This is a genomic window from Actinomyces sp. oral taxon 897 (assembly GCF_002999235.1).
GTDB lineage: Bacteria > Actinomycetota > Actinomycetes > Actinomycetales > Actinomycetaceae > Actinomyces.
In genome coordinates this window covers 980417-1038087 of the sequence record NZ_CP027236.1, presented here as the reverse complement: position 1 = coordinate 1038087, position 57671 = coordinate 980417, and the positions used below count along the sequence as shown (strand labels likewise).

The following is a 57671-nucleotide window of genomic DNA, read 5'->3' as shown; positions in this document are numbered from 1 at the left end:
ACCAGGTTCCGGGCCCGGCGGTCCACGGCCCCCGTCCTGGTCGTCCTGGGTCTGGTAGCCCTGGTCGGCTCCGTGGTCCTGCTCACTACCAGGGGCGCCCTCCTGGGGCACGTGCTCCGGGCCCTGGGCGGGGCGCTCGTCCCGGTGGCGGTGACCGTCGGCTACCTGCTGTGGGCCGCCAGGACCGCCAGGTACCGGATCCTCGTGCTCGTGGCCTTCCTGTGGGGTACCACCGAGCTGCTGGCGGAGTACGGCCTGGAGGACGTGGTAGGGCAGGTGCGCCTGTCCTTCCTGCTGCCCCAGGTCGCCGTGTCCCCCGGCCTGGTGGGCACCCCGCTGGTCCACGCCCTGCTCACCGGGGCGGGGCTGGCCCTGCTCCTGCTCCTGTGGCGCGAGGACGTCGGCGGCGTCCTGGACGCGGTCACCTACACGGGCTTCATGGCCTGCGGGCAGGCCCTGGTCGTCAGCGTCTCCCTGCTGGCGAGGGAGATGCCCGGGGTCGCTGCCGTCCTGGTGACCGTGCAGGCCGTGGTCTCCACCTTCTGCCCGGCCCTGGCCCTGGGCCGGGCCGCCCGCACGCGCTCTAAGGCGATACAGGTGGCGGTGCTCGGAGGCGGGGTCCTGGCCATGGTGGTCCTGGAGTCCTGGATGACGCACCAGCTCTCCGAGGACCACCCGGGCGTCTACCTCGGGGTCCTGGTGCTGCTCGCCCTGGCCTGGGGGGCGACCGTCCTGGTGGTCTCGCTCACGGAGCCCTCCCGGATCCGGGCCTCACTGGCCGGTGACGTCAAAGCCGGGCGCCTCACGCCGTTGGAGGTGGGCATGGCGACCAGTGGCGCGGGAAGGGCCTGGTTGCGCAGGAACTGCCTCCGGCCCGACGCCGCGGAGGTCAGCGGCCGCTTCTGCCGGGCCGTCATGGCCCTGGCCCTCCTGCGCAGGCGGACCCCGCCCGACGGCGTCCTCAGCCAGGAGGTCAGCGCCTGTCTTGAAGGCGCCCTGGGTGAGCTCGCCGCCGCCCGCGGCCTCCTGGTCCCCTTCCTTCCCCCCACGAACCCGGTGCCGCCCACGACGGTGCCGCCCGGCCGCGTGCCCGCAAGGACCCCTGGCCCGGTCGGCGCGGCGCCTGTGAGGGTGGTGCCTCGCGGAGCGCCGGGAGGCCCGGTCCCCTACATCCCGGGCCCAGGTCCGTACGCCCCGGTCCCGTACGCCCCGGTCCCGGTCCCGTACGTCCCCTTAGCGGGCCCCTACGCCCCCGGACCGGTTTCTTACGCACTGGGCCTGTACGCCCCCGGGAGCCTGCCCGGCCCGGGCCCGTACGCCCCCGGACCAGTTCCTTACGCCCTGGACTCCTACATCCTGGACCCCTACACCCTGGACCCTTACAATCCCAACCCAGGTCCGTACGCCCCGGGCCCCAGACCATAGGGCCCGGGGAGACGCTGCCCAGGGCAGACACAATGGCGGTCTGCGCGGTACCGTCACCCAGAAGCCCCCCGACCCACCAGGAGATCCCCATGACCACAGCACCTGGGGCAGCACCGCTGACCCCCCGGGACCCCCACCTGCCCCCAACGGGCACCTCCTCGCGCTTTACACGCCGTGACAACGGCTGGGGCTACTCCGCCGGTACCTACAACTTCTCCTACACCACCGGCACCAGCACCGCACCCGACCAGTACGGCGGGAGCGTGCCGGGCTGGGCCAGCCCGCAGGCCCAGCGCGCGCGCCGCCGCAACGAGGTCGTCGGGGTCCTGCTTATGGTCGTCAGCGGGCTGGCGCTGCTGGGCTTCGTGGTCTACATGGTGCGCTCGGTCAAGGACGCCAGCCAGCTGGTGCTGCCCGCCGCCCTGGCCCTGGTGCCCCTGGTGATCGTGCTCCTGACCGTCCTGTGGATCGACCGGTGGGAGCCTGAGCCCCCCGCCATGCTCGTCACGGCCTTTATGTGGGGCGCCGGGACGAGCGTGGTCATTGCCGTGCTGCTCAACGACTGGCTGTCGGGGACCGTGGCCGAGGCCCTGGGGGACCCGGAGGTGGGGGAGACCGCCGGCGCGGTCATTGCCGCACCCCTCTTCGAGGAGGGGGCCAAGGGCCTGGGCGTGCTGGTCATCTTCTTTATCTGGAGACGCACCTTCAACGGCCCGGTGGACGGCATCGTCTACGCCTGCGTCATCGCCGGCGCCTTCGCCTTCTCCGAGAACATCGTGTACTTCTTCCGCGCCTACCAGCTGGACCAGACCCACCCGTCCGCAGGCGGGAGCCAGCTCCTCGAGACCTTCCTGGCCCGTGGGATCATGACACCCTTCACCCACCTGACCTTCACCTCCTGCACGGGGTTCGCCGTCGGGCTGGCCTCGACCATGCGCTCACGCTTCTCCTGGGTGTGGATGACGCTGGTGGGCTACGCCCTGGCGGTGTGCGGGCACGCCTTCTGGAACGGTGTCATCGCCAGCCTGTCGACCCCGGTCCTGCTGGCGGTCGAGATCCCCGTCTTCCTCATGTGGATCGGCGGCATCGTGCTCCTGCGCCAGATGGAGCGCAGGGCCATGGCCTCGCGCCTGGCCGACTACTCCCGGGCCTCCTGGCTCACCGGTGCCGAGATCACCATGCTCACCACCGGGACGGGGCGCCGTCAGGCCCGACGGTGGGCCCGTAACCGGGGGCCGGCGGCGGGCAAGGCCATGAAGAGGTTCCAGAAGGCGGCCGTGGACCTGGCCCAGCTCCGCCAGCGCGCCATGAACGGGCACGCCGAGAGCGACTACGCCGACGCCGAGCACAGGCTCCTGGAGGAGCTCGCCCGGTCGCGACGTGCCTTCTTGGACGCACGCACCTGACGGACTAGGCTGCTCCTGACGGCGTCGCCCCCGCGCGCCGCCCCGACCCCGAGGACACAGATATGACCAGCACGCCCCCTGCCACCGGAACCCTGACCGTCAAGCGCGGCATGGCCGACATGCTCAAGGGCGGCGTCATTATGGACGTCGTCACCCCCGAGCAGGCGCGTGTCGCCCAGGACGCCGGGGCCGTGGCCGTCATGGCCCTGGAGCGCGTCCCCGCCGACATCCGCGCCCAGGGGGGCGTGGCCCGTATGAGCGACCCCGACCTCATTACCGGCATTATCGAGGCCGTCTCCATCCCGGTCATGGCCAAGGCCCGTATCGGCCACTTCGTGGAGGCCCAGGTCCTCCAGTCCCTGGGCGTGGACTACATTGACGAGTCCGAGGTGCTCACCCCGGCCGACTACTCCCACCACATTGACAAGCACGCCTTCACCGTGCCCTTCGTGTGCGGGGCCACGAACCTGGGCGAGGCGCTGCGACGCATTACCGAGGGCGCGGCCATGATCCGCTCCAAGGGCGAGGCCGGCACCGGCGACGTCTCCAACGCGGTGACCCACATGCGCACCATCCGCGACGAGATCCGCCGCCTGACCTCCCTGCCCGCCGACGAGCTGTACGTGGCCGCCAAGGAGCTCGGCGCCCCCTACGAGCTGGTGGCCGAGGTGGCCCGCACCGGGAGCCTGCCCGTGGTCCTGTTCACCGCCGGCGGCATCGCCACCCCGGCCGACGCCGCCATGATGATGCAGATGGGCGCCGAGGGCGTGTTCGTGGGCTCGGGCATCTTCAAGTCCGGCGACCCCGCCAGGCGCGCCGCGGCCATTGTGCGCGCCACCGCCCAGTTCGACGACCCCGACGTCGTCGCCGAGGTCTCCCGCGGCCTGGGGGAGGCCATGGTGGGCATTAACGTCGAGGAGATCCCCCAGCCCCACCGCCTGGCCGAGCGCGGCTGGTGAGCCCCGGTACCGGGGCCGGCGGCCTGACCGGGCCGGGGGGCGGTACCCCGTCGTGCGGGGCCGGCGGCCTCACGACCCCCGCTGCGGGGACGACGGGTCCGGCAGCGGGGGCCGGGCTCACCCCCGACGGACGCCACCCCACCCTGGTCCCTAAGGACTGGGACCGGCACGTGGACCCCGGTGAGTGGGGGCTCGGCCCCGGCGGCCTGCCCTTCCGGCGGGCCGCCCGCGTCCTGGTGCTCACTGCCGACGGCCTGGCCCTCCTCATGACCGGCCACGACGTGGCCGACCCCGCCCACTCCTGGGTCTTCACCCCCGGGGGCGGCATCCAGCCGGGGGAGACGGACCGCCAGGCCGCCGCCCGCGAGCTGGCCGAGGAGTCCGGGATCGTCGTCGACCCCGCGGACCTGGAGGGGCCCGTGGCCCGGCGCGACGCCGTCTTCCGCTTCGCCACCGTGACCTGCCGCCAGGACGAGGTCTTCTTCCTCCTGCGCCTGAGTGGCCCCCTGGCCCTGGAGCAGGCGGGGTGGACCCAGCTGGAGCGCGACGCCGTGGACTCCATATCCTGGTGGACGCCCGCCGAGCTCGACGCCGCCCGCAGGACCGGCTGGGAGATCTACCCCAGCGCCGTCCCCGGGCTCGTCGGCTCCCTGCGTGCCGGCTGGGACGGCAGGCCCCTGGACCTCACCGAGCCACCGGACGCCGAGCTCCTGGCCCAGGTGGCCGCGGGCGGGACGCGGTCGGGTGGGGGCCGGGCGACGTCGTGACCAGTAACCGTGAGCACCGGGAGGAACCCGTGGACCGTGTCCCCGCCCAGACCATGGACGCGCTCAACCCGCGCGCCCTCTTCCCCGCACCCGCCCCGGCGGGCTCCCGGCCCACCATCGGCGTCCTGGCCCTCCAGGGGGACGTGCGCGAGCACGCCCTGGCCCTCCAGGCCGCGGGCGCCCGCCCCGTGACCGTGCGCCGCGCCCGCGACCTGGGGGACGCCCCGGGGCAGAGGCTTGACGGCATTGTCCTGCCCGGCGGGGAGTCCACCACCATGAGCACCCTGCTGACCGGCTTCGGCATGCTCGAGCCCCTGCGGGCCCTCCTGCGCGCCGGACTGCCCGCCTACGGCTCCTGCGCCGGCATGATCCTGCTGGCCGACCGCGCCCTGGGCCTGGAGGAGGGGCAGGCCACCGTCGGCGGCATTGACATGACCGTGAGGCGCAACGCCTTCGGACGCCAGGTGGACTCCTACGAGGAGGACCTGGACGCCCCCGCCCTGGGTGCCAGCGCCAGCCGTCCCCTGCACGCGGTCTTCATCCGCGCCCCCTGGGTGGAGTCCGTGGGCGCGGACGTCGAGGTCCTGGCCACCACCCGGGCCGGACGCGCTGGTGAGGGCCAGGGGGGTGCGGGCGGTAGGATTGTCGCGGTTCGTCAGGGTCCCCTGCTCGCCACCTCCTTCCACCCGGAGGTCGGGGGCGAGAGCCGGGTCCACGACGTCTTCGTCGCCATGGTGACGCACCGGGCCTGAGCAGCGCCCGGACGCGCCCTGCGCACCCGCCAGGCCCGCTGGCCGCCGCGGGGGCGCCCTCTACCGCCGACTCCCAAGGAGCACACATGTCGGGTCACTCCAAGTGGGCCACCACCAAGCACAAGAAGGCCGCCATTGACGCCAAGCGCGGCAAGCTCTTCGCGCGCCTGATCAAGAACATCGAGGTCGCCGCGCGCACCGGCGGCGGTGACCCCACCGGCAACCCCACCCTGTACGACGCCATCCAGAAGGCCAAGAAGAACTCCGTACCCGCCGACAACATCACCCGCGCCGTCAGGCGCGGCAGCGGCGAGGAGGCCGGGGGAGCGGACTGGCAGACCATTATGTACGAGGGCTACGGGCCCGGGGGCGTGGCCTTCCTGGTGGAGTGCCTGACCGACAACCGCAACCGCGCGGCCTCCGACGTGCGCGTGGCCTTCTCCCGTAACGGCGGCAACCTGGCCGACCCCGGGTCCGTGGCCTACAACTTCACCCGCAAGGGCGTGGTCGAGGTGGCCAGGACCGACGGCGTGGACGAGGACTCCGTCCTCATGGCCGTCCTGGACGCCGGTGCCGAGGAGATCGAGGAGGGCGCCGAGTCCTTCGAGATCTACTGCGATCCGGGCAACCTGGTGGCGGTACGCACCGCCCTGACCGACGCGGGCATGGACTACGAGTCCGCTGAGGTCCAGTTCGTGGCCGGCACCAAGGTCGAGGTCGACGCCGACGGCGCCCGCAGGGTCCTGCGCCTGGTGGACGCCCTGGAGGACTCCGACGACGTCCAGAACGTCTTCACCTCCGTGGACATCTCCGCCGAGGTCGCCGCCCAGCTCGAGCCCGACGAGTGAGGCCCGCCCGCCCGCTCCCACCTGCCGGTACCCGGCGTGGTCCCGCCTAGCCCCGCCTCCGGGCACGCCCTCGTGGCCCAGCAGCGGGTCATGGGGGTGGATCCGGGGCTGACACGCTGCGGGCTGGGGTGTGTGGACATTGACCCGCGCCGACGGGTGCGCCTGGTCGAGGTCGGGGTGGTGCGCACCCCGCCCTCCCAGAGCCCTGAGCTGCGCCTGCTGACCATCGCCCGCGCCCTGGATGACTGGATCGCCCGCCTGGGCCCCACCTCGGTGTCCGTCGAGCGGGTCTTCGCCCAGGACAACCTGCGCTCGGTCATCTCCGTGGCCCAGGTCATGGGCGTGGCCATGGTCGCCGGGGCCAGGGCGGGCCTGGAGGTGGCACAGCACACACCCAGTGAGGCCAAGGCGGCGGTGACCGGCTCGGGCAGCGCGGACAAGTCCCAGGTGGGGGCCATGGTGGCGCGCATCCTCGGCCTGAAGGCGCCCCCCTCCCCGGCCGACGCCGCCGACGCCCTGGCCCAGGCCATCTGCCACGGCTGGCGCGGAGGCGGGACGGGCGTGGACGGGGCCACCGAGATGGTCTCCGCCGGGGGCTCCGTGCGGGTCCGCGCCCGTACCCCCGCCCAGCGCCAGTGGGCCGCGGCCCAGGCCGCCGCCCGTCGGACCGGCGCCGTGGACCCCCGTCGCTCCCGCCCCTGAGCCCGCCAGCTCCCCGACCTGCCCGGCCTCCCCGGGGACCGTGGACGCCCGTCCGCGGGGCCGAGGCCGGTGCCTGGCGTCAGGGGTCGGCCTCTTAATGCCGGCGCCCGTCCCGTCCGCGGGGGCGGCGGGGTGGGGTGACAGCGGGCTTGCTGCTAGGCTGGCGAACAGCCGTTCGAACCGATCGGAGTGACATGATCGCCTCCCTGCACGGGACCGTCCTGACCCTCAGCCTCACTGACGCCGTCGTGGAGTGCGCGGGCGTGGGCTACCGGGTCCTCGCCACCCCGGCCACCCTGGCCTCGCTACGGGTGGGGGAGGAGACCCGGCTGCACACCGAGCTCATTGTGCGGGAGGACTCCCAGACCCTCTACGGCTTCTCCGAGGCCGACGAGCGTGACGCCTTCCGCGTGCTCCTGACCGCCAAGGGCGTGGGGGCCAAGCTGGCCCTGGCCATGCTCGCCGTCCACACCCCCGACGCCCTGCGCCGCGCCGTCGCCAGCCAGGACGTGGCGGCCCTCACCCGGGTGCCGGGCCTGGGCCCCAAGGGCGCCCAGCGCGTCATTATCGACGTCGGCGACCGCCTCGGTCCGGCCACCGGCCCTGCCCCGGCCCGCAGCGAGGAGCCCGCGGCGCCCCCGCCTGCAGGGGCCAACGCCGACGTCGTGGCCGCCCTGGTCCAGCTGGGCTGGAACGAGGCCACCGCCACCCAGGCCGTGGCCGCCGTCGAGGCCGCCTACCAGGAGGAGCCGTCCGCCCAGGAGCCCTCTGTCCCCGAGCTGCTGCGCGCCTCACTGAGGTGGCTCGGCGGGGGACGCCGTGGCTGAGGACGCCCGCCTCGTGGGCGGGGCGGCGGACGCCACCGAGCGGGCCGCCGAGGCCGCGCTGCGTCCTAGGCGCCTGGAGGACTTCACCGGCCAGGAGGTCGTGCGCACCCAGCTCTCCGTGGTCCTGCGCGCGGCCCTGGCCCGGGGCACCACGCCCGACCACGTCCTGCTCTCCGGGCCGCCCGGGCTGGGCAAGACCACCCTGGCCATGATTATCGCCGCCGAGGTCGGGGGCAGCCTGCGCCTGACCTCCGGGCCGGCGGTCCAGCACGCCGGGGACCTGGCCGCCATCCTGTCCTCCCTGGAGGAGGGCGACGTCCTCTTTATCGACGAGATCCACCGCCTGGCCCGCACCGCCGAGGAGATGCTCTACCTGGCCATGGAGGACTACCGGGTGGACGTGGTGGTGGGCAAGGGCCCCGGGGCCACCTCCATCCCCCTGGCGCTGCCGCCCTTCACCGTGGTGGGGGCCACCACCCGGGCCGGGCTGCTGCCCGCGCCCCTGCGGGACCGCTTCGGCTTCACCGGGCACCTGGACTACTACGACCCGGCGGAGCTGGCCCGTATCCTGGCCCGCAGCGCCGGGCTGCTGGGGGTGAGCCTGGACGCCGACGCGGCCGCCGAGCTCGCCAGCCGCTCGCGGGGCACGCCGCGCATTGCCAACCGCCTGCTGCGCCGGGTCCAGGACTGGGCCGAGGTCCACGGCACCCCCGGGCGCCTGGACCTTCAGGCCGCCCGCGGCGCCTTGGAGGTCTTCGAGGTGGACGCCCTGGGGCTGGACCGTCTCGACCGGCAGGTCCTTACCGCCCTGTGCTCACGGTTCGGCGGCGGGCCTGTGGGTTTGACCACGCTGGCGGTCAGCGTGGGGGAGGAGCCGGAGACCGTGGAGACCGTGGCCGAGCCCTACCTGGTGCGTGAGGGCCTGGTGGTCCGTACCCCCCGGGGCCGGGCGGCGACCCCGGCCGCCTACGCCCACCTGGGGCTGGCGGTCCCGGCCGAGGGTGTGCTCTTCACCTGAGCCCGGGCCGGTGCGCGGGCGGGGCGGTGGGTGACGGAGGTTTTTCCTGTGGGCCAGCACGATGGCTAGACTCTGGGGGACTGTCCGACCCCGGCCCGCGACCACGATAGGAACCGTTTCAATGATGCTCATGACCCTTGCCATCATGATCCTCGCCATGTGGGGGATGTCCGTGCTCCTCAGGCGGCAGCAGCGCAAGGCGCAGGCGGAGCAGGAGCGTCGTACCGAGGAGGCCCTGGTACCGGGCAACTGGGTGCGTACCGTGGGCGGCTTCTACGGCACCGTGGTCGAGGTCGACGGCGACGTGGTCACCCTGGCCACCCCGCTGGGCGACGAGTCCCTGTGGAACAGGCGCTCTATCGCCGGCGCCGAGGAGCCGCCCTTCGCCGTCACCGACTCCCAGGACGACCAGGTCCCGGACAGCACGGAGCCTGACGCCGTCCCGGACGCCGCGGATGCCGCGGACGCTGCCGCCACTGCTGCCGGGCAGGCCGCCACGGACGCCGCGGAGGCCGCCACCGCCGAGCAGGAGAACCACGACCGCTGACCCCTGCCCGAGGCCAGTACCCTCACTCCCTTAACCGCTACCGCCCGATGTCGACGAGGACCCGGGCCACTTCAGGAAAGAGACCTTGTGGCCACTCCACAGACCAAGCACCCAGGACGCAGGCTCCTGACGATATTCCTCCTACTCGCCCTGGGCTACGGCGCCCTCGTCGCCGGCTCCGTGACGGGCCGGGCCTCCCTGACCCCGGGACTGGCCCTGGACCTGGAGGGAGGGACCCAGATCATCCTGACGCCCACCACCTCCGACGGCTCGGAGATCACGGACCAGGACGTCGACCAGGCTATTGAGATCATCCGCCAGCGCGTGGACGCCTCCGGCGTGGCCGAGGCCCAGATCTCCCGCCAGGGCGGCCAGAACATCGTCGTCTCCCTGCCGGGGACCCCGAGCCAGGAGACCCTGGAGCTCGTACGCACCTCCGCGGTCCTGTACTTCCGTCCCGTCATCCGCATCCTGCGCGGCTCGGCCTCCGCCATCGCCCAGGCCCGTAACCAGGCCGCGGCCAAGGCGGCGGCCTCCGCCAGCCCCGAGGCGAGCGCGGAGCCCAGCGCGGAGCCGACCACCCCGGCGCCTGACGCCGAGCCCACGGAGTCCACCGAGCCGGCCGAGCCCGCTGGTGAGCCCACCACCCCGGCCGCCGAGCCGACCACCCCGGCGCCCACCGCACCGGCCACCGTCACCCCCGAGCAGGTGGCCACCGCCCTGGCGGACGTCAACAAGGACGGCACGATCTCCTCCGACCCCCTGCCGTCCACCAGCGAGGACAACTCCTCGGACTCCTGGATCACCGAGCAGATGATCTACGACGCGGCCATGACGGACTGCACCGCCGAGCACAACCTCACCGGCTCCACCCAGGACCCCGCCAAGGCCGTCATCTCCTGCGCCAAGGACGGGTCGGGCACGGTCTACCTCCTGGGCCCGGCCGACATCGCGGGCACGAACATCGCCAACGCCACCTCGGGCCTGGAGACCACGAGCCAGGGGAGCACCACCAACAAGTGGGTGGTCAGCCTGGAGTTCGACTCCGAGGGCACCAGCCAGTTCGCCGCCGTCTCCAAGCGGCTCCTGGCCTACCGCGACGCCGCCGGCGCCAAGAGCTCCTCCGGCCAGGCCAACCCGCAGGCCCAGGTCAACCAGCAGAAGGCCGAGTTCGCCATCGTCCTGGACGGACTGACCATTATGGCCTCCGGCTTCTCCCCGGACGTCAAGAGCCCCATTACCAACGGACGGGTGCAGATCTCCGGCAGCTTCACCCAGGCCCAGGCCCGTACCCTGGCCAACCAGCTCTCCTTCGGCTCCCTGCCGCTGAGCTTCACCGTCCAGTCCGAGCAGCAGATCTCGGCCACCCTGGGGACCGAGCAGCTGAGCAACGGCCTCATTGCCGGAATGGTCGGCTTCCTGCTCATTATCCTCTACCTGGCCTGGCAGTACCGGGGACTGTCGGTCGTGGCGGTGGCCTCCCTGGTCATAGCCGCCGCCGCGACCTACCTGGTGATCGCGGCCCTGTCCTGGTCCATGGGGTACCGCCTGTCCCTGGCCGGGGTGGCCGGACTCATTATCTCCATCGGTATCACGGTGGACTCCTTCATTATCTACTTCGAGCGGGTCCGTGACGAGGTCCGTCACGGCCGTACCCTGGTGGCCGCCGTGGACGAGGGCTGGCGTCACGCCCGGCAGACCATCGTGGTCTCCGACGCCGTCAACCTGGTGGCCGCCGTGGTCCTCTACTTCCTGGCGGTCGGCGGGGTGCAGGGATTCGCCTTCACCCTGGGGGTGACCACCATCGTGGACCTGGGGGTCATTATCCTGTTCACCCATCCCATGATGGTGTGGATCCTGCGCTTCCGCTTCTTCGGCGAGGGCCACCGGCTCTCGGGCCTGGACCCCGAGCACCTGGGCGCCCGCAGCCTGGCCGCCTACGGCCGGGGACGCCAGAGGGTCGTCGAGACCTCCATGGCCTCCCTGGCCCGTCGCAAGGCCTCCCGCGGCCGCGACGCCGAGCCGCAGGACGACGTCGACCAGGAGGCCGGGGACGCCCCGGACCAGGACGCCACGAGCGGAAAGGACGGTGAGACGAGGTGAAGTCCCTCGCCGTGCTCGGTAACGAGCTCTACTCCGGAAGGGCCTCCATCCCCTTCGTGCCCAGGCGGCGCCTGTGGTACTGCGTCGCGGGGGCGGCCATCGTGGTCTCCGTGCTGCTGGTGGGGCTGGTCGGCCTCAACCCGGGCATCGACTTCAAGGGCGGCTCGGAGGTGACCGTCACCGGCGTCGCGAACCCCACCGAGGGCCCGGCCAACGACGTCCTCAAGGAGCAGGGCCTGTCCGACGGCGCCTCGGTGACCACCATGGGCTCCTCCTCGGTGCGGGTGCAGACCACCGAGCTGGACAAGACCCGCCTGGAGACCCTCAGCGCCGAGCTGGGCAAGGCCTACGGGGTGGACGGCGCGGACGTCTCGGCCACGACCATCGGCCCGACCTGGTCCTCGGACGTCACCGCCAAGGCGCTGCGCGGCCTGGTCATCTTCTTCCTCCTGGTGGGCGCCCTCATCTGGGCCTACTTCAGGACCTGGAAGATGGCGGTGGCGGCCCTGGCGGCCCTGGTCCACGACATTATTATGACGGTGGGCATCTACGCCCTGAGCGGTTTCGAGGTCACACCGGCCACCATTATCGGGGTGCTCACGATCCTGGGGTACTCCCTGTACGACACGGTCGTGGTCTTCGACAAGATCCGGGAGAACACCGCCAACTACGAGTCCCAGACCCGTTCGACCTACGCCGAGCTGGCCAACCTCGCCGTCAACCAGACCTTTGTCCGCTCGGTCAACACCTCGGTGGTCGGCGTCCTGCCCGTGGCCAGCCTGCTCTTCGTGGGCGCCTTCATCCTGGGCGCCGGCACGCTGCGCGACATCGCCCTGACCCTGTTCATCGGCATGATCGCCGGGACGCTGTCCTCCATCTTCCTGGCCACCCCCATGCTCGTCGACCTGCGCAGCCGGGAGAAGGGGGTACGGGAGCAGGCCAGGCGCGTGGCCGAGACCCGGCAGGACCGCCTGGAGGAGGCCGGGGACGACGAGGAGGCGCGCGCCGCCGTCCTGGCCGCCCCCGCGGCCGCCCCCAGCACACCCGGGCACCACCTCGGCCAGGGAGCCCAGCCCAGGAGAAGGAGGAGGCGCTCATGAGCCCGCAGTCCTCACCCAGTATCCCCGCGGGCCTGACCGAGCTGGTCCTGGACCACCTGCGGGAGATCCCGGACTTCCCCGAGCCCGGGGTCCTCTTCCGCGACATCACCCCGCTGCTGGCTGACGGCCGGGCCTTCGCCGCCCTCATTGACGGCCTCGCCGCCCACTACAGGGGGCGCGTCGACGCCGTGGCCGGGCTGGAGTCACGCGGCTTCGTCCTGGCCGCCCCCCTGGCCGTGAACCTGGGGATCGGCATGCTCACCGTGCGCAAGGGCGGCAAGCTCCCCGGCCCGGTCATCGGCATGGACTACGCCCTGGAGTACGGCACGGCGCGTATGGAGCTGCGCCCGGACTCGGTGGTGGGGGGCAGCCGTGTCCTGGTGATCGACGACGTCCTGGCCACCGGGGGCACCGCCGCGGCCTCGGTGGCCCTCATTGAGCAGGCCGGTGGGCGGGTGGAGTCCGTCTGCATGCTCATGGAGCTCAGCGGCCTGGGCGGTCGGGACAGGCTCAGGGGGCGCGAGGTGGAGTCCGTCGTCATCTTCTGAGCCCGTGCCGGGGACGGCGTCCGGCGCGGGCCCCGTGGGGACGTGCCCGGGCGCCCCGGGCGCCACCGGCCCTGCCCGTGCGCCCCCGCCCCGGGAGGTGGGTCGGCCACGGCGCCGGTACAATACAGGGATGACGGAGACGAAGACCCTTCCGGAGACCGGTGGCGACGCCGTCGTCCCCGGCTCGCGGGTTCGTAGCCGCCTGGCCTGGTTCGGCTCCCGAGGGCACTCCACACCGCCTGCTATCGAGCCGCTCCTGCGGGCGCTGCGGGCCAACCACCCCAAGGCCGACACCAGCCTCATTGTGCGCGCCTACGAGGTGGCCAGCAAGGCGCACACGGGGCAGTTCCGCAAGTCCGGGGAGCCCTACATCACCCACCCGGTCGCCGTGGCCACCATCCTGGCCGAGCTGGGCATGACCTCCCAGACCCTGGCGGCCGCCCTCCTGCACGACACCGTGGAGGACACCGACTACACCCTGGAGGACCTGCGGGCCGACTTCGGTGACGAGATCACCCTCCTGGTGGACGGGGTCACCAAGCTCGACAAGCTCCAGTACGGGGACGCGGCCCAGGCCGAGACGGTGCGCAAGATGATCGTGGCCATGTCCAAGGACATCCGCGTGCTGCTCATTAAGCTGAGCGACCGTCTCCACAATGCCCGCACCTGGAAGTACGTCCCGGCCGAGAACGCCGCCCGCAAGGCCAAGGAGACCCTGGAGATCTACGCCCCCCTGGCCCACCGCCTGGGCATGAACACCATTAAGTGGGAGCTGGAGGACCGCTCCTTCAAGGCCCTCTACCCCGGTGTCTACGACACGATCGAGCACATGGTGGCCGAGCGCTCCCCGGCACGCGAGGAGTACCTGCGTCAGGTACGGCTCCAGATCGAGGAGGAGCTGCGCACCAACAAGATCAAGGGCATGGTCACCGGGCGCCCCAAGCACTACTACTCGATCTACCAGAAGATGATCGTGCGGGGGAAGGACTTCGCCGACATCTACGACCTCGTGGCGGTGAGGGTCATTGTGGACACCGTCCAGGACTGCTACGCCGTGCTCGGCGCGCTCCACTCGCGCTGGACCCCTATGTCGGGACGTTTCAAGGACTACATCGCGGTACCCAAGTTCAACCTCTACCAGTCCCTCCACACCACCGTGGTGGGACCGGGCGGCAACCCGGTGGAGATCCAGATACGCACCCACGAGATGCACCGTATGGCCGAGTACGGGGTGGCCGCCCACTGGAAGTACAAGGAGGACCCCAACGCCACCGGCCCCTCCCCGCTGCCAGGGGCCTCGAGGGAGTCCTCCGGGGCCGAGATGGGTTGGCTGCGCCAGCTCGTGGACTGGCAGAAGGAGACCCAGGACCCGGCCGACTTCCTGGACTCCCTGCGTTTTGAGATGTCCGGTGGCCAGGTCTACGTCTTTACCCCCAAGGGCGACGTCCTGGCCCTGCCGGAGGGGTCGACGCCGGTGGACTTCGCCTACGCGGTCCACACCGAGGTGGGCCACCGCACCGTGGGCACACGGGTCAACGGCCGCCTGGTGCCCCTGGACACCCGCCTGGAGAACGGTGACTCCGTGGAGGTCTTCACCTCCAAGGCCCAGGGGGCGGGCCCCAGCCGGGACTGGCTGTCCTTCGTCCGCTCCACCCGGGCCCGCAACAAGATCCGGGCGTGGTTCTCCAAGGAGCGCCGTGAAGAGGCCATTGAGGAGGGCCGGGGCGCGATCGCGCGGGCCATGCGCAAGCAGAACCTGCCCATTCAGCGCCTCATGAGCCACGAGTCCCTCATGGACGTGGCCAAGACCCTGGACAAGTCCGACATCGACGGCCTCTACGCCGCCGTCGGGCAGGGCCACGTCTCCGCCCAGCACGTGGTGGACACCCTGGTGTCCGCCATGGGCGGGGAGGCGGGTGCCGAGGAGACCCTGGCTGAGGCGGTCCTGCCCACCAGGACCGCGCCGGGCCACCGGCGCACCACCGCCGACTCCGGCGTCGTGGTGGAGGGCATGGAGGCGGGGGACGTCTACGTCAAGCTCGCACGCTGCTGTACCCCCATGCCCGGGGACCCCATTATCGGCTTCGTCACCCGCGGCTCGGGTATTAGCGTCCACCGTTCCGACTGCCAGAACGTCGAGCAGCTCGCCAACGAGCCCGAGCGCCTGGTCAACGTCTCCTGGGCCTCCCACGCCGCCGTGGCCTACCTGGTGCAGCTGGAGGTCGAGGCCCTGGACCGGGGCGGCCTGCTGGCCGACGTGACGCGCGCCCTGGCGGACAACCACGTCGACCTCGTGAGCGCCAGGGTCTCCACCGGGCGCGACCGGGTCATGACCGGGCGCTTCGTGGTGGAGCTGGCGGCCGCCACCCACCTGGACGACACGCTGGCCGCCCTGCGCAAGATCGACGGCGTCTACGAGGCGCGGCGCTGCGCGGCCTCGGTGAGGCGTCCGCGCGAGACCGCCCAGGGCGCCTGAGCGGCCACCCCGGGTGGGGCGGCCGGGGCCTCCGGCCCGGCGGCGCAGGACCTCAGCCCAGGTTCCAGACGCTCTCAATGAGCTCCCGGGCCCGGGCGGTACCCCGGCTGGAGTCGCCGTGGCAGTGGCTCAGGGCCAGGTACATCTCCCACCGGGGCGTGTCGGCCCTGCGCGCCGCCAGCACGGCGGTGACCGCCGTGGCGGGCGGGGCCAGGCGGGCGGCGTCGACGGCGGTGCGTGCCAGGGTGCAGCACCTGACCCCCTCGATGGTCGTCAGGTCCGAGCTGCGGAACGAGCGGCGTGGGGAGCCCGGGCCCCAGGAGCCACGCGGGTAGCGGGGCAGGCCCCCGGTGCCGTCCAGGGCCGCCAGCCACGGGGGCCTGAGGCCGGTGTGGACCCACAGCGCCGTCGCCTCGCTCAGGACGGGCACGCCCGGCAGGCCCTGGGCGGCCACCCGTGCCCGCTGCCCGGGGGTGGCGACGGTGTCCGCCGGGTAGCGCCGCCCCAGGACCGCTATGAACAGCCTGGCGTCCAGGTGCTCACAGCGCAGCAGACAGGTCTCGCGCGTGGAGGGAGGCTGCAGGATCGGCTCAGGACCGGGAGCTGACAACAACTCGTCAATAGTTGACGACCTGGTAGAACTTCTTTTGACCATGTTCCATTATGGACCATAGTAGTCTGTGGTGCAGCCGAGTCGAGCCGAATCGGGGCTGAAGACGTGGACGCCGCCACTCTAGGGTGGCGGCGTCCACGGGACGGCTGCCCCGCCCTCCCGGCGTGTTTCAGGCCCGGGCGGAGCGCAGGACCTGGTCGAGCCAGGCGCGGCGGGCCGTCAGGGCGGCCTCGGCCTCGGCGACCTTCTTGGTGTCCCCGGCGGCCTGCGCGGCCGCGAGGTCCTTCTCCAGGTTGGCGATGGAGTCCTGGAGCTGGCCGGCCAGGCCCTCGGCGCGGGCCTTGGTCTCGGGGTCGGTGCGGCGCCACTCGGCGTTCTCCGCCTCGCGGATGGCGTCCTCGACGGCACGCATGCGGCCCTCGATACGGCGCACGGCCCCGCGCGGCACGCGCCCGGCCTCCTCCCAGGCGTCCTGGATAGGACGCAGGGCCCGCTTGGCGGCCTTGACGTTCTTGACCGGCAGGAGCGCCTCGGCCTTGGCCACCAGGGCCTCCTTGACCCGCAGGTTCTCGGCGAACTCGGCGTCGGTGGCCTCGTCCTTGGCCCGGCGGGCGTCGTAGAAGACCTGCTGGGCGGCCCGGAAGCGGGCCCACAGGGCGTCGTCCTCCTTGCGCGAGGCGCGTCCAGCCTTCTTCCACTCCTCCATGAGGCCGCGGTAGGCCGCGGACGTGCCCGCCCAGTCCGTGGAGTGCTGGAGCTCCTCGGCCCGCCTGATGAGGGCCTCCTTGGCGGCCTTGACCTGGGCCTGCTTGGCGTCGAGCTCGCTGAAGAACTGGCGGCGGTGGCGGTCGAAGGTGGTGCGGGCGTGGCTGAAGCGCTTCCACAGGGCGTCCTCGGTGGGGCGGTCCAGGCGCGGTCCGCGGCGCTGGGCGCTCTTCCACGTCTCCAGGAGCTCGCGCAGCTCGGCCCCGGAGTTCTTCCACTGGGTGCGGGCGGGGTCCTGGGCGCTAATGGCCTCGGCGCGCTCCACGATCGCGGTGCGCTCCTTAAGGGCCTGCTCCTTGGCGGCGGCCCTCTCGGCGGCCACGGCCTCACGGCGCTCGGCGGCCACGGCCTTGAGGGCGTGGAAGCGGGCGCGCAGGCCGTCCAGGTCGCCCACGGCGGCCGGGGCCACCAGGGACTCCTCAATGGTCTTGAGCGTGGAGTCGATCTCACGCACGGAGAGCTGGGGCAGGCGGGTGGCGAAGAGGACCACCGTGGACTTCAGGTCCAGGTAGCGGCGGACGTAGAAGGCCATGGCCTCGGCAATGGGGGCGTCGGCGAACTGGCCGACCTCCCGCTCGGTGCCGCCGTCCTGGACGTAGACGCGCCCCTCGCCGTCCACGCGGCCCCACTTGGCGGCGTCCATCGCCTCCTGGGGGTCGATGGGGGTGGCGGGGGCGGGGGCCTTGGCCTGCCCGTCCTTGGGGCTGTCGGCCGGGCCGGTGGCCTGGTCCGGGGCGGCCTGGTCCGAGGTAGCAGGTGCCTGGGCGGCCTGGTCGGCGGCGGGGGGCTCGGCGTCGCCGGTGGCCTGGTCGCCGGCCGGCAGGCTGTCAGCAGGCGCCTTGGTGGTGTCGGTGGGCTGGGGGGTGGGGGTCTGGGGGCTTGCCCCGGAGGAGGTCTCAGTGCTCACGGTGCTCTCCGTGTTCTCAAGGGTGGTGGCGGAGCCGGGCTCCGTCTGGGACGTGGCGGTGGGATCGAGCCCGGTCTCGGGCTGCGTCTGCTCGGTCACGTAATGCTCCTTCATGGTTGACGGGGTGGAGGCGGCGGGACCCGCCCCGCTTCCGTTCACGCCCGGCGGTGCCGGGTGGTCGGGGTGGCGTCGTCGTGGGAGACGACAGGGGGAGTCTATGCGCTTCGCGTCCTGTCGTGACAGGGACTCGCGCACCGGACGCGGGCGGCGTCCCGGGGCCGCGCCCCTAGGGGAGCTGGCACGGGGCGAAGACCCTCCGGTAGACGCTCTCGGTGTCCTCCTGGCCGGCTCTCAGCGTCGCGGCCGCCAGGCCGTCCCTGAGCAGGGTCACGTGGTGGCAGATCCGGTCCAGGAACCCCAGGACGTGGCTGGAGACCAGGACCGCGCTGCCGCGTCCGGCGGCCTGGGTGACCCAGGTGGACAGGGCGAGCGTGGTCTCCACGTCCAGGTCGTTGGTGGGCTCGTCCAGGACGATGACGGGCGGGTCCCCCAGGAAGGCCGCCGCCAGGTAGACCCGTCTGGCCTGGCCCCGGGAGAGCGAGTCGAGCCGACGCCGGACCAGGGCGCCGCAGCCGTAGGCCTGGAGGTGGGCCCGCAGGTCCTGGGCGTCCAGGTCCAGGCCGCGCATGCAGGAGTCCAGGACGCACAGGTCGAGCGCGCTCAGACGGGGCAGGTCGGGGACGTCCTGGGGCAGGTAGCCCAGGAGGCGGGCGGGGACGCGCCCGCCCGTGGCGGCGCCCTGCGCCGTGCGGACGCGGACGGTGCCGCCCTGCGGCCTGCTCACCCCTGCCAGCAGGTTGAACAGGGTGCTCTTGCCCGCGCCGTTGGGGCCGACGACGCCGGCGACCTGTCCGGCCTCCACCACCAGGTCCAGCGGGCCGACCCCGCCGCCACCGCGGTAGCGCATGGTCAGGCCACGGATCTCAAGCACGGCGGGCACCTCCTGAGCGGTGCATCCTGACCAGGACGGTCAGCGCCAGCAGGATCGTCAGCGGCGCCAGCAGGCACAGGACCATGACCTCGACGTCGATCAGCAGCGGCAGGTGGCGGCCACGCAGGTGACGGGTGGTCAGCAGGCCCAGGCTGAGGTGGCTCAGGACCACGACCACCAGGACCCCGACGACGTCGAGCACCCCCGCGGGGTGTCCCGCCCGGCTCCAGGCCCCTGCCAGCAGGGCGGCGGCCGCGCCCGCCCCGGCCGCCGGCAGGGACAGGGCCGCCCCCGCCCGGGCCACCTCGGTGGGATCCAGGGCGTAGCGGGTGGCCAGGAGCCGGTAGGCGGGGTCGGTCTGGTAGCGGGCCAGCGTGGAGAAGAACGCCGCGGCAGGCAGGAGGCCCACCACGTAGCAGGCCGTGGCGGTCGGGACGCCGGCCCCGGCCAGGGCGGCCCCGGCCAGGGGGCACGCGATAACCGGGACCGCCAGCTCCGGCACCCCCACCGTGCGACGCAGGAGCAGGCGGGTCGCCCCCACCCGGCTGCGGGGGAGGCGCCCGCCCCGGCCCAGGGCCGCGTGCCAGGCCGGCTGGGGGCGGGTCCGGTGCGCCTGCCTCGTGACGGCCGCACCGGGTGCGGGAGACGGGGCGCAGGGCGCGGCACGGCGGGCGGCCCGGTAGGGGAACGGCAGGAGCCTGCCCGTCCTCCTCCTGGTGAGCCACGCGGCCCCGATGACGGCGGTCAGGACGTACTGGGCCAGCAGCGCCGTGACCGCCAGGGTGGTGGACGGCCTGGCGGCAAGGACCCGGGGGACCAGGAGCGCGGCGCACAGGTGGACCGGGCTGGTCCCCACCAGGAGCAGGGCCACCAGCGTCGGCGTCCCGACGCCCCGGGAGCGCAGGTAGGCGCGTGCCGGTGCGGGCAGGTCCCAGCTGAAGACCTGTACCGCCCCGGCCGCCGTGGAGGCGGACAGGACGAGCAGGCCGCCCCCAGGGCCGTCCCGTGCAGCTCCAGGGGGGAGGAGCCGTAGACGGTCATGAGGGCGGCGGCCCCCAGGAGTGCAGCGGTCGCCAGGGTGCACCGCCCGCCCAGCGCACCCAGGCGCGCCCCCAGGACCACCGTGTCAGGGTGCGGACGCAGCAAGGACCTCCTCCTCACCAGGTGGTGGCCCGACCTCATGGCCGGGCCACCATTACCCAGTTCGGTCAGTACGCAGGTGGGGTAGGCCACATAATAGGCCAGAAGAGCCACCAAAACATGGTGGTACCGCCTCTCTCATGAGATGGGTCCAGTGGGTGACACTGGCATCTCAGAGTCTAGGGACGCCACGCTCCTATGTCAAGCATTTTAAGATACTTATCAATGCCGCATGAAATTGTTTGCAGAGGTTATTGCGTATGCCTCGGTTTGTGGACGGCAGGGCGGTCCCGTGAACGGCTCCTGAGGGGTCACCACCGACCCGGGTCCCGGCCGGTGGGCGGTCAGTGAGCCCGCCACCCTGGGTGCACCGGACCCGGGTCCCGGTGGCGGACCTTCCCGGAGGACGGCGCAGGAGACGGTACCGGCGGGGCTGCTAGCATGGTCCCGTGACCGCCTGAGCTCCTGCCCCGCTCCTGAACCGCCCCCAGGATCCGCAAGGAGTACCCGTGCCCGCGATCACCCTGACCGACATCAGCTTCTCCTTCACCGCTGAGCCCCTGCTCGCCGGTATCACCCTCACCGTCGCCGACGGCGAGCGGGCCTGCCTGGTCGGCCCCAACGGCTGCGGCAAGACCACCCTGCTGCGTCTGGTCGCCGGCGACCTCACCCCCGACTCCGGCACCGTCAAGGCCCCGCCGCTCCGGGGAGTCCCCGACGTGCCGGACCCGTCCGGGAGCGTCGGGGACTACCTCGACGCCGCCACCGCGCCCCTGCGCTCCCTGGCCGCCCGCTTCGAGGCCGCCGCCACCGCCCTGGCCACCCGCCCCGGCAGCGCCCTGGCCCGCGACTACGACGGGCTCCTGGCCGCCGCCACCGCCGCCGAGGTGTGGGACCTGGAGGCCCGTACCGGGCAGGTGCTCGCGGGCCTGGGGCTCGGGGTCCTGGCCGGGGATCCTGGGCGTGCTCGCCTTCTGGCCACGCTCTCACCGGGCCAGTGCGGCCGCCTCGCCCTGGCCGCCACCCTGCTCACCCGCCCCATCGCCCTGGTCCTGGACGAGCCCACCAACCACCTGGACGACCAGGCCGTCGCCTACCTGGCCGCCACCCTGCGCGGCTGGCAGGGCCCCGTCCTGCTGGCCAGCCACGACCGCGCCTTCATTGACGACGTCGCCACCTGTGTCCTGGACCTGGACACCGCCCCTTGGCAGGCGCTCCTGACCGCCTCCGGGGGCGGGAGCCTGCCCGGCGTCCAACGCTGCGCCGGCACCTACACCGACTACCTGGAGGCCAAGGCCCGCGCCCGCGCCTCCCACGAGCGCGTCCACGCCTCCCAGCAGGAGGACAAGCGCGCCCTGGCCCGCCACCGCCGCGAGTCCGAGACCGTCGGCCACTACGGCACCGCACACCACCACGGCGAGCGCACCGAGGTCAGGATGGCCAGGAAGTTCTACGCGGACCGCGCCGCCTCGACCTCGACGCGGCGTCAGCGTAACGACGACCGTCGGCTCGCCGCCCTGGCCGCCGTCGAGGTCCGCCGACCCCGCTCCTACCGCCTAAGCCTGGATCTGCCGCAGGTCCCCGCCCACGGCGGCCTGGCGGTCCTGGCCCGCGAGGCTCACGTCCCGGGGCGCCTGGCCCCGGTCACCCTCGACCTGGGTGCCGGAGAGCACCTGCTGGTCACCGGCCCCAACGGCTGCGGCAAGACCACCCTGCTGCGCTGGGCGGCCACCGGGGCGCCGCCCACCGCCGACTCCACCGGGGCGCTGAGCGTCTCCGGGCGCATCGCCGTCGTCCCCCAGCGCCTGCCGCGCCCCGGCGACCCCGGCCTGGGGGAGGAGACGTGGGGGTCGGGCATAGGCGAGGTCGGGGCCGGCGTCCTGCACCCCGCCTACTGGTCCCGGCGGGTGGGGGACCTCTCCGCGGGCAACCAGCGCCGTGTCCAGCTCGCCGTGGCGGCCGCGGCCGCCCCCGAGATCCTCATTATTGACGAGCCCACCAACTACCTGGACCTGGACACCATGGAGGCGCTGGAGGCGGCGTTGGCCGCCTGGGGCGGCACCCTGCTCGTGGCCAGCCACGACCGCTGGCTCATTGACCACTGGGCGGGGCGTCGCCTGGTCCTCAGTCCCTGAGGGCCAGCTGGCACGTTATTGTGGCAGGTACAGGCGGCCGTGCCCGGCCCCTGGCCGGTCTCACGGCGCACCGCCGCCGGCCAGGAGGGCGGTAGTGCGGTGGCACGGTTGTGGAGCGTGACGTAAGGAGGCTGTTATGGTCAGCAGTATTGACTGGGAGAGCAAGGACATTAATACCGTCTACGACGTCTTCTACGAGAAGGGGACGCGCTTGGGAGGCGCCTACAACTCGCTGCGCTCACGTGCCCGCGAGGTAGGGGACGAGGACGCCGTCAAGTTCTGGACGGAGCAGATTGTCGCGCTCAGACGCGAGCGCTCCGACGTCCACCCCGATGACCGCGCTGCTATGGTCGAGCGTATCGAGCGGTGGGGGAGCATGGTCTCCCAACTCGACCTGGCAGAGCGCGCAGGTGCCTATCTCTCCGCAGCATGACCACCGAGACCAAGAGGCAGGCCTGGGCGGACGCCCTTGCCGACCTGTTCGCGTCTCCGCCCGGCCCGAGCCCGACGCTGCTGTCAGTCGGCGCTCAGCCGGGTGCGGGCAAGACCCGCGCCATTGCCTCCACCCGCCGAATGTTCTACCCCGACCACGACTTTGTCGAGATCCTGGGCGACGACCTGCGCCAGTACCACCCCGACTACGAGCGGCTGGTGGCCGACCCCGATCCCGAGGCCATGCCCGCGGCGACCGCCGACCTGTCCGGCTGGCTGGTGGGCCAGGCCCTCGACGTCAATGAGCGCATTGACTCCCTCAGGGCGCTCGCCCGCCGCCTGCACGCCCCGGTCCAGGTCACGGTCGACCTCGACCACGCCCGCGCGCTGACCGGCACGCAGGCCCAGCCGCTCCCGGGACCCCGTCGCCGACGGTCCTCTGGCCAGGAGCGGGCGACCACGCGCTGACCGGACACCCCGGTCCGGCCAGGCCCCCGAAACCTACCTGACCTACTTAAGCGGCTACGCTTTGTCCACCAGCCCGTGAGGCGCCGTCGGCCCATGCCCGGCGCCGGGCACCTCGCGTACCGTGCAGGAGGCACCATGGACAAGCAGCAGGAGTACGTGCTCCGCGCCATCGAGGAGCGCGACATCCGCTTCGTGCGCCTGTGGTTCACCGACGTCATCGGGCAGCTGAAGTCCGTGGCCATAGCCCCCGCGGAGGTCGAGAGCGCCTTCGAGGAGGGAATCGGCTTTGACGGCAGCGCCGTGGAGGGCCTGACCCGCGTCTTCGAGTCCGACATGCTCCTGAGCCCGGACCCCTCGACCTTCCAGATGCTGCCCTGGCGGGAGGAGGAGCTGGGCAACCGGGTGGCCCGCATGTTCTGCGACGTGCTCACCCCCGACGGCCAGCCCGCCCGCACCGACCCCCGCGCCGTCCTGGAACGCCAGCTCGCGCGCGTGGCCGACGCCGGCTTCACCTGCTACATCCACCCCGAGATCGAGTTCTACCTGCTGCGCCGGGGGGAGGACGGCAGCCTCCTGCCCACCGACCGCGCCGGGTACTTCGACCACGTCCCCGGGGGCACCGCCCACGACTTCCGTCGCCGGGCCATCCTCATGCTGGAGCAGATGGGCATCTCGGTGGAGTTCAGCCACCACGAGGGCGGGCCCGGGCAGAACGAGATCGACCTGCGCTACGCCGACGCCCTGTCCATGGCCGACAGCATTATGACCTTCAGGGCCGTCATCGAGGAGGTCGCGATCCAGGAGGGCTGCATCGCCACCTTTATGCCCAAGCCGCTGGTGGGCCAGCCCGGAAGCGGCATGCACACCCACTTCTCCCTCTTCGAGGGGGACCACAACGCCTTCTACGACGCCGGCGGGCAGTACCAGCTCTCCGCCACCGGACGCTCCTTCATTGCCGGCCTGCTGCACCACGCCAGGGAGATCACGGCCATTACCAACCAGTACGTCAACTCCTACAAGCGCCTGTGGGGCGGGGACGAGGCCCCCAGCTACGTCTCCTGGGGCCACAACAACCGGTCGGCCCTGGTGCGGGTGCCCATGCACAAGCCCGGCAAGGCCCAGTCGGTGCGGGTGGAGTACCGCTCCCTGGACCCGGCCGCCAACCCCTACCTGGCCTACGCCGTCATCCTGGCCGCCGGCCTCAAGGGCATTGAGGAGGGCTACGAGCTCCCGCCCGAGGCCGAGGACGACGTGTGGGCACTGACCGACCGCGAGCGCGACGCCCTGGGCATCACCCCCCTGCCGACCTCCCTCAAGCGGGCCCTGAGCGCCATGAGCGCCTCCGACCTGGTGGCCGACACCCTGGGGGAGGACACCTTCGAGTACTTCGTGCGCAACAAGCGCCGGGAGTACCTGGCCTACGACGCCCAGGTCACCGACTTCGAGCTCTCCCAGTTCCTCCCACGCGGCTGACGGGAGCACGGGGGGCAGAGACCGTGGTCGAGCGCAACCTTCCTGGTCTGCGTCACGCCAGCAGCGCCCGGGCGCTGCTGGCCAGGGCGGGTTTTACCGGGCTCGGCCGGGCCTGGTCGTGCCTGCAGGACCCCGCCCTGCGCCCCTACCTCCCGGACCCCGACCCGGGCGGGGTGCCGGTCCCGCGGCCCGCTGCCCCCGGCCCCCCAGGTCCCCGCGGCACGGACTCCCTGGTCACGGCCCGGCTCACCGGGGCCCAGGCCGCCCTCGTGGAGGCCCTGGGGCGTACGGCGGACCCGGACCTGGCCCTGCTGAGCCTCATCCGCCTGTGCGGGTCCTGCACCCGCGGCGGGCCGGCCCGGCTCCTGGCCGACCTGCTCGACGCCGTCGTGTCCCCGCAGGACGCCGACAAGCAGGGGCTCCGGGTCCACGCCACCCGTCTCCTGGCGGTCCTGGGGGCCTCCCAGGCCCTGGGGGACTTCCTGGTGGCCCACCCCGGGCACCTGGACGCCGCCGCCCCGCAGCGCGCCTTCGGCCTGCCGGGGGCCGGGGCGGACGAGCAGCTGCTCGGCGCCGTCAGGAGCGCCCTGGACGGGCAGGACGGTGCCACCGCCCCAGCTGGCACGCAGGCCGTGGAGGCGGCCACGGCGGCACTGCGGGTGGCCTACCGGGACCGGCTGGTGGCGGTCGTGGCCGAGGACCTGGTCAGCGGCTCCCCTACGGGGCAGGTCGCCGTGGTCGGTCGGCAGATGGCTGAGCTCGCCGACGCCTCCCTGGAGGCCGGGCTCCTGGTGGCCCGGGCCGCCGTGGGGCCGGCCGCGGACGACGTCGCCCTGGCCGTCATCGCCATGGGCAAGACCGGGGCCCAGGAGCTCAACTACGTCTCCGACGTCGATGTGGTCTACGTCGTCGGCCCCGGCGGCCCGGCCCGGGGCGCGTCGGCGTCCCCGGCCGGCGGGGAGGAGCCCGGCGGCCGGGCCGGGCAGGAGGACGAGCTGGTCGCCACGGGGGCTGAGATCGCCACCGCCCTGGCGCGTGTCCTCAGTGCCACCGGGGCGGAGCCGGCCCTGTGGCCCCTGGACACCGGCCTGCGTCCCGAGGGCAAGGACGGCGCCCTGGTGCGCACCCTGGCCTCGCACCTGGCCTACTACGAGCGCTGGGCCTCCTCCTGGGAGTTCCAGGCCCTCCTCAAGGCCCGGGCCTGCGCGGGGGACCGGGAGCTGGGGCGGGCCTACGAGGCGGCGGTGGCGCCCCTGGTGTGGGGGGCCTCACAGCGGGAGAACTTCGTGGACGACGCCCGGGCCATGCGCCGTCGGGTGGAGCAGGAGTCCCGTCCCCGGCCGCGTACCCCTGCTCCCGGGGCGGGGCGGGCCGGGGCGGTACGCGCGGGGCGGACGCCGGGGCGCGCCTGGGAGGCCGGGGTCGTCCACGCCCTGGAGGACCCCCGGATCAAGCTCGGGCCGGGGGGGCTGCGGGACGTGGAGTTCACCGTCCAGCTCCTCCAGCTCGTCCACGGCCGGGGTGACCCCGCCCTGCGGGTGCGTCCGACCCTGGCGGCCCTGGCGGCCCTGAGCGCGGGGGGCTACGTCTCACGGGCTGACGCCGCGGCCCTGGCCGACTGCTACCGGGCCCTGCGCCTGCTGGAGCACCGGGCCCAGCTGACCCGCCTGCGCCGCACCCACGAGATGCCGCAGCGTCCGGAGGACCTCAGGCGGATCGGGCGGGGGATCGACCGGGACCGCCTGGCCGACCCCGCCCGGCTGGTCGCCCTCTTCAGGGATCTCAAGCGGCAGGTCCGCGGCCTCCACGAGGAGATCTACTACCGTCCGCTGCTGGGGGCGGCCGCGGGCCTGTCCGCCGACGAGATGACCCTGAGCCCGGACGCCGCCCGTGAGCGCCTGACGGCCTTCGGGTACCTGGACCCCGATGGTGCTCTACACCACATCCAGGCCCTCACCGAGGGGGTCACCCGTCGTGCCTCCATCCAGCGTCAGCTCCTGCCGGTCATGATCGGCTGGCTCGCCGACGGCCCCGACCCCGACTCCGGGCTGCTGTCCTTCCGTCAGCTCTCCGAGGCGATCGGCGGCTCCCACTGGTACCTGGGGATGCTGCGCGACTCCCCCCACGCCGCCCAGCGCCTGTGCCACGTCCTGTCCGGGGCGCGCTGGACCGCCGTCCGCCTGGCCGAGCACCCTGAGGCCACGGCCTGGCTGGACGACGACGCCGAGCTGCGCCCCCGCAGCCGGCAGGCCCTCACCGAGGAGGTCGCCCGGATCGTGGGGCGCCGTGACCTGGGTGGTGGGGCCGGGGGCCGGGCTGAGGAGCTGGAGCGTCGGGCGGTAGAGGCGGTGCAGGCGGTGGTGGGGGTCAGGACCCGTGAGCTCCTGCGCGCCGCCCTGGCCGACTCCCTGGACGGGGTGGACCCCAACCGGACCGCCCGGATCCTCACCGACGCCACCGACGCCGTCATCGGCGGCGCCCTGGAGGTGGCCACCGCCCTGGTGGTGGCCCGGCGGGGCGGGGCGGGGCGGGCGCCGGGCGGGGCCACCGGCACCTGGGCGGGGGCCCTGGCCCGTCACGCGGTCATCGCCATGGGGCGACTGGGCGGTGAGGAGACGAGCTACGCCTCGGACGCCGACGTCATGTTCGTCCACGAGGCCTGTCCGGGGGTGGGGGCGGTGGACGCCGCCCGGGAGGCGGAGGCGGTGGCCCGCACCACCCAGCGTCTGCTCAAGGGGGCCCTCCCCCACCCGGTGGACGTGGACGCCGACCTGCGTCCTGAGGGCCGTCAGGGCCCCATGAGCCGCTCCCTGTCCTCCTGCGCCGAGTACTACGGCAGGTGGTCGGCGGTGTGGGAGCGTCAGGCCCTGCTGCGGGCGCGTCCCTGTGCCGGTGACCCGGGGCTGGGGCGGCGTTTCGAGGAGCTCATTGACCCGCTGCGCTGGAGCGCTGAGGGTCTGGACGACGACGCCCTGCGCCAGATACGCCGCCTCAAGGCGCGTATGGAGGCGGAGCGCATGCCCCGGGGCGTGGAGCCCGCCCGCCACCTCAAGCTCGGGCCCGGTGGGATCAGCGACGTGGAGTGGGCGGCCCAGGTCCTCCAGCTCCAGCACGCGGGCCGGGTCCCGGGGCTGCGGACCACCTCCACGACGGAGGCGCTGCGGGCGGCCTCCGAGGCGGGGCTGCTGAGCGCCGACCAGGCCGGTGAGCTCATGGGGGCCTGGATCCTGGCCACCCGGGTGCGGGCCGCCAACGTCCTGGGGACCGGCCGGGACAGCGGCGCCAGGGTGGACGTGCTGCCCTCGGACGTACGCGGCGTGCGCGTGGTGGGGTGGCTGCTGAGGGTCTCGTCGGGGGGTGGGCGCGACCTGGAGGATCTCTACCGTCGGGGGGCCCGCCACGCCCGGGCCGTCATGGAGCAGGTCGTCTACGGCCCCGACCCGGTTGACCCCGTCGGCCGGCCACCGGCCACTCCCCGCTCCGGGGTCTCCCGGCGCGGCTGGGGGGAGCCGGGGCGCGGTGGCCCCGCCCGCCGCCCCGGGCGCCGGTAGGCGGGGCAGCCGGCCTGTGGGAGCCGGGGGTTCCTGGCAGGATAGGTACCGTGAAGCTTCTCCTCGTCCGTCACGCCCGCACCATGGCCAATGTCATGGGGGCGCTCGACACCGCCTTCCCCGGCCAGCCCCTGGACGCCACCGGCCTCACCCAGGCCGCTACCCTGCCGGAGCGCCTGGAGCGGGCCGGCCACCTGGAGGGCCTGAGCGGCCTGTGGACCTCCCCGATCCTGCGGGCCCGCCAGACCGTCGCCCCCGTCGAGCAGGCCACGGGCCTGAGCGCGGTGGTGGACTCCGGCCTGCGGGAGGTCCTGGCAGGCGACCTGGAGATGGCCACCGACGAGCGCTCGGTGGCCTGCTACAGGGACACCACCCGCTCCTGGATGGCCGGGCGCACGGCCTGCCGCCTGCCGGGGAGCCCGGAGGACGGGGTGAGCACGCTGGCGCGTTTCGACGCCGTCGTGGAGCGGATCGCCGCCGTCACGGCCGAGCGCGGGAAGGCGGCCGGCCTGCTGGTGGCCCACGGCACCGTCCTGCGCCTGTGGACGGCGCTGAGGGCCGCCCCCGGTGGTGGGGCGGACCCGCTGTGGGTCGCCGAGCACCCCATGTCCAACGCCGGTGTCACGGTGGTCCGCCGGGACCGGGCGGGCTGGCGCCTGGTGGACTGGAACGAGGGCGACTGGCGGGCCTGAGGCCCCCGCCCCTGCCGCCTGGGGCGGGGCAGGGGGCGGCACCAGCACTGGCCAGGGGGCTCGCGCCTCCTAGCGGGGCGGGGGCTACAGCACGCTGGCCAGGAAAGCGCGCAGACGCTCCCCGCGGGGGTGGTCCAGGAGCTGGGCGGGGTCGCCGGACTCGCAGACGATGCCGTCGGCCATAAAGACCAGCTGGTCGCCGACCTCCCGGGCGAAGCCCATCTCGTGGGTGACCACCACCATGGTCATGCCGTCCCGGGCCAGGTCGCGCATGACGGCGAGCACCTCCCCGACCAGCTCGGGATCCAGGGCGGAGGTGGGCTCGTCGAAGAGCATGAGCTCGGGGTCCATGGCCAGGGCCCGGGCGATGGCCACCCGCTGCTGCTGGCCGCCGGAGAGCTGGGCGGGGTAGTGGTCGAGGCGGTCGCCCAGCCCCACCCGCTCCAGCAGCTCGACCCCCCGCTCCCGGGCGACTGACGGGGGCGTCTTCCTGACCTGCACGGGGGCCTCCATGACGTTGCCCAGGGCCGTCATGTGGGGGAAGAGGTTGAACTTCTGGAAGACCATGCCGATCTTGGCCCTCTGGGCGGCGCGCGCCTTGTCGCTCAGGGCGTGCAGGCGTACGGAGCCGTCGGGCCGGGTCTCCTCACGCATGCCAATGAGCTCGCCGTCCACCCAGACCCTCCCGGCGTCAATGGTCTCCAGCTCGTTAATGCAGCGCAGCAGGGTGGACTTGCCGCTGCCGGAGGGGCCGATGAGCACGGTGACGCTGCCGCAGGGCACGGTCAGGTCCACGCCCTTGAGGACGTGGAGCTCGCCGAAGAGCTTGTGCAGGCCGGTGACCTGCACCTTCGGGGTGGTGGATGGGGCGGTCATGGTTCCTCCGTCGGGGGCGTGGGGGCACTCTGGTGGGGGACGGGCTCGGTCACGGCGTGTACCCGATGAAGGGGTCGTCCCTGGTGGTGTGGGAGTCCAGGATCGCCTGCTGACGCCGTGACAGCGTCCGGCGGCCCTTACCGGGCCTGGTCGGGGTCTCGGAGAAGCCCTTGCCGTAGTAGCGCTCAATGTAGTGCTGACCCACCATGAGGACCGAGGTGATAATGATGTACCAGATGGCGGCCACAATGAGCAGGGGGATCGTCTGGTAGGTCAGAGAGGCGTAGGAGTTGGTCACGAAGGTCAGGTCCAGGGTGAAGGGCACGGCCAGGACCAGGGAGGTGGTCTTGAGCATGGAGATGGTCTCGTTGCCGGTGGGGGGCACGATGACGCGCATGGCCTGGGGCAGGATAATGCGGCGCATGATCTGGCCCCGGCTCATGCCCAGGGCCCCGGCGGCCTCGGCTTGGCCCGGGTCCACGCTGGCCAGGCCGCTGCGGACGATCTCGGACAGGTAGGCGCCCTCGTTAATGCCCAGCCCCAGGACCGCGGCCACGAACGGGGTGAACACGTCGGTGGTCTTGAAGGAGAGCAGCTCGGGGCCGAAGGGCACTCCCAGGCTCAGGTGCTGGTAGAGGGCGGAGATCGCCCCCCAGAACACCAGCTGGGTGTAGATCGGGGTGCCCCGGAAGAACCACAGGTAGGCCAGGGCCACCCAGCGCAGGACCGGGTTGGAGGACTGGCGCATAATCGCGGTGGTGACGGCCAGCACAATGCCGATCGCCATGGCCAGGAAGGTCAGCAGCAGCGTCCAGCCCACGGCGGTCACCACGTGGACCTCGCGGAAGAAGAACCACACCGTGTCCCAGTGGAACTTGTCGTTGGTGACCAGGGCGTGGGCCAGCATGGCGCCCAGGACCGTCACGAGCGCGGCGCTGACCCACGTCCCGGGCCTGGGGACGGGCTTGGGGTGGTTGAGCTGCAGGGGGCTCTGGGGAGCGGGGGTGGTCGCCATGGTCAGTCCTCCACGTCGGGGTTGAGGGCGGCAGTGGTCAGTGCGGCGTCGTGGATGCCCCAGGTCTCCAGGATCCTGGTCCAGATGCCGGAGTCCATGAGGTACTGCACGGCGGCCTGGACGGCGGCGGTCAGGCGGGGGTCGCTCTTGGACATGACGATCGCCTGGGGGAGGGCGTCCTCCAGGGCGCCCACGATCTCGACCTGGCCGCCGGTCTGCTCGACGGCGTACCCGGCGACCGTGGAGTCGGAGTAGACGGTGTCGATGGTGCCTCCGGTCAGCGCGGTGGTGGCCTCGGACTGCTTGGAGTAGGAGCGCACGGAGATCGGCTCCCGGCCCGCGGCCGCGCAGGCCTGGGAATCGGCCTGCATGGCGGTCTCCTGGCTGGTGCCCACCTGGACGCCCACGCTCAGCCCGCACAGGTGCAGGTGGTCGGAGGGGTCCACCTCCTGAGGGTTGCCGGCCTGGACGGTGAACTGGGAGCCGACGTTGACGTAGGCGATCATGTCCATGGCCGCCTCGCGCTCCCGGGTGACGGTGAACGAGGAGATGCCGGCGTCGTACTTGTTGCCGATGGAGGCCATAATGGAGTCGAACTCGGCGGTGTGGACCTCGCCCCTGACCCCCAGGACGGCGGCGATGGCCCGGGTCAGGTCCACGTCGTAGCCCACGGGCCTGCCGCCGGTGTCGAGGAACTCGGCGGGGGCGTAGTCGGTGGAGGCGGCGACGTCGAGCACCCCGTCGCTCAGGGCCCCCGGGGGCAGCATGGCGGCTATCTCGGGCTGGACGGCGATGGTGGAGGTGTCGTAGCCCTGGGTGGAGGAGCTGGCCTTGCCCGAGGGCTGCCAGTCGGCGGCGTTGGTGCAGGCGGTGGCGGCCAGGCACAGGCAGAGCGCGGTGCCGACGGCACCGGCTCGCCACGGGGTCGTCCTCATGGGGGCTCCTCGGGTCGGGGAATGGACGACGCAAGCATATGCATACACAAAACTGGATAGAAATCCTATATTCGTGGTGTGCCACACACTCCGGCCCTAGCCCGTGCGGCGTCGCCCCCGGGGGGAGGAGAACCGGGGCCTCCCGCCTGACAGGAAGCGTGCGACGTCGCCCCCGGGGAGGGACGGGAGGGCCCCGGGACCCGGTCGCCAGCTGGCCCCGGGGCCAGCTGGCAGGTCACAGGTCGTAGTAGAGGGCGAACTCGTAGGGGTGGGGGCGCAGGCGCAGCGGCTCGATCTCGTTGGAGCGCTTGTAGTCGACCCAGGTCTCAATGAGGTCGGGGGTGAAGACGTCGCCCTCGGTGAGGTAGTCGTGGTCCGCCTCCAGGGCGTCCAGGGCCTGGTCCAGGCTGTAGGGGAGCTTGTCGATGTCGAAGTACTCCTCGGGCGCCAGCTCGTAGAGGTCCTTGTCAATGGGCTCGCGGGGCTCAATACGTCCGCGGATGCCGTCGATCCCGGCCATGAGGACGGCGGAGAAGCACAGGTAGGGGTTCGCCGAGGGGTCGGGCACGCGGTACTCCACCCGCTTGGCCTTGGGCGAGGAGCCGGTCACGGGGATGCGGATGCAGGCCGAGCGGTTGCGGGCGGAGTAGACCAGGTTGACCGGGGCCTCGAAGCCGGGGACCAGGCGGTGGAAGGAGTTCACCGAGGGGTTGGTGAAGGCCAGGAGGCTGGGGGCGTGGGCCAGGATGCCGCCGATGTACCAGCGGGCCAGGTCGGAGAGCTGGCCGTAGCCGCGCTCGTCGAAGAACAGGGGCCTGCCGTCCTTCCACAGGGAGTGGTGGCAGTGCATGCCCGAGCCGTTGTCCCCGAAGATCGGCTTGGGCATGAAGGTCGCCGTCTTGCCCTGCCTCCAGGCCTCGTTCTTGACCACGTACTTGAACTTCATCATGTCGTCGCCCGCGGCGAGCAGGGAGTTGAAGCGGTAGTTGATCTCCTGCTGCCCGGCGGTGCCCACCTCGTGGTGGGCGCGCTCGATCTGCAGGCCGACCGCCTGGCAGGTGGCGACCATGGCGTCACGGACGTCGGCCATCTGGTCGTTGGGGGAGACCGGGAAGTAGCCGCCCTTGAAGGCGGTCTTGTAGCCCTTGTTGCCGCCCTCCTCCTCGCGCCCGGTGTTCCAGGCTGCCTCGGTGGAGTCCACGGCGTAGGCGGATCCGGCGGGCGTGGAGTCGTAGCGCACGGAGTCGAACAGGTAGAACTCGGCCTCGGCGCCGATGTAGCAGGTGTCGGCGATGCCGGTGGAGCGCAGGTAGGCCTCGGCCTTGGCGGCGATGGAGCGGGGGTCGCGGGAGTAGACCTCGTCGGTGAAGGGGTCCACGATCGCGAAGTTGACCACCAGGGTCTTGTGGGTGCGGAAGGGGTCCAGGAAGGCGGTGGTCACGTCGGGGACGAGCTTCATGTCGGACTCGTGGATGGCCTGGAAGCCCCGGATCGAGGAGCCGTCGAACATGAGGCCGTCGGTCAGGGCGTCGTCCTTGAAGGCCGCCACCGGGATGGTGAAGTGCTGCATCACCCCGGGCAGGTCACAGAAGCGGACGTCAATGAGGTCGACGTCCTCCTTCTCGATGTAGGCCAGGGCCTCAGAAGCGTCCTTGAACATACGGGGTCTTTCCTTACACGACAGGGGTCCGCGCACCGCGGCTGGAAGACAGCCTAGGGGACCTACGGTGACACGGGCGTGCCGTGGATGTGTCCCCGATGTTTCGGCCCCCGCCCCGACGTGGCGGGCTCCCCCGTCGGTGGCCAGCAGGATGCCTGCCAGCCACCGACGGGGGAGTCGGGAGGGGAGGGTCGGAGCGCCAGCCCGGCCCCCGCCTACGGGGTCAGCCCCTGCGGGCCCGGCGCCTGAGGGCCAGGGCACCGGCCCCTGTCAGGACCACCGCCACCAGCACCGGGACGAGGACGTTGGTGCCCGTGCTCGCCAGCGGGCCCTGGGAGGCCCGGGGTGCGGCCGTGGGGTCCGCCGCCTGGGTGGGAGCCGCCTGCGTGGGAGCCGCCTGGGTGGGCTCCGTGGTCGGCGCTGCCTGAGTGGGGGCGGCTGTGGGGGTGGTCGGGGACGGCCTGAACTCGGCCAGGGTCAGCGTCTGGGCCGCCACCGTGGTCAGGACGGAGCTGGTCCCGCCGGCGTCGCTGCCGCGGTCCCAGGTGCGCTGGGGCGTGGTCAGGGCGGCGGTCCCGTTCATGCCCAGCGTCAGGCCGCTGTAGCGGTTGACCAGGCGGACGCTACCGGCGTCCCCGGTGGCGGGGACGACGAACCACTGCTGCCCCACGTCGGTGCTGTCCGCGGCGGTCAGGGTGAGCGGGGTGTCCCAGGCCCGTCCCGCCGTCGAGGAGGAGTCCACGCCCAGCGCCCTGCCGTCTGCGCCGGTGATCGTGTAGGAGCCGTCGCCGGTGGCGTGGAAGGTCCAGGCGCCGGTGTCCTCGGTGACCGTCGTGGCCCCGCTGAGCGTGCCGTCGGGGGCGGCTGACAGGAGCAGTCCGTCGGCGTTGGTGATCGTGTACCGCTTGGAGGTGTCCACCGCCTGGGCGGGGGAGTCGGTGTCAATGGTCAGGTTGACGTACTGGAAGGACATGAGCTCGGTGGTGCACCCGTAGGAGCAGTACGCGCGGAAGGACCTGCCCACGATGGCGCTGCTCGTCCCGTTCGCCGAGTCGAGGAACCAGCGGTACCACGAGGCGTTGGTGTAGGTGCCCGTGTCACCCAGCTTGAACCACTTCTGGGTGCTCAGGTCGCGAGTGGCGTAGATCTCCTGCGGGGCGTTGCCTGACTGGTCGGGGTTCTGCGGCTCGGCGATGTACAGGCCCAGGTGGGCGTTGTAGGTGACGTCCATGACGAAGAGCGGGGACGTGGCGGGGGCGGTCCCGTCCGCGACCTGCTGGCCAGCCCAGCCGGGCGTGGTCGGCTTGTACTCGTTCTCGGGTGCGGTGTAGCCCGTGGGGCTGTCGGCGGTGACCGGGGTCATATTGGACTCCCTGCCGCCGATCCCCGCCTCGGTCCACGTGCCGTTGTACCACTTCTGCCAGGTGCCGGCGGCCATCTTGCCGGAGATGGGGGCGCGGGCGACGTGCTGGTAGAAGGCGACCCAGCTGTAGCCCTTGTCCACGACGCGCGAGCCGTAGAAGGCGTAGAAGTAGCCCGAGGCGTAGTCAACGTAGAGGCGGGGGTCGCCGTCGCCGTAGTAGTAGGTCTTCTCCGGGAAGGCGTCCGTGTCCCCGCGCTTGGTGCTGTAGGGGGAGGTAATGGCGTGGTCCACAATGGTCCACGTCACGCCCTTGTCGTGGGAGACGGCGTAGTCGATGGAGTCGTAGTGGAGGCCGTCGTCAAAGGGGCGCGGGGTGAACTCGTTGTGCACCAGGCCGTACCAGTCGCCGGTGTCGGGGTCCACCCACATATTGGTCAGGTCGCAGTAGTTGGCCTCGGAGTGGGAGGTGGCGCCCGGGGCCCTGGTGGACTCGCGCCCGGTGGGGCTCTCGTTGCACCGGGTGGTGGTGTCCCAGTTGTCGTCGGCCGAGGAGGCCTCCTGGTCCCAGGTGATGTCGTCGATCGTGGTGCCCTTCCAGAACGTCCAGCGACGCTCGTCGTTCTTGCCGTAGAGGGCGTGAGCCCCCTGGAGGTGGAAGTCGCCCTTCTCGTCGATGATCATGCTGGCGGGGGTGTCGTCCGGGTGGGTCCACGTGCCCACGGAGCCCACGGTCACCGTGTAGGTCGCGGCGTCCGCGGGGTCGGCCTGGGCGGGCAGGGGGGTGCTAAGCGAGTACGCCGTGCCGACGAGGGCCAGGGCGGCGGCCGCGGCGCACAGTCTGCGGGCGGAGGCAGGCAGGGGCCTGGGATGAGGGAACATCGCGCTTCCTAACGTCATCGGAGGATAACGGCGTCCCCCAGGCTAGCCCCCTGACCTGCTCCCGGCAAAATCGTGGCGAGGTGCCGGAAAACGCTCCCCCATTGTTTCACGGGCGTGCGTCATCATGGTACCCGCCTGAGACCAGGGGGCCTGAGAAGGGTGGTGGATCCTCTCTGTCGCAGACCTCTGAAAACTGTCCTGACCTGTGCGGGCGCTCGGCGATCTAAAGGGGTGACAGACTGCGTTGGACGGTTTGTGAGAACGTGCACCGCCGTGGCGAGGAATCTGCGAGCAGGTGCGGAGGCGGGCGCTCACAGAAATGACAGGTGGTCGTGTAAGTCGGCTGGGGAAATTACCGGGAAAGCAGGTGAACAATCCGAGGAATGAGCGTCCGGGAAGTCGCAGGCTGGCACACGTCCAAGGGGGTCCAGGAAGACCTCGGGAGGACCGGCCTGGGCCCCCACCGGGTGCGCCCGGTCAGGCACGTCCTCCTACGCACCAAGCCTCTGGCCCCGTAGAACATGTCCGGGGCGAGGCCGAGAAGGACACAGGCAACATCCAGGCAGCCACACTCAAGAGAACCAGGGACCGTACCTTACGGGGGAGACACCTTCCCGCCCCGATTCACCCCACAACCAGACCTTATTCTGTTCAAACGATATCAATTCGCCTCTAATGCAATTTCAATGTGATCTTGAAGTCTCTCCGCAGTTTCGATATGGAAAATCTCAGTAAATTTTGGATCATAGACATACTTATGCACCAGAAAAGGGTACACAGAAATTAGTTTACAGAGCATGTAAGGGTTTATGAAACCTGCTTTTTTCCAGTATCTTGACGCCAGCCTTATCTCATTTGTCAGACGCTCGAGGGAAACGCCCTGATGCTTTTTTATGTTCACAATTGTTTCATCCAGTACGGTCTTTATTCTTATGTCGTAATCTGTAAGGAACGTATCATAGATTTCGGAGTCGTGTTGTTCAGACGTTTCATGAATCATTGTTTTAAGGATTTTATAGGCAGCTGCTTCAACCTCATTTTTATCTTCTTCGTACAGAGCTGCCGCACCGTACATTGAAGGATACAGTGAAGCGAGCGTCTGTGCGGTCTTTAAGTCCACCTGATGCGTCTTTCTCCATATGCGCCCTGCACTCACGAGTTCGTCTATTAGGGCAGTATACTCTTGACAGTCCACATTCTCTCCCATGCGCAGCTTTACTGCAATATTAATTGCGTGCTCTCGCAGACCTTGGTTTATCATCTCACTCTCCTTTTACTTGGGATAAATTTATTTCGACTATTCTATTCCCTGCTTTGTCAGACCATTTTTCTGCGACATCAAGTGAAGGCCACCGGCACCGCCCGCTACGGGTGCTTCACCCCCACCACCCCCGACCACCCACCAACCACACACTGACCTTGTATAACTCCAGCCATAACGTGCTCGTACCATGCTGAAGTAGGTGCCGGGATCCGTTTCCGGCCCTGAGAACTGGGCCTCCCACACCGTCTCGTACCCGTCTGCCAGTGCGTTGGGCGACCTGACGATCGACTCCCACAGGTTGGTAATGCTCTGGTTCGTGTCGGAGATGGTCACCGGGAGCCCGGGGCGACGCGCCCGCGCACCGATACTGACCGCTGCGGAGCCGCAGAACGGCTCAAGCAATCGTGCCGTGTCACCGGGGACGAGGCTGAGGATGAGGGGGCCTGCTGGCGCCTACTTCCCTGCATGGGAAAAAGCTGAGGCTGCAAGGGCGTGCCGGACGTCGTGGTGCGGGCCCGGATCAGGGTGGTTACCTTCTCGGTCATCGTCGTCCACGTCCTCCGGCGTAGCTACGAGTACCTTGACTTCTCAACGGCGCCGGGGGCCGGCCCTCAGCGTCCGCGCAGGGCGCGGCGGTCGGGGCGGACGCGGGCGGGGTCCACGCCCTTGGGGACGGGCAGGCCCTTGGCCGACAGGGAGGACAGGCGGTTGGAGACCTGGGTGATCTCGGCGTCGGTGAGCCGGGTGGGCCGGGGCGTGCGCTCGGGGCGCCGACGGTGCCGGACCACGTAGACCAGGGTCCGGCGCAGGCGGGTGAGCCGGGAGGGCCCGGTACCGAGCCTGCGCATGGTCCTCTCCAGGTCGATCAGCTGCACCTGCCCCGGGGCGGTGCCCACGTTAATGACGTGCAGCGGCACGGTGGGCAGGACGCGGGTGACCTTCTTGCGCTCGTCGGTAACCATCTTCTGGGTGCGTCCCGCCGGGCCCTCCACAATGAGCACCACGCCGGGGCGCCCGATGGCGCGCCAGGTCACGTCCTGGGTCTTGGGGTTGACCGCCGCGGGCTGCTCCTCGATGTACCAGCCCCGCTTGATCTGGTCCAGGACGGCCTTGGCGGCCCCGGGCACCCCCTCGATCTGGGTGTAGGAGGCGCGCCGGACCGTCCAGGACAGGATGACCAGGGCCGCCACGGGCGCCACCAGGACGCCCAGGAAGAGCCAGTACCACAGGGACATGCTGGTCAGGAACGTCAGCAGCACCGCCAGGGCCAGGACCGCGGCCACGGCCCCGAGCATGGCCCACCCCACCCAGGGGTAGGTGCGCCGTGAGATCGTGTACGAGTCCTTGATGTTCTGGAGGTACGTGGCCAGGCGGCGCTTCTTCTTGGGCTTGGAGGCGGGAGATGTGCTCACGGTCCCCAAGGATAGACGACGGCGTCGCCCTTCTCCCCACCCCCTACGACGAGCCCCCGAGCCCCCGGGCCACGAGGGAGGAGGCCTCCTGGCGGGCCGTCACCGGCTCGGCCAGGGCGGCCAGGTGGGGCGGGACCGGCAGGCCGCGCCTGACCATGGCCCGGCCCCAGAGCATGCCGGCGCGGTAGGAGGAGCGGACCATGGGCCCGCTCATGACGGCGGCGAACCCCAGGTCCTCGGCCAGGCGGCTGAGCTCGACGAACTCCTGGGGCTTGACCCAGCGGTCAATGGGGTGGTGCAGCCTGGAGGGGCGCAGGTACTGGGTGATGGTCAGGATGTCGCAGCGGGCCTCCACCAGGTCCGCCAGGGCCTGCTCGACCTCCTCCCGGGTCTCGCCCATGCCCAGGATGAGGTTGGACTTGGTCACCAGGCCCGCCTCGCTGGCCGCCCGGATGACCTCCAGGGAGCCCCGGTAGGAGAAGGCCGGACGGATACGCCTGAAGACGCGCGGGACCGTCTCCAGGTTGTGGCCCAGCACCTCGGGGCGGGAGGAGAAGACCTCTGCCAGGGCCGACTCCTCGCCCCTGAAGTCGGGGATCAGGAGCTCCACACCGGTGCCCGGGCAGAGGCTGTGGATCTGGCGGGCGGTCTCGGCGTAGAGCCAGGCCGCGCCGTCGGGCCGGTCGTCGCGGGCCACGCCGGTGACGGTGGCGTAGCGCAGCCCCATCTCGTGGACGGACACGGCCACGCGGCGGGGCTCGTCGGCGTCGAACTCGGTGGGCCGGCCGGTGGCGATGTCACAGAAGTCGCAGCGGCGCGTGCACGTCTGCCCGCCCACCAGGAAGGTGGCCTCGCGGTCGTTCCAGCACTCGTAGACGTTGGGGCAGTTGGCCTCCGCGCACACGGTGTGGAGCCGCTTCTGACGTACCAGCCCGCGCACCTCCTGGTAGGTGGAGGAGACCACCGCCCGGGTGCGCAGCCAGTCGGGCTTGTGCTCAATGGGGGTCTGCGCGTTACGGGCCTCGACGCGCAGGAGCCTGCGCCCCTCAGGGGCCACGGTGTTGGTCATCCGGTCCTCCTCGGTGGTGGCCGCGGCGCGGGCGCCGACGCTTACGGGGCCGAGTCTATGTCCGTCAGCACCCGAGCTAGGACTTCAGGCCCAGGCCGCCGGGCGGCCGAGGTGTGAGGTCCGACACCAGCGACGCCAGGTGGGTCTCCAGGGCGGTGAGCACCTGCGCGCTCAGGTCCGCCGCCCGCAGGCAGGAGCTCGCCGCGGGGCCGGCCTGCGCCGCCAGGGAGGTGACCCCGGCGTCCCGGATGCCGCAGGGCACGATCCGGTCCAGGTCGAAGACGGCCAGGTCCGGGCACACGTTTAAGCCGATGCCGTGCATGGTCACGCCCCGGGCCACCCGCACCCCCAGGGCGCAGATCTTCTTCTCACCGCGCCCTCTTGCCACGTCGGTACCCCCGCCGGCCCGTGCGCCCCGGCCCTCGCCACCCGCCCCGGGCGCGCCCAAGGCGTCGGGAGGGGGGACCCACACCCCCGAGCGCCCCTCCACGCGGGTGGTGCCCACCCCGTGGGCGGCGCAGACCTCCATGACCGCGGCCTCCAGGGCGCGCACGTAGGCGATGACGTCGACGGGGTGGGCCAGGCGCACCACGGGGTAGACGGTGAGCTGGCCCGGGCCGTGCCAGGTGGTCTTGCCCCCGCGGTCCACGTCGATGACCGGGACGTGGCCGGGCTCCACGAAGTCCCCGGCCGGGCGCTCCCAGGAGCGGGTGCGCCGCCCCACCGTGTAGACGTCCTCGTGCTCCAGGGCGATGAGCGTCGAGGGGCGCGTCCCGGCCGCCACCTGGGCGTGGACGGCGCGCTGGAGGTCCCAGCCCTCCCGGTAGGGCACCAGCCGTCGGCCCAGGCCGACCTCCATACGTTCCACCCCCGCAGGCTACGCCGTAGGACGTCAGGCCCGCCCGGGCCCGGCTGGGAGAGGATTCAGCGACAGAGACTAGTGGCAAACATGCTGAAAGGATGGCGTCAGTACTCAGGATAGGCCATCATAGAGGCATGAGTACGCACCGTCGCGTCCGTCCGTCCTCAGGTTCCCGACGCCGTCGTCCCGCCCCGGACCCGTCCCTGGGCCTGGACGCCGACTCCCTGAGGATCCTCGCCGCCGCCGGGCTCACCCTGGGAGAGCCCCTGGGCGGCAGGCGCCCGGGGCGGCCCACGCCCGTTAGGGGCCTGGACCGCCAGGACCGGGCCGTGTCCGTCCACCTCCTCGACCTGCCCCGGGGCCCGGCCGGCAACCGGGTCCTGGAGCGGCTCAGCGCCCTGCGCCGCCTGAGGCACCCGGGGATCGCCCCGGTCCACGAGGTCATCGCCCTGCCCGGGGAGAGGGCGGTGGTCAGCGTCGAGCTCGTGGCGGGGGCGGATCTGGCCGTGGTGCTCGGGGCGCGGGGGTGCCTGGGCGACCAGGAGTGCGCCACGCTCCTGGACGCCGTCGGCTCGGCCCTGGCCCACCTGGCCGAGCAGGGCCTGACCCACGGTGACGTGGCGCCGGGCAACGTGGTCGTCGCCCTGGACGGGCACCCCGTGCTCATTGACCTCCTGGGCGGGGTCATGGAGACCGGGACCGAGGGCTTCGCCGCTCCCGAGCGCCTGGCCGGTAGCCCGGCCACACCAGCCTCGGACGTGTACTCCCTGGCGGCCCTGGTGCGCGACTGCGCCGGGCCCAGGGCCGGCGGCGAGCAGCTGGAGAGGATCCTGGCCGACGCCCTGGACCCCGACCCGGAGCGCCGCCCCAGCGCACGGGACCTGGCCGCCCGCGCCCCGGAGGTCGGCGAGGTCGGGACCATTGAGCTGCCCGACGGCGCGCACCTGGCCGCCGGGGCCCTGCGGGCTGCCGCCGCCACGCCTACGCGGGAGGTGCCCAGCCGACGCCGCCCCGGAGGATCCCGGCGCCCTGAGACGGGGCGGGGGCGAGGCGGGCGGCGCGGCGGGCACCGCCAGGACCCCGGAGCGGTGGCGCCCGCCCACGGGGGCCGTAGCCGACCGGGCAGGCGCCGCGCGGTCCTGGCGGCGGTGGCGGTCGCCGGCCTGGCGCTGGCGGCCACCAGGGGCCTGTGGTGGCCGGGGCAGGCGGGCCCGGAGGCGGTCCCGCAGGCGCCGGCCACCGCCTCCGCGGAGGCCGGTGAGCCCCTGAGCGGCGTCGTCGTGGCCCTGTGCGCGGCCCGTGACGCCGCCCTGGTGGCCGGGGACGCCCAGGCCCTGGCCGCCACCACGGTCCCCGGCTCCCCGGCCGCGGCGGCGGACGCCGGGCTCCTCGACGCCCTGACCCAGGCGGGGGAGCAGGTGGGGGACCTGCATACCTCCGTCTCCCAGGTCCAGGCCGCCACTGTCCCGCCGGACGCGGCGGCCACCTGGCCCGGGGCGGTCGCGGTGCGGGTCACCCAGGCCCAGGACCCCTCCACCCGCACCTCGCAGGACGGGACCCGCACGGTCCCGGCCCAGAGCGCCCGGGACGTGGTCCTCGTCCTCGTCCCCGGGCCGTGGCGGGTGGCCGACGTGAGAGCCGCCGACTCCTGAGCCGGGGCCGCTCCGGTGGCGTGACCCCGACCGCGTCCCCTAGCGGCCCGGTCTCACAGGCCGAGCTCGCCGGCGAAGTCGCCCTCCTCCAGGCGCCGCTTGACGGCCATGAGGTAGCGGGCGGCGTCGGCTCCGTCAACCAGGCGGTGGTCGTAGGACAGGGACAGGTAGCACACCGAGCGGATGGCAATGACGTCGCCACCGTCAGCGTCCTTGATAACCCTGGGCTGCTTCTGGATGGCGCCCAGGCCCAGGATGGCCACCTCGGGCTGGTTAATAATCGGGGTGTCGAACAGGGCCCCGCCGGAGCCGGTGTTGGTAATGGTGAAGGTGGAGCCGGACAGCTCGTCGGGGTTGACCTTGTTCTCCCGGGTGCGGGCCGCCAGGTCGTTAATGCGCCTGGCCAGGCCGGGGATATTGAGGTCCCCGGCGTTCCTGACCACCGGCACCAGCAGGCCGCGGGGGGTGTCCACCGCAATGCCCACGTGCTCGACGTCGTGGTAGGTGACGTCCTTGCCGTCAATGGTGGCGTTGAGCTTCGGGTGGGCCTTGAGGGCCTCGGTGGCCGCAGCCACGAAGAAGGGCAGGAAAGTGAGCCTGGTGCCGTTCCTGGTCAGGAAGTCGTCCTTGGCCCGGGCCCGCAGGGCGGCCACGCGGGTGACGTCCACCTCGACCACGGTGGTCAGCTGGGCGGAGGTGCTCAGGGAGTTGATCATGCGCTCGGCGATGACCTGGCGCAGGCGGCTCATCTTCTCGGTCCTGCCGCGCAGCGTGGTGTCCGGCACGACCCTGGCCGCCTTGGCGGGCGCCGGCGCGACGGGCTCAGGGCCGGCAGCGGCCTTCGCGGCCTTCGCCTCCCTCTCGGCCTTTGCGGCCTCCTCGGCCCGGCGGGCCGCCTCAAGGGCCTTCGCGGCGGCCTCGACGTCCTGCCTGCGGATGCGGCCTCCCACGCCGGTACCGGTGACCGTGGTCAGGTCCACGCCCTTCTCGCGGGCGAGCCTGCGCACGATCGGGGTGACGTAGGCGGCGCTGGCCACCGCCGAGGCGGAGGGGGCCGGGGCCTCGGTCGTCCTGGCCGGGGCCGAGGGCGCGGCGACCACGGGGGTGGTCGCCACTGCCGGGACCACGTGTGCCGGGGCGGGCGCCAGGGTAGGCGCGGGTGCCGGCGTGGGCGTAGGTGCTGGCGCCGGTACTGGGGCGGGGGTGGGCGTGGGCGCTGGGGCGGCCGGGGCCTCGGAGGGGTCGCCAATGACGGCCAGGACGGTGCCGACCTCGACGGTCTCGTCCTCGGCCACACGGATCTCCAGCAGGACCCCGGAGGCGGGGGAGGGGACCTCCGTGTCCACCTTGTCGGTGGCGACCTCCAGCAGGGGCTCGTCGGCCTCGACGGTGTCCCCCACGGCCTTGAGCCAGGACGAGACGGTCCCCTCGGTGACGGACTCGCCCAGGGCGGGCATCTTCACGGACTTAGACATTGCTGTCTCCCTTACTCTCTGTCTGTCTGGTGTGCTGGGTCAGCCGTGGTTGTGCAGCGGCTTGCCGGCGAGCGCCATGGCGGCCTCGCCGAGGGTCTCGTTCTGGGTGGGGTGGGCGTGCACCAGGGAGGCGACGTCGTCGGCGCAGGCCTCCCAGGAGACCATGAGCTGGCCCTCACCCACCTGCTCGCCCATGCGGGCGCCAATGGCGTGGAAGCCGAGGATCGGGCCGTCCTTGAGGGAGACGAGCTTGACGAACCCCTGCGTGCCCAGGATCTGGCTCCTGGCGTTGCCCGCCACGTTGAACTCCGCCGTGACGACGTTCTCGGCGCCGTGGATCTCGACGGCCCTGGCCTCGCTCAGCCCCACCGAGGCGATCTCGGGCGAGCAGAAGGTGACCCTGGGGACCAGCGTGTCGTCCACCGGGCGCGGGTCCAGGCCCGCGATCGTCTCGGCCACCACGATGCCCTGGGCGAAGCCGCGGTGGGCCAGCTGGACGCCGGGGACGATGTCGCCCACGGCCCACACGCCCGGCACGTTGGTGCGCCCGTAGGCGTCGGCCAGGACGAAGCCGCGGTCCATGGCGACCCCGACCTCCTCGTAGCCCAGGTTCGCGGTGGCCGGGCCGCGGCCCACGGCAATGAGGAGGACCTCGGCGTCGTAGGTCCTGCCGTCGGCGGTGCGCACGCTCACGCCGCCGTCGTGGCGCGTCACGGACTCGAACATCGTGCCCGTCCTGAAGGCGATCCTGCGCTTGCGGAAGGCGCGCTCGAGCTGCCTGGAGACGGCCTCGTCCTCACCCGGCACCAGGTGGTCCAGACCCTCGATAATGGTGACCCGGCTGCCCATCGAGGCCCACGCGGAGGCGAACTCCACGCCAATGACCCCGCCGCCCAGCACGACGGCCGAGGCCGGCACGTGATCCATCTCCAGGGCCTGCTCGGAGGTGATCACGCCCCCGGAGATCTCCTGGCCCATGGTCCTGGCGCAGGAGCCGGAGGCCAGCACCACGTTGCGCCCGGTGACGCGGCGCCCGTCGACCTCGACGGTGCTCGCGTCCACCAGACGGCCCCAGCCCCGGACCAGGTCGATGCCCCGGGAGGAGACCAGGCCCTGCAGGCCCTTGTACATGCGCGAGACAATGCCGTTCTTGTAGGCCTGGACGCCGGGCATGTCCACGCCCTCGAAGGCGGCCCTGACGCCGACGGCGGCGGCCTCGCGCACGGCGTCGGCGGTCTCGGCGGCGTGCAGCAGCGCCTTGGTGGGCACGCAGCCCCGGTGCAGGCAGGTCCCCCGACCTTGTCCGCCTCGATGAGGGCGACGCTCAGACCCAGCTGGGCACCGCGCAGGGCGGCGGCGTAGCCGCCTGAGCCAGCGCCCAGGACGACCATGTCGTAGACGGTGTCTGTCACGAAAAACTCCTTGTGATCGACGTCCACCGCCTTCTCGGGGTGGTACGGCACGCCGGTCATTCTTCCATCCCTCCACCCCGTCCACGTCCGCGAGGAGGCCGGTGCGCGGGACGAGAGTCCCAGAAGCGATATGATACTTATCACTTATCGGGTGCGCACCTGTCCGCGTCCGCCAGCTCGGGGCGCGGGCGCCCGCGCCACCAGCGGGTCCGGTGCGGCCTCAGCCCTGGGCCTCCAGGAAGGCCACGAGGGTGGCCACCCCCATGCCGGTGCCCCCGGTGGGGGTGTGGCCCCACGGGGCGCCGTCGTTGAAGGCCGGCCCAGCGATGTCCAGGTGCGCCCACGGGGTGGTGGCGGTGAACTCGCGCAGGAACAGCCCCGCGGTGAGCATCCCGCCCCAGCGCGTGCCCGTGGCGGCGTTGCGCAGGGTGGCGTAGGGGCTCTCCAGGACCGAGCCCAGGTGCTCGGGCAGGGGCATGGGCCAGAAGGCCTCCCCGGCGGCCCGGGCGGCGTCCACGACGGCGTCACGCACGGCGGGGGTGCCCATGACCCCGGCGGTGCGCTCGCCCAGGGCCACGAGCTGGGCGCCGGTGAGGGTGGCCACGTCCAGGACCGTGTCCGGGTGCTCCTGGACGGCGCGCGCCAGGGCGTCGGCCATGACCAGGCGGCCCTCGGCGTCGGTGTTGGTGACCTCCACGGTGGTGCCGTCGTACATGGTGAGGATGTCGCTGGGCCTCTGGGCGCCGCCGCCGGTCAGGTTCTCGGCCAGGGCCAGCCAGGCGGTCACCCGCACGGGCAGGCCCAGGCGCGCGGCGGCGGTGACGGCGGCCAGGACCGTGGCGGCGCCCGCCATGTCGGACTTCATCTCCGGCATGGAGGCGGCCGGCTTCAGGCTCAGGCCCCCGGAGTCGAAGGTGATGCCCTTGCCCACCAGCGCCACGTGGGCGGCCGCGTGGTCGGGCGCCCACTCCAGGCGCACCAGGCGGGGCGGGTTCACCGAGCCCTGGCCCACCCCCAGCAGGCCGCCGAACCCGCCCTCTTCCAGTGCCGCCTCGTCCAGGACCTCCACGTCCAGGGCCTCCTGACGCCCCCGGGACGCGGCCTGGTCGGCCAGGCGGGCGGGGGTCAGGCGGTTCGGGGGCTCGTTGACCAGGTCGCGCACCAGGGCGACGCCCTCGGCCAGCACCTGGGCGCGGGCCCGGATCCCGTGGGCGGCGTCCTCCAGGTCGGTGAGCACGGTGGCCTGGGACAGCGGCGGGGTCGGGGCGGGGACCTTGCCCGCCCAGGCGTAGGCGCCCAGCAGGACCCCCTGGGCCAGGGCGGCGGCGCGGGCCGGGGTGTCGGCCGGCAGGGCCAGGGCGGCCGTGTCGACGCCAGCCAGCTCACGGGCGGCCCGACCGGCCAGGCGGCGCAGGACACCGGCCTCGTCCCCGCCCAGGGCGACGGCGTCACCCTGGGCCGCGGCGTCGCCCTGGGCCCGCTCCAGCTCACGGCCGGCACCGACCACCAGCAGGGTCGGGGCCGGGGGGCCACGGCGGAGGCGGGCAGGCGCACCACGGCGTCGAGGTCGCCGGTGAAGCCGAGCGTGGGCAGCAGGGCCTCCAGGGCGGGCAGGTCCAGGCTGTCGGTCAGGGCGCCGTCGGCCAGGACGTGTACGGTGCCGGGGCCGGCGGGCACGGCGGCCAGGACCAGGACCTGGGGGGCCGGGTCGCAGGGGGTCGGGGCGAGGCTGAGAGTGGTCACGGGACCCAATGGTAACGTCGGTCCGGTGAGGAAAGAGGAGCACCAGACCAGCAGGCCCCAGGTACGGGGGGTGGAGGACCGCCGTCGTCCCGCCCACGGCTGGGGCCGCCTCCTGGTGGCCTTCTTCGCCGTGGTCGGGCTGGTCATCTTCGTGCCCGCGCTCGTCGCCCTCATCCGCGAGCCGTCCCAGGACCCGGTGGTGGGCGTCATTAACGTCGTGGCCGGCCTGCTCTACCTGCTCCTGGCGGTGTGCGTGGCCCACAACGGGCGACGCATGCGCATTGTGGGCTGGATCTGCCTGACGGCCCTGCTCACCGGCGCGGTGCTCCTGGGCGTCGTCACCGCCGCCGGGCTGGCCCCCGACCTGGAGGCCTCCGTGTGGCTCGACGGCGGCCGCCACCTGTGGTTCGTGCCCCTGGTGGCCCCCGTGGTCGCCGGGGTGTGGATGTGGATGAGCGACCCGCGGCGCATTGTGGTGCGCGCCGAGCGCCAGGACCGCTGAGGGCCGCTACCGGCGGGTCGGCGGGTCGGCGGGGCCGCGCCCTAGCGGCGTGCGCGCCGGGCGCGCCACCAGGTCTGGGTCCGGGCCCCCAGGCTCGTGCGCGTCTGGGCGGCCTCCAGGGCGGCGTGCTGGTGGCGGTACAGGCGCCGCACCATCTCCTCCTGGTCCACCCAGCCCACCAGCTCCGACGAGCCGTCGTCCCGCCGACGGGTCACGGGCAGCCCGTCGGCCCGGGTCCGCACCAGGGCGCCCAGGACCGCGGTGGCGCCGTCGTGCACGTCCAGGTGGTCGGTGACCACCTCCAGGTCGCCGACCGGCTCCTCCGGGGAGCGCGAGAGGACCGCCTCGGCCACCGCCACGGCGCTCACGCAGCCCCGCAGGCGCCCGTGGCCGCCCTCGTCGGGGTCCACCAGGGGCAGGACCGAGGAGCCCGAGGAGCGCAGCACGTTGGCGGCCTGGCGCAGGCTCATGGCCGGGGTCAGCAGGGCCGGGGGGTCCTGCATGAGGTCACCGGCCGTCCTGCGCCCCACCACCGTCCCGCGCACCGGGTCGTCCACGTCCTCGCCCCGACGCCGCAGCTCCTCGGTGTAGATGGTGGTGCGGGTCAGGAACCGGCTCGTCGTGGTGGCCAGGACCACGGCCAGCATGAGGGGCAGCAGGAGCCGGTACTGGCTGGTCATCTCGATAATGAGGATGACCCCGGTGATCGGGGCCCGGGCCGCCCCGGCGAAGACCGCCCCCATGCCGATGACCCCGAAGACCGTCGGTGCCGTGGCCAGCCCGGGCATGACCGCCGTGCCAAAGGCGGCCCCCAGGGTCCCGCCGACGAACAGGGAGGGGGCGAACACCCCGCCCACGAAGCCGACCCCCAGGGTCAGGCTGGTGGCCAGCACCTTGGCCGCGGTCAGCCCCACGAGCATCAGGACGGTGTACCGGTTGTCCAGGGCCCGGTCCAGGACCGCCGAGGACTCCCCGTAGACCTCGGGGACGAGCAGCAGGAAGAGCCCCACCCCCAGGCCCCCGACCCCCGGACGCAGCCAGACCGGGACCCGGGCCAGGAGACGGGCGGCGGCGTCGGCCAGCAGGAAGCGGCACCGCGAGAACAGCACGCCGACGACGCCCCCGGCCACGCCCAGCAGACCCACCCACCCCAGCTCGGTGTCACCGCCCAGGTTGAGCACCGGCAGGGACAGGGACAGGGTGGTGCCCAGCAGGTGGTGGGACAGCACGGTGGCCGAGACGCAGGAGAGCACCACGAAGGCGAAGGCGTCCACCGTGAAGTCGGCCAGGACCACCTCCAGGGCGAAGAACGCCCCCGCCAGCGGGGCGTTGAAGGCCGCGGCGATCCCCGCCGCCGTCCCCGAGGCCGCCAGCAGCCTCAGCCAGCGTGCGGGCAGGCCCAGACGGCGCCCGAACAGGGCGGCGGCGCTGGCCCCGAGCTCCGCGATAGGCCCCTCCGGACCCACCGAGCCGCCCCCTCCGATGGTCAGGGTGGCGGACACGGTGGAGGCCAGGGCGGGCAGCGGGGCCATGGTCCCGTCGCCGCGGCGCGCCGACCAGATGACCCCGCCCACCCCGTGGCCGGTGGGGGTGCGCCCGGCCAGGGCCATGACCGGCCCCACCAGCAGGCCGGAGACGAGCGGGGCCAGGAGCACGAACCACGTCCCGACAGGGCTCAGGAGCCCCACGGAGGGGCCCAGGGAGCGGGTGTAGTCCTGGGCCCCGGTGAGCAGGCTCGTCCAGGCGTCGATACCCAGCCGGAACAGCACGGCCCCGCCGCCCGCGGTCAGGCCCACCAGGACGGCCAGGACGAACAGGCCCGAGCGGTGGTAGCGCAGGATCCCCAGGAGGTCCTGCCTCAGGCGGGGCCACGCCGACTGGCGGGCCGTGCGGGCCCAGATCCGGACGGATCGCCAGGCGCCGGGCCGGTGCGCCTCCCCGCCCCCGCTGCCTGTTGACGGCTCCTGTCTCACTGCCCCAGGTTCTCCACGGCCACCTTGCTGGTCTCCTCGCTGCGGTCCAGGCCCCAGACCTGGCAGTAGAAGCTGAGCTCGGCCTCCAGGGCGCCACGGATACTGGTGGCCATACGGAAGCCGTGGCCCTCGCCGTAGAAGATCTTCAGGGCCACCGGCAGGCCGCGGTCACGCACCGCCTGGTACATGGTGGTGGCCTGCTCGGCCGGGACCACCGGGTCCTCCGAGCCCTGGATCAGCAGCAGGGGGGCGTGGATGCGGTCCACGTGGTTAATGGGGGAGCGCTCGGCCAGGACGGGGTCCTGCACGCTCGTGGCCCCTGTCAGGCCCAGGACGTAGCGTGACTCGAACTTGTGGGTGGTGCGCGCCAGCAGCCCCAGGTCGGCCACGCCGCACACGCTCGTGGCGGCGGTGAACAGGTCGCAGGCCGCCAGCGCGCCCAGGACCGTGAAGCCGCCGGCGGAGACGCCCCGCACCGCCACCCGCGTGGGGTCCACCAGGCCCGAGTCAATGAGGTACTGGGTGCCGTGGACCACGTCCTCGACGTCGGCCACCCCCCAGTGGCCAGCCAGGGAGTGCCGGTAGGCGGTGCCGTAGCCGAAGGAGCCGCGGTAGTTGACGTCCAGGTAGCCGAACCCCCGGCTGGTCCAGTACTGGATGCCCAGGTCATAGCCCGCGTGCACGAACGCCGTGGGGCCGCCGTGGACGTTGACGACCAGGGGCGGCCGCTCGCCCTCGGGACCCCGGTAGGCGGTGGACGTCGGCGGGTAGTAGAAGCCGTGGGCGGTCTGGTCCCCGGAGGTGGGCCAGCTCACAGGCTCGGCGAAGGAGACGCCCACGGACAGGGCCTCCACGTCCGAGGAGCCCCGCAGGACCTGGACCGCGCCCCGGCGGACCTCGATAATGGAGGGCAGGGCCATCTCGTTGCCCGCCAGCATGACCACCCGCCCCCCGGCGGCCGCGACGTTGCCCATCGGCTGCCAGCCGGTGTTCCACTCCTCGAGCTCCCCGTTGGACAGGCGGACGGTGCCCAGGTGCCACAGGCCGTCGCGCGCCCAGGAGGCGATGAGGTGCTCCCCGTCGAGCACGTCGAAGGAGTGCGGCCCCAGCTGCCAGGCCGGGTAGGTGAAGGTGGCGTCGGCGGGGTGGAGGGGGCGGGTGCGCAGGGCGCCGGTCCACCCCTCCCGGTTGGTGCCCCGGCGGGGGAACCCCTCGGTGCGGTAGAGGTTGTAGAAGCCCGAGGCGTTGGAGACGTGCACGAGCTCGCACTCCTCGGTCCAGCGGGGCTCGGCCACGGAGTACCCGCTGCCGCCGTCGATGACGACCTGGTCCCCGACGGTCCCGTCCGCTCCCAGGTCGCCCACGTGCAGGGCGGCGTTGTCCCACGGCATGTCCGGGTGGTCCCAGGTGATCCAGGCCAGGTGCTCGCCGTCGGGGGACAGGGTGGGGGAGGAGACGAAGTCGGTGCCCGACACGAGCGTGCGCACCGGGGCGTCGTCGCGGGCCGCGGAGCCGTCCAGGGGGATGGCCACCAGGGTGTTGACCGGCTCGCCGGCGCCGCGGTGGTCCTCCCGGACGGCGTAGACCAGGCCGCGGGCGGTGTCGATCTCCAGGTCCCCGTGGCGTACGTCCCCGTAGACGGTCAGCGGGACCAGCCCGCGCAGGCGGTGGGCGACGTCGTAGCGGTACAGGCGCCCGTCCCCGGCGTGGGAGACCACGATAACGCCCGAGTCCACGGCGTAGGCGCGCCCGCCGTACTCGTGGACGCGGGTGCGCACGTCCACCAGCTCGTCCACCGGCGTCAGGGGCAGGATCTCACCGATCTGGCCGTCGCCGTCGCGGCGCAGGAGGACCTGGCGCCCGGACTGGGAGGCGCGCTGCTCCACCCAGTAGGTGTCCGGCCCGTCCACGCGCACCTGGGACAGGCGCACCGTGCGGGTGGTGATGGTTCCGGGAGTGATGGGAGAGGGCCAGGTGCCGTAGGGCGCGGTGGTGCTCATGGTTCCTCCTATGGGGCGGGTCGGGCGACGGCGGCGGGCCGCGGCGGTCGGCCGGTGGCCCCTAGCCTACGTGCTCCGCCTGCCGGTAGGCGGTCTCGCGCCGCCCGGGCGTCACGGCCCCCGGACGGCGGGACCGCGGCGGGACGAGGCCACGGCGGGGCCGCGGTCTGCGGTTCGAGACCGCTCCGCACCCGCCCGGCCAGCGGGGACGACGGCGGGGCGAGTGCGCACGCCCGCCCCGGGTGCGGATGTCATGGGCCCGCGGAGTGCCTATGCTGGGAGTCACAGCACCGACGGGCCGGCGTGGTACCCGGTCGCGCTCGCGCACACGCTCTGGGAGGACGGATCACATGACTCACCCCTTGGCCCTCGGCCAGCTGCCGCACACCCCGCTGCTCGCCGGCGTGCACGAGCCCGCCGACCTGCGGCGCCTGACCAGCGAGGAGCTGACGGTCCTGGCCGCGGAGATACGCAGCTACCTGGTGACCACGGTGGCGCGCACCGGCGGCCACCTGGGCCCCAACCTGGGGGTGGTGGAGCTGACCATCGCCCTGCACCGCACCTTCTCCTCGCCCCAGGACACCATTATCTTCGACACCGGCCACCAGGCCTACGTCCACAAGCTCCTCACCGGGCGCCAGGACTTCTCCCACCTGCGCGAGCGCGGCGGGCTCAGCGGCTACCCCTGCCGGGCCGAGTCCGTGCACGACGTCGTGGAGAACTCCCACGCCTCGACCTCCCTGGCCTGGGCCGACGGGATAGCACGGGCCAACCGCCTCCAGGGCCACGAGGACCGCCACGTGGTGGCGGTCATCGGCGACGGCGCCATGACCGGCGGCATGGCCTGGGAGGCGCTGGACAATATCGCCGACTCCGACGACAAGCACCTGGTCATTGTGGTCAACGACAACGGCCGCTCCTACGCCCCCACCATCGGGGGCCTGGCCCACCACCTGGACGCCCTGCGCACCAACCCCGGCTACGAGCGGATGCTGTCGACCATCAAGCGCGGGCTGCTGTCCCAGGGCGCCCCGGGGCGGGCCGCCTTCGACGCCCTCCACGGCCTCAAGCGGGGTCTGAAGGACGTCCTGGTCCCCTCGGCCTTCTTCGAGGACCTGGGCATTAAGTACACCGGCCCGGTGGACGGCCACGACGCCATCGCCGTCGAGTTCGCCCTGACCCGGGCGAGGGCGTACGCCGAGCCGGTCATCGTCCACGTCATCACCCAGAAGGGCCGGGGCTACACCCCTGCCGAGGAGGACGTGGCCGACCGCTTCCACGCCGTGGGTCGCATCCACCCCGAGACGGGGCTGCCGGTGGTGCCCTCGCGCTTCGGGTGGACGGCCGTGTTCGCCGAGGAGGTGGTGGAGATGGCCCGTGCCGACCAGCGGGTGGTGGGGGTCACCGCCGCCATGCAGGCCCCCGTGGGCCTCCAGCCGCTGGCCGACGCCATGCCCGAGCGCGTCATCGACGTGGGCATCGCCGAGCAGCACGCCCTGGCCATGAGCGCCGGCCTGGCCTTCGCCGGCATGCACCCGGTGGTGGCCCTCTACGCCACCTTCCTCAACCGCGCCTTCGACCAGGTCCTCATGGACGTGGCGCTCCACCGGGCGGGCGTGACCGTGGTCCTGGACCGGGCGGGTATCACCGGCACCGACGGGGCCAGCCACAACGGGGTGTGGGACATGGCCGTCCTGGGGCACGTGCCCGGGCTGAGGCTGGCCGCCCCCCGGGACGAGGAGTCCCTGCGCTCGGCGCTGCGCCTGGCGGTGTCCACCCAGGACGGGCCCACGGTGGTGCGCTACCCCAAGGGCAGCCTGCCCGCGCCGCTGCCCGCGCTGCGCACCCTGCCGGGCGCCGGGGACGACCTGTTCGGCGTGGTGGACGTCCTGAGCGAGGGCTCCCTGGAGGAGGACGCCACCGTGCTGGTCGTGGCGGTGGGCCCCATGGCCACCGCCTGCGTGCAGGCCGCGCGCCGGCTGCGCGCCCAGGGGACCCGGGTGCGGGTCCTGGCCCCGCGCTGGGTCATCCCCGTCCCCCGGGCGCTGGTGGCGGCGGCCCTGGCGGCCCCGGCGGTCTTGGTGGTCGAGGACGGGCTGGCCGACGGCGGCGTGGGCTCCCAGCTGCGTGACGCCGTCGACCAGGAGGCCCGGGCGCGTCAGGCGCACCGCGTGCCCCTGGTGACCCGGGTGGGGGTCCCCCGGCAGTTCGTGCACACCGCCACCCGCGAGCAGGTCCTGGCCGACTGCGGCATGGACGTGGCCGGGATCCTGGCCAGCGCCCGGGACCTGGCCCGGCGGGTGGCCGACGGGTCCCCGGACCTCAAGCCGGCTCTAGGACTGAGTTCCTAGGTCCGCGGATAGGCGCGCGACCCCCTCGCGGGGGCGGTCCCGGGGCCTTACGGAGGTAGGACAGGTGTCCTAGAGCGCTCTGTCGCCTCCTGGGCCCGGACGCCGGAGCCAGCCTGATTGCCGGGTCAACACCACCATGACGGGGACCACGGCGTCATGACCTCGTATTGGGACCAAGGTCCCTGCCAGGGAACCCCGGGAAAGCGGCTGTGAGAGAACCCACGGGGGGACTTCCGACCCTCTGCCCTGGCGGGGGGTGAACGCGCCTAGTCTGGGTCCCGACGGCGCAAGGACGGCCGCCACGCCCCTCGGGGCGACCCACCACCGGGCGACCCACCGGCCGCCCACTGACAGGAGGCACGGATGACCACCGAGGTCACAGCATCCACCGCTGCGGACGACGTCAGGGACGCCTGGGAGGGCTTCGCCACCGGGCCGTGGACGCAGGACATTGACGTCCGCGACTTCATCCAGCGCAACTACACCCCCTACGACGGCGACGCCTCGTTCCTGGCCGGCCCCACGGACAAGACCCTGCGCCTGTGGGACACCCTGGAGAAGGACTACCTGGCCGAGGAGCGCAAGGTCCGCATCCTCGACGTCGACACCCACACCCCCTCCGACATCGACGCCTTCGCCCCCGGCTACATCTCCGCGGACGACGACGTGGTCGTCGGCCTCCAGACCGACTCCCCGCTCAAGCGCGCCATGATGCCCAACGGCGGCTGGCGCATGGTCGAGCAGGCCATTAAGGAGGCCGGCAAGGAGGTCGACCCCGAGGTCAAGAAGATCTTCACCCGCTACCGCAAGACCCACAACGACGCCGTCTTCGACATCTACACCCCGCGCATCCGCGCCGCCCGCTCCAGCCACATTATCACCGGCCTGCCCGACGCCTACGGACGCGGCCGCATTATCGGCGACTACCGCCGCGTGGCCCTCTACGGCGTGGACCGCCTCATCGAGCTCAAGCAGAAGGCCAAGGACGCCGTGTCGGACCAGCCCTTCTCCGAGCACTGGGCCCGCTACCGCGAGGAGCACTCCGAGCAGATCAAGGCCCTCAAGAAGCTCAAGGCCATGGCCGCCTCCTACGGCTACGACATCTCCGGGCCCGCGCGCGACTCCCACGAGGCCGTGCAGTGGACCTACTTCGCCTACCTGGCCTCGGTGAAGTCCCAGGACGGCGCCGCCATGAGCATCGGCCGCCTCTCGGGCTTCCTGGACATCTACTTCGAGCGCGACCTGCGCAACGGCGTCATTGACGAGACCCGCGCCCAGGAGCTCATTGACAACATCGTCATGAAGCTGCGCATCACCCGCTTCCTGCGCACCACCGACTACGACCAGATCTTCTCCGGCGACCCCTACTGGGCCACCTGGTCCGACGCCGGCTTCGGCGAGGACGGTCGGCCGCTGGTCACCAAGACCTCCTTCCGCCTGCTCCAGACGCTGCGCAACCTCGGCCCCGCCCCGGAGCCCAATATCACGATCTTCTGGAACGAGAACCTGCCCCAGGGCTACAAGGACTTCTGCGCCCTGATCTCCATCACCACCTCCTCCATCCAGTACGAGGCCGACGAGCAGATCCGCGAGCACTGGGGCGACGACGCCGCCATCGCCTGCTGCGTGTCGCCCATGCGCGTGGGCAAGCAGATGCAGTTCTTCGGCGCCCGCGTCAACGCCGCCAAGGGCCTGCTCTACGCCATTAACGGCGGCCGCGACGAGATGACCGGCCGGCTGGTGGTCGACGGCCTGCCCGGTATCGAGGGCGACGGCCCCCTGGACTTCGACGAGGTCTGGGACAAGTACGAGAAGATGCTGGACTGGGTGGTGGCCACCTACGTCGAGGCCCTCAACATCATCCACTACTGCCACGACCGCTACGCCTACGAGGCCATTGAGATGGCCCTGCACGACTCCGACATTGTGCGCACCATGGGCTGCGGCATCGCGGGGCTGTCCATCGTGGCCGACTCCCTGAGCGCCATTAAGTACGCCAAGGTCACCCCGGTGCGCGACGCGACCGGCCTGGTGGTCGACTACGTCACCGAGGGCGACTTCCCCATCTACGGCAACGACGACGACCGCGCCGACGACATCGCCGCCACCGTGGTCCACACGATTATGTCCAAGATCAAGGAGCAGCCCTTCTACCGCGACGCCATCCCGACCCAGTCGGTGCTGACCATCACCTCCAACGTGGTCTACGGCAAGGCCACCGGCTCCTTCCCCTCCGGGCACCGCAAGGGCACCCCCTTCTCCCCGGGCGCCAACCCGGAGAACGGCATGGACACCCACGGCATGGTGGCCTCCATGCTGAGCGTGGGCAAGCTGGACTACAACGACGCCCTGGACGGCATCTCGCTGACCAACACCATCACCCCCCAGGGCCTGGGGCGCACGCTCGACGAGCGCGTGGCCAACCTGGTGGGCATCCTCGACGCGGGATTCGTCCCCGAGGACTGCGCCTGAGGCGCGCCGGGGCGCGCGCACCCTTTTCGCGCCCGCCCCGGTCCTGAGCTATCCGACGCATCACATCTCTCACAACCAGAAAGGCGGCAGCAATGCCTACCTACGAAGAGCGCCTCGCCTCCATGAAGGCCCAGCGCGAGGAGAACGGCGGGGTCAAGGGCCTGTACCACGCCAATATCAACGTGCTCGAGCGCGCCACCCTGGAGGACGCCATGGAGCACCCGGAGAACTACCCCAACCTCACCGTCCGTGTCTCGGGCTACGCCGTCAACTTCGTCAAGCTCACCCGTGAGCAGCAGCTCGACGTGCTCCACCGCACCTTCCACGCCGCGGCCTGAGCCGCGGTCGGGGCGAGGACTCAGATGACTGAGACCATCACCCCCGTGACGGGCGGCCGGGACCAGGACTTCCTGGCCCCGGCCGCCCGCCTTCGCGGGGCGGGGATCGGCGGGCTGGAGGAGCTGACGGACCTGGAGCGCTCGGAGCGCCTGGCCCGTATGCGGGCCGGTACCCTGGGCTCGGTGCACTCCTGGGAGCTCGTCACGGCGGTGGACGGCCCGGGCACGCGCATGACGGTCTTCCTCAACGGGTGCCCCCTGCGCTGCCTGTACTGCCACAACCCCGACACCTTCCTCATGAAGGACGGGGAGCCGGTGGAGGCCGACGAGCTGCTGCGGCGCATGCGCCGCTACCGGGGGGTCTTCCGCGCCTCCAAGGGCGGTATCACGCTCTCGGGCGGGGAGGTCCTCATGCAGCCGGCCTTTGCCGCGCGCCTGCTGGAGGGGGCCAAGAAGATGGGGATCCACACCTGTCTGGACACCTCCGGCTTCCTGGGCGCCAACGCCACCGACGCCATGCTCGACAACGTCGACCTGGTGCTGCTCGACGTCAAGAGCGGGGACGAGGAGACCTACAAGAAGGTCACCGGGCGGTCCCTGGCGCCCACCATCGCCTTCGGCGACCGCCTGGCTGCCAAGGGTATTGAGATCTGGGCGCGCTTCGTCCTGGTCCCGGGCCTGACCGACGACCCGGCCAACGTGGAGAACGTCGCCCGCATTATCGAGCGCTGGCGCCCCGTGGTCAGCCGGGTGGAGGTCCTGCCCTTCCACCAGATGGGCACCGACAAGTGGGACACCCTGGGCCTGGACTACAAGCTGCGTGACACCCGCCCCCCCGAGCCCGAGCTCGTGGAGTCCACCCGTGCCATCTTCCGCTCCCACGGCTTCACCGTCCACTGAGCCGGTGGCCGGGGCGGCTCCTTAAGGCCGGTCACGCCGCGCCCCGGGCGGCAGCGGCGCCCTGAGCGCCTAGCGCCAGTGCGCCGCCTGGTGGCGGAGCTGCGATGACACGGCCCCTTGACCGGCGTGTCGCTAGGCCGCTGGGCCGCTAGACGACCCGGCGCAGGGTGCGGGCCAGGGTGGGGCCGACCTGCTCGACCTGCCAGGGGCGCGCGTCCATGGCGGCCAGGCGCTTCTTGACGGCCCCGGCCCGTACGTCCACGTCCTGTCCGGCGGCGACGGCCTCACCCAGGTCCCAGGCCAGGCGCCGCTGGGTGTCGGGCGCCAGGAGCAGCTCCTGGGGCACCCGCAGCTCCTCGGCACGACGGCGTACCGCGGCCCGTACCGGGTCCAGGAGGCGGGCGGCGTCGGTGTGGTGGCGCGCCCAGGAACGCGGGCTGGTCAGCTCCCCGGGCGCCAGGGGCCCGCGCAGGGGGGGCAGCTCCTCCTCCGGCAGGGCCAGGGCCCGGTCGAGCGCCTGCCACCAGGTCTCCATGTGCAGGCGTGCCTGGCGGGAGGAGAAGTCGTGCAGGGTCATGAGCTTGCGCCGCGAGGTCGGGCGCATGATCGCGGCGGTGACCAGGGCCCGGTGGGGCAGCACCTTGGAGGGGGTGATGTCCAGGTCGGCGGCGAGAGCCTCGCGGGCGGTCCACATCTCCCGCAGGACGGCCAGGGACCGACGGTTGCGCAGCGCCCGCCCGGCCTTGGGCGTCTTGCGCCAGGGGTCGACCTTGGCCGAGCGCGCGGGACGGGTCCGCTCGTACTCGAACTCCTGGGCGGCCCAGGCCGCCTTGCCCTGGGAGTCGAGCTCCTGGGCCAGGGCCTGGCGCAAGG

General features: G+C 72.3%; 45 protein-coding genes and 1 pseudogene (2 of these 46 running past the window's edge). 26 read left to right on the top strand and 20 right to left on the bottom strand.

Going from position 1 to position 57671, the window contains the following annotated elements:
• The 14 genes from C3V41_RS04190 to C3V41_RS04125 form a co-directional block, all read left to right on the top strand.
• Positions 1-1425, top strand: the 3' portion of a protein-coding gene (locus C3V41_RS04190) for a hypothetical protein (RefSeq protein WP_106109228.1). Its footprint begins 171 nt before the window's first position; 1425 of the gene's 1596 nt are visible here — the last part of the coding sequence; its start codon lies off the left edge, out of view; the stop codon is at positions 1423-1425.
• Positions 1426-1514: 89 nt separating this feature from the next.
• Positions 1515-2831 carry a PrsW family intramembrane metalloprotease gene (locus tag C3V41_RS04185; RefSeq protein WP_254423671.1) on the top strand — a complete coding sequence of 439 codons (1317 nt, stop codon included), beginning with the start codon at positions 1515-1517 and terminating at the stop codon, positions 2829-2831.
• A 62-nt stretch (positions 2832-2893) separates the two neighbouring features.
• The gene (gene pdxS, locus C3V41_RS04180) at positions 2894-3790 is read left to right on the top strand and encodes a pyridoxal 5'-phosphate synthase lyase subunit PdxS (RefSeq protein ID WP_106109227.1); all 897 of its coding nucleotides are present in this window, start codon (positions 2894-2896) and stop codon (positions 3788-3790) included.
• Entirely contained in the window at positions 3787-4557 is a 771-nt protein-coding gene (locus tag C3V41_RS04175) for an NUDIX hydrolase (protein ID WP_441299717.1), read from the top strand. The genes pdxS and C3V41_RS04175 overlap by 4 nt, the downstream gene beginning before the upstream one ends.
• Positions 4558-4610: 53 nt before the next feature.
• Positions 4611-5309 (top strand): pyridoxal 5'-phosphate synthase glutaminase subunit PdxT, encoded by a 699-nt coding sequence (gene pdxT, locus C3V41_RS04170; protein WP_106110656.1) that lies wholly within the window; start codon positions 4611-4613, stop codon positions 5307-5309.
• Positions 5310-5395: 86 nt separating this feature from the next.
• Entirely contained in the window at positions 5396-6157 is a 762-nt protein-coding gene (locus C3V41_RS04165) for a YebC/PmpR family DNA-binding transcriptional regulator (RefSeq protein ID WP_106109226.1), read from the top strand.
• 90 nt (positions 6158-6247) lie between these two features.
• Positions 6248-6859 carry a crossover junction endodeoxyribonuclease RuvC gene (locus tag C3V41_RS04160; RefSeq protein WP_106110655.1) on the top strand — a complete coding sequence of 204 codons (612 nt, stop codon included), beginning with the start codon at positions 6248-6250 and terminating at the stop codon, positions 6857-6859.
• A 194-nt stretch (positions 6860-7053) separates the two neighbouring features.
• The gene (gene ruvA, locus C3V41_RS04155) at positions 7054-7686 is read left to right on the top strand and encodes a Holliday junction branch migration protein RuvA (protein WP_106109225.1); all 633 of its coding nucleotides are present in this window, start codon (positions 7054-7056) and stop codon (positions 7684-7686) included.
• Complete coding sequence (gene ruvB, locus C3V41_RS04150; RefSeq protein WP_106109224.1) at positions 7679-8704, top strand: Holliday junction branch migration DNA helicase RuvB; 1026 nt, start codon at positions 7679-7681, stop codon at positions 8702-8704. Before ruvA ends, ruvB begins: the two co-directional genes overlap by 8 nt.
• 124 nt (positions 8705-8828) lie before the next feature.
• Entirely contained in the window at positions 8829-9251 is a 423-nt protein-coding gene (locus tag C3V41_RS04145) for a preprotein translocase subunit YajC (protein WP_106110654.1), read from the top strand.
• An 87-nt stretch (positions 9252-9338) separates the two neighbouring features.
• A complete protein-coding gene (gene secD / locus C3V41_RS04140; RefSeq protein ID WP_106109223.1) occupies positions 9339-11354 on the top strand; it encodes a protein translocase subunit SecD in 2016 nt (671 codons plus the stop codon).
• Positions 11351-12454 carry a protein translocase subunit SecF gene (gene secF, locus C3V41_RS04135; RefSeq protein WP_106109222.1) on the top strand — a complete coding sequence of 368 codons (1104 nt, stop codon included), beginning with the start codon at positions 11351-11353 and terminating at the stop codon, positions 12452-12454. The genes secD and secF overlap by 4 nt, the downstream gene beginning before the upstream one ends.
• Positions 12451-13002, top strand: coding sequence for an adenine phosphoribosyltransferase (locus C3V41_RS04130; protein ID WP_106109221.1), 552 nt, complete (start codon positions 12451-12453; stop codon positions 13000-13002). Before secF ends, C3V41_RS04130 begins: the two co-directional genes overlap by 4 nt.
• Before the next feature lie 130 nt (positions 13003-13132).
• On the top strand, positions 13133-15478 hold the full coding sequence (locus C3V41_RS04125) for a RelA/SpoT family protein (RefSeq protein WP_106109220.1): 2346 nt from the start codon (positions 13133-13135) through the stop codon (positions 15476-15478).
• Positions 15479-15530: 52 nt separating this feature from the next.
• Here the strand turns inward: C3V41_RS04125 and C3V41_RS04120 are convergent, their stop codons facing one another.
• The 4 genes from C3V41_RS04120 to C3V41_RS04105 form a co-directional block, all read right to left on the bottom strand.
• Positions 15531-16133 carry a hypothetical protein gene (locus C3V41_RS04120; protein ID WP_129591476.1) on the bottom strand — a complete coding sequence of 201 codons (603 nt, stop codon included), beginning with the start codon at positions 16131-16133 and terminating at the stop codon, positions 15531-15533.
• Positions 16134-16260: 127 nt separating this feature from the next.
• Positions 16261-17862, bottom strand: a complete 1602-nt coding sequence (locus C3V41_RS04115; protein WP_106109218.1) for a DUF349 domain-containing protein — start codon at positions 17860-17862, stop codon at positions 16261-16263.
• A gap of 187 nt (positions 17863-18049) precedes the next feature.
• Complete coding sequence (locus C3V41_RS04110) at positions 18050-18754, bottom strand: ATP-binding cassette domain-containing protein (protein WP_129591475.1); 705 nt, start codon at positions 18752-18754, stop codon at positions 18050-18052.
• On the bottom strand, positions 18747-19838 hold the full coding sequence (locus C3V41_RS04105; protein ID WP_129591474.1) for a hypothetical protein: 1092 nt from the start codon (positions 19836-19838) through the stop codon (positions 18747-18749). The genes C3V41_RS04110 and C3V41_RS04105 overlap by 8 nt, the downstream gene beginning before the upstream one ends.
• Positions 19839-20403: 565 nt before the next feature.
• Between C3V41_RS04105 and C3V41_RS04100 the strand changes: the two genes are divergently transcribed.
• The 6 genes from C3V41_RS04100 to C3V41_RS04075 all read left to right on the top strand — a co-directional run bounded on the left by C3V41_RS04100 (position 20404) and on the right by C3V41_RS04075 (position 28645).
• Positions 20404-22029 (top strand): ATP-binding cassette domain-containing protein, encoded by a 1626-nt coding sequence (locus C3V41_RS04100; protein WP_106109215.1) that lies wholly within the window; start codon positions 20404-20406, stop codon positions 22027-22029.
• A gap of 136 nt (positions 22030-22165) precedes the next feature.
• Entirely contained in the window at positions 22166-22462 is a 297-nt protein-coding gene (locus tag C3V41_RS04095; protein WP_106109214.1) for a hypothetical protein, read from the top strand.
• Entirely contained in the window at positions 22459-22929 is a 471-nt protein-coding gene (locus C3V41_RS04090) for a zeta toxin family protein (protein WP_106109213.1), read from the top strand. Before C3V41_RS04095 ends, C3V41_RS04090 begins: the two co-directional genes overlap by 4 nt.
• 135 nt (positions 22930-23064) lie before the next feature.
• On the top strand, positions 23065-24402 hold the full coding sequence (glnA, locus tag C3V41_RS04085; protein ID WP_106109212.1) for a type I glutamate--ammonia ligase: 1338 nt from the start codon (positions 23065-23067) through the stop codon (positions 24400-24402).
• Positions 24403-24425: 23 nt separating this feature from the next.
• On the top strand, positions 24426-27953 hold the full coding sequence (locus C3V41_RS04080) for a bifunctional [glutamine synthetase] adenylyltransferase/[glutamine synthetase]-adenylyl-L-tyrosine phosphorylase (RefSeq protein WP_106109211.1): 3528 nt from the start codon (positions 24426-24428) through the stop codon (positions 27951-27953).
• Positions 27954-28003: 50 nt separating this feature from the next.
• Positions 28004-28645 (top strand): histidine phosphatase family protein, encoded by a 642-nt coding sequence (locus tag C3V41_RS04075; protein ID WP_106109210.1) that lies wholly within the window; start codon positions 28004-28006, stop codon positions 28643-28645.
• An 84-nt stretch (positions 28646-28729) separates the two neighbouring features.
• Here the strand turns inward: C3V41_RS04075 and C3V41_RS04070 are convergent, their stop codons facing one another.
• The 10 genes from C3V41_RS04070 to lipB form a co-directional block, all read right to left on the bottom strand.
• Positions 28730-29521 (bottom strand): amino acid ABC transporter ATP-binding protein, encoded by a 792-nt coding sequence (locus tag C3V41_RS04070; RefSeq protein WP_106109209.1) that lies wholly within the window; start codon positions 29519-29521, stop codon positions 28730-28732.
• A gap of 49 nt (positions 29522-29570) precedes the next feature.
• Positions 29571-30536 carry an amino acid ABC transporter permease gene (locus tag C3V41_RS04065; RefSeq protein WP_106109208.1) on the bottom strand — a complete coding sequence of 322 codons (966 nt, stop codon included), beginning with the start codon at positions 30534-30536 and terminating at the stop codon, positions 29571-29573.
• A 2-nt stretch (positions 30537-30538) separates the two neighbouring features.
• On the bottom strand, positions 30539-31471 hold the full coding sequence (locus tag C3V41_RS04060; RefSeq protein ID WP_106109207.1) for an ABC transporter substrate-binding protein: 933 nt from the start codon (positions 31469-31471) through the stop codon (positions 30539-30541).
• Positions 31472-31706: 235 nt separating this feature from the next.
• Positions 31707-33131 carry a type I glutamate--ammonia ligase gene (gene glnA / locus C3V41_RS04055; protein WP_106109206.1) on the bottom strand — a complete coding sequence of 475 codons (1425 nt, stop codon included), beginning with the start codon at positions 33129-33131 and terminating at the stop codon, positions 31707-31709.
• A gap of 223 nt (positions 33132-33354) precedes the next feature.
• A complete protein-coding gene (locus C3V41_RS04045) occupies positions 33355-35373 on the bottom strand; it encodes an RICIN domain-containing protein (protein WP_217350952.1) in 2019 nt (672 codons plus the stop codon).
• Between the two features lie 661 nt (positions 35374-36034).
• Positions 36035-36634, bottom strand: a complete 600-nt coding sequence (locus C3V41_RS12765) for a hypothetical protein (protein WP_129591473.1) — start codon at positions 36632-36634, stop codon at positions 36035-36037.
• 36 nt (positions 36635-36670) lie between these two features.
• On the bottom strand, positions 36671-37039 hold the full coding sequence (locus tag C3V41_RS14355; RefSeq protein WP_165271573.1) for a DNA adenine methylase: 369 nt from the start codon (positions 37037-37039) through the stop codon (positions 36671-36673).
• A 209-nt stretch (positions 37040-37248) separates the two neighbouring features.
• The gene (locus C3V41_RS04035) at positions 37249-38049 is read right to left on the bottom strand and encodes a DUF4191 domain-containing protein (RefSeq protein ID WP_106109204.1); all 801 of its coding nucleotides are present in this window, start codon (positions 38047-38049) and stop codon (positions 37249-37251) included.
• A gap of 43 nt (positions 38050-38092) precedes the next feature.
• Positions 38093-39118 (bottom strand): lipoyl synthase, encoded by a 1026-nt coding sequence (locus C3V41_RS04030; protein WP_106109203.1) that lies wholly within the window; start codon positions 39116-39118, stop codon positions 38093-38095.
• A gap of 76 nt (positions 39119-39194) precedes the next feature.
• Positions 39195-39986: a lipoyl(octanoyl) transferase LipB gene (gene lipB / locus C3V41_RS04025; protein WP_106109202.1), complete on the bottom strand. Its 792-nt coding sequence runs from the start codon at positions 39984-39986 to the stop codon at positions 39195-39197.
• Between the two features lie 128 nt (positions 39987-40114).
• Here lipB and C3V41_RS04020 point away from each other — a divergent pair, with 128 nt between their 5' ends.
• Positions 40115-41632: a protein kinase domain-containing protein gene (locus C3V41_RS04020; RefSeq protein ID WP_106109201.1), complete on the top strand. Its 1518-nt coding sequence runs from the start codon at positions 40115-40117 to the stop codon at positions 41630-41632.
• Between the two features lie 53 nt (positions 41633-41685).
• Here the strand turns inward: C3V41_RS04020 and sucB are convergent, their stop codons facing one another.
• From sucB to C3V41_RS04005, 3 genes and pseudogenes are all read right to left on the bottom strand, one after another.
• Positions 41686-43107 carry a 2-oxoglutarate dehydrogenase, E2 component, dihydrolipoamide succinyltransferase gene (gene sucB / locus C3V41_RS04015; protein WP_106109200.1) on the bottom strand — a complete coding sequence of 474 codons (1422 nt, stop codon included), beginning with the start codon at positions 43105-43107 and terminating at the stop codon, positions 41686-41688.
• Between the two features lie 39 nt (positions 43108-43146).
• A pseudogene (gene lpdA / locus C3V41_RS04010) lies at positions 43147-44519 on the bottom strand (dihydrolipoyl dehydrogenase).
• Positions 44520-44739: 220 nt separating this feature from the next.
• Positions 44740-46026, bottom strand: a complete 1287-nt coding sequence (locus tag C3V41_RS04005; protein WP_174714731.1) for a leucyl aminopeptidase — start codon at positions 46024-46026, stop codon at positions 44740-44742.
• Positions 46027-46287: 261 nt separating this feature from the next.
• On the opposite strand from C3V41_RS04005, the gene C3V41_RS04000 reads away from it, so the two are divergent.
• On the top strand, positions 46288-46764 hold the full coding sequence (locus tag C3V41_RS04000; RefSeq protein WP_106109199.1) for a hypothetical protein: 477 nt from the start codon (positions 46288-46290) through the stop codon (positions 46762-46764).
• Between the two features lie 41 nt (positions 46765-46805).
• Here C3V41_RS04000 and C3V41_RS03995 read toward each other — a convergent pair whose 3' ends face one another.
• Both C3V41_RS03995 and C3V41_RS03990 read right to left on the bottom strand, forming a co-directional pair.
• Complete coding sequence (locus C3V41_RS03995) at positions 46806-48737, bottom strand: chloride channel protein (RefSeq protein WP_441299716.1); 1932 nt, start codon at positions 48735-48737, stop codon at positions 46806-46808.
• Positions 48734-50737, bottom strand: coding sequence for an alpha/beta hydrolase family protein (locus tag C3V41_RS03990; protein WP_106109198.1), 2004 nt, complete (start codon positions 50735-50737; stop codon positions 48734-48736). Before C3V41_RS03990 ends, C3V41_RS03995 begins: the two co-directional genes overlap by 4 nt.
• Before the next feature lie 350 nt (positions 50738-51087).
• Here C3V41_RS03990 and dxs point away from each other — a divergent pair, with 350 nt between their 5' ends.
• The 4 genes from dxs to pflA all read left to right on the top strand — a co-directional run bounded on the left by dxs (position 51088) and on the right by pflA (position 56798).
• Positions 51088-53088, top strand: coding sequence for a 1-deoxy-D-xylulose-5-phosphate synthase (gene dxs / locus C3V41_RS03985; protein ID WP_106109197.1), 2001 nt, complete (start codon positions 51088-51090; stop codon positions 53086-53088).
• Between the two features lie 363 nt (positions 53089-53451).
• Positions 53452-55560 (top strand): pyruvate formate lyase family protein, encoded by a 2109-nt coding sequence (locus tag C3V41_RS03980; protein WP_106109196.1) that lies wholly within the window; start codon positions 53452-53454, stop codon positions 55558-55560.
• A 92-nt stretch (positions 55561-55652) separates the two neighbouring features.
• The gene (gene grcA2, locus C3V41_RS03975; RefSeq protein ID WP_106109195.1) at positions 55653-55898 is read left to right on the top strand and encodes an autonomous glycyl radical cofactor GrcA2; all 246 of its coding nucleotides are present in this window, start codon (positions 55653-55655) and stop codon (positions 55896-55898) included.
• Positions 55899-55922: 24 nt separating this feature from the next.
• A complete protein-coding gene (gene pflA / locus C3V41_RS03970; protein WP_106109194.1) occupies positions 55923-56798 on the top strand; it encodes a pyruvate formate-lyase-activating protein in 876 nt (291 codons plus the stop codon).
• 148 nt (positions 56799-56946) lie between these two features.
• Here the strand turns inward: pflA and C3V41_RS03965 are convergent, their stop codons facing one another.
• Positions 56947-57671 carry the 3' portion of an HRDC domain-containing protein gene (locus C3V41_RS03965; protein ID WP_106109193.1) on the bottom strand. The gene runs 568 nt beyond the window's last position, so only the last 725 of its 1293 coding nucleotides appear in the window; its start codon lies off the right edge, out of view; the stop codon is at positions 56947-56949.

Coding starts and splice junctions, on each gene's coding strand:
- C3V41_RS04060 (WP_106109207.1), bottom strand. CDS start 31,471: ATGAGGACGACCCCGTGGCGAGCCGGTGCCGTCGGCACCGCGCTCTGC.
- pdxS (WP_106109227.1), top strand. CDS start 2,894: ATGACCAGCACGCCCCCTGCCACCGGAACCCTGACCGTCAAGCGCGGC.
- dxs (WP_106109197.1), top strand. CDS start 51,088: ATGACTCACCCCTTGGCCCTCGGCCAGCTGCCGCACACCCCGCTGCTC.
- C3V41_RS04020 (WP_106109201.1), top strand. CDS start 40,115: ATGAGTACGCACCGTCGCGTCCGTCCGTCCTCAGGTTCCCGACGCCGT.
- C3V41_RS03980 (WP_106109196.1), top strand. CDS start 53,452: ATGACCACCGAGGTCACAGCATCCACCGCTGCGGACGACGTCAGGGAC.
- C3V41_RS04145 (WP_106110654.1), top strand. CDS start 8,829: ATGCTCATGACCCTTGCCATCATGATCCTCGCCATGTGGGGGATGTCC.
- C3V41_RS12765 (WP_129591473.1), bottom strand. CDS start 36,634: ATGATAAACCAAGGTCTGCGAGAGCACGCAATTAATATTGCAGTAAAG.
- C3V41_RS04165 (WP_106109226.1), top strand. CDS start 5,396: ATGTCGGGTCACTCCAAGTGGGCCACCACCAAGCACAAGAAGGCCGCC.
- C3V41_RS04130 (WP_106109221.1), top strand. CDS start 12,451: ATGAGCCCGCAGTCCTCACCCAGTATCCCCGCGGGCCTGACCGAGCTG.
- C3V41_RS04125 (WP_106109220.1), top strand. CDS start 13,133: ATGACGGAGACGAAGACCCTTCCGGAGACCGGTGGCGACGCCGTCGTC.
- C3V41_RS04090 (WP_106109213.1), top strand. CDS start 22,459: ATGACCACCGAGACCAAGAGGCAGGCCTGGGCGGACGCCCTTGCCGAC.
- C3V41_RS04030 (WP_106109203.1), bottom strand. CDS start 39,118: ATGACCAACACCGTGGCCCCTGAGGGGCGCAGGCTCCTGCGCGTCGAG.
- glnA (WP_106109206.1), bottom strand. CDS start 33,131: ATGTTCAAGGACGCTTCTGAGGCCCTGGCCTACATCGAGAAGGAGGAC.
- C3V41_RS04160 (WP_106110655.1), top strand. CDS start 6,248: ATGGGGGTGGATCCGGGGCTGACACGCTGCGGGCTGGGGTGTGTGGAC.
- grcA2 (WP_106109195.1), top strand. CDS start 55,653: ATGCCTACCTACGAAGAGCGCCTCGCCTCCATGAAGGCCCAGCGCGAG.
- C3V41_RS04185 (WP_254423671.1), top strand. CDS start 1,515: ATGACCACAGCACCTGGGGCAGCACCGCTGACCCCCCGGGACCCCCAC.
- C3V41_RS04070 (WP_106109209.1), bottom strand. CDS start 29,521: ATGACCGCCCCATCCACCACCCCGAAGGTGCAGGTCACCGGCCTGCAC.
- C3V41_RS04065 (WP_106109208.1), bottom strand. CDS start 30,536: ATGGCGACCACCCCCGCTCCCCAGAGCCCCCTGCAGCTCAACCACCCC.
- glnA (WP_106109212.1), top strand. CDS start 23,065: ATGGACAAGCAGCAGGAGTACGTGCTCCGCGCCATCGAGGAGCGCGAC.
- C3V41_RS04045 (WP_217350952.1), bottom strand. CDS start 35,373: ATGTTCCCTCATCCCAGGCCCCTGCCTGCCTCCGCCCGCAGACTGTGC.
- C3V41_RS03990 (WP_106109198.1), bottom strand. CDS start 50,737: ATGAGCACCACCGCGCCCTACGGCACCTGGCCCTCTCCCATCACTCCC.
- pdxT (WP_106110656.1), top strand. CDS start 4,611: ATGGACGCGCTCAACCCGCGCGCCCTCTTCCCCGCACCCGCCCCGGCG.
- pflA (WP_106109194.1), top strand. CDS start 55,923: ATGACTGAGACCATCACCCCCGTGACGGGCGGCCGGGACCAGGACTTC.
- C3V41_RS04120 (WP_129591476.1), bottom strand. CDS start 16,133: ATGGTCAAAAGAAGTTCTACCAGGTCGTCAACTATTGACGAGTTGTTG.
- C3V41_RS04095 (WP_106109214.1), top strand. CDS start 22,166: ATGGTCAGCAGTATTGACTGGGAGAGCAAGGACATTAATACCGTCTAC.
- sucB (WP_106109200.1), bottom strand. CDS start 43,107: ATGTCTAAGTCCGTGAAGATGCCCGCCCTGGGCGAGTCCGTCACCGAG.
- ruvA (WP_106109225.1), top strand. CDS start 7,054: ATGATCGCCTCCCTGCACGGGACCGTCCTGACCCTCAGCCTCACTGAC.